General features: G+C 23.2%; 50 protein-coding genes and 1 pseudogene (1 of these 51 running past the window's edge). 32 read left to right on the forward strand and 19 right to left on the reverse strand.

From position 1 onward, the window contains the following. The 3 genes from D9V74_RS01185 to tadA form a co-directional block, all read left to right on the forward strand. Nucleotides 1-498 (forward strand): nucleotide exchange factor GrpE (locus tag D9V74_RS01185; protein ID WP_261979365.1); only part of this gene is annotated, 498 nt, incomplete at its 5' end. A gap of 386 nt (nt 499-884) precedes the next feature. Continuing rightward, nucleotides 885-1,367 (forward strand): SsrA-binding protein SmpB, encoded by a 483-nt coding sequence (gene smpB, locus D9V74_RS01190; RefSeq protein ID WP_158362525.1) that lies wholly within the window; start codon nt 885-887, stop codon nt 1,365-1,367. Nucleotides 1,368-1,381: 14 nt separating this feature from the next. Continuing rightward, nucleotides 1,382-1,855 (forward strand): tRNA adenosine(34) deaminase TadA, encoded by a 474-nt coding sequence (gene tadA, locus D9V74_RS01195; RefSeq protein WP_158363107.1) that lies wholly within the window; start codon nt 1,382-1,384, stop codon nt 1,853-1,855. 21 nt (nt 1,856-1,876) lie between these two features. Here the strand turns inward: tadA and acpS are convergent, their stop codons facing one another. The 5 genes from acpS to lepA all read right to left on the reverse strand — a co-directional run bounded on the left by acpS (nt 1,877) and on the right by lepA (nt 6,734). Next, on the reverse strand, nt 1,877-2,257 hold the full coding sequence (acpS, locus tag D9V74_RS01200; RefSeq protein ID WP_158362527.1) for a holo-ACP synthase: 381 nt from the start codon (nt 2,255-2,257) through the stop codon (nt 1,877-1,879). A 103-nt stretch (nt 2,258-2,360) separates the two neighbouring features. Beyond that, a complete protein-coding gene (gene era, locus D9V74_RS01205) occupies nt 2,361-3,203 on the reverse strand; it encodes a GTPase Era (protein WP_158362529.1) in 843 nt (280 codons plus the stop codon). Further along, the gene (gene rnc, locus D9V74_RS01210) at nt 3,200-3,880 is read right to left on the reverse strand and encodes a ribonuclease III (RefSeq protein WP_158362531.1); all 681 of its coding nucleotides are present in this window, start codon (nt 3,878-3,880) and stop codon (nt 3,200-3,202) included. Before rnc ends, era begins: the two co-directional genes overlap by 4 nt. A 111-nt stretch (nt 3,881-3,991) precedes the next feature. Further along, nucleotides 3,992-4,924: a signal peptidase I gene (gene lepB / locus D9V74_RS01215; protein WP_158362534.1), complete on the reverse strand. Its 933-nt coding sequence runs from the start codon at nt 4,922-4,924 to the stop codon at nt 3,992-3,994. A 16-nt stretch (nt 4,925-4,940) separates the two neighbouring features. Further along, complete coding sequence (gene lepA / locus D9V74_RS01220) at nt 4,941-6,734, reverse strand: translation elongation factor 4 (protein ID WP_187308548.1); 1,794 nt, start codon at nt 6,732-6,734, stop codon at nt 4,941-4,943. A gap of 172 nt (nt 6,735-6,906) precedes the next feature. Here lepA and mnmA point away from each other — a divergent pair, with 172 nt between their 5' ends. The 10 genes from mnmA to ribA all read left to right on the forward strand — a co-directional run bounded on the left by mnmA (nt 6,907) and on the right by ribA (nt 17,446). Next, on the forward strand, nt 6,907-8,019 hold the full coding sequence (gene mnmA, locus D9V74_RS01225; RefSeq protein WP_158362538.1) for a tRNA 2-thiouridine(34) synthase MnmA: 1,113 nt from the start codon (nt 6,907-6,909) through the stop codon (nt 8,017-8,019). After that, nucleotides 8,016-8,681: a lysogenization protein HflD gene (locus D9V74_RS01230; RefSeq protein ID WP_261979366.1), complete on the forward strand. Its 666-nt coding sequence runs from the start codon at nt 8,016-8,018 to the stop codon at nt 8,679-8,681. The genes mnmA and D9V74_RS01230 overlap by 4 nt, the downstream gene beginning before the upstream one ends. A gap of 29 nt (nt 8,682-8,710) precedes the next feature. Further along, on the forward strand, nt 8,711-10,081 hold the full coding sequence (purB, locus tag D9V74_RS01235) for an adenylosuccinate lyase (RefSeq protein WP_158362540.1): 1,371 nt from the start codon (nt 8,711-8,713) through the stop codon (nt 10,079-10,081). Nucleotides 10,082-10,650: 569 nt separating this feature from the next. Beyond that, nucleotides 10,651-11,439 carry an enoyl-ACP reductase gene (locus tag D9V74_RS01240; protein WP_158362542.1) on the forward strand — a complete coding sequence of 263 codons (789 nt, stop codon included), beginning with the start codon at nt 10,651-10,653 and terminating at the stop codon, nt 11,437-11,439. 159 nt (nt 11,440-11,598) lie between these two features. Continuing rightward, complete coding sequence (rnb, locus tag D9V74_RS01245; RefSeq protein WP_158362544.1) at nt 11,599-13,536, forward strand: exoribonuclease II; 1,938 nt, start codon at nt 11,599-11,601, stop codon at nt 13,534-13,536. Nucleotides 13,537-13,600: 64 nt separating this feature from the next. Further along, complete coding sequence (locus D9V74_RS01250) at nt 13,601-14,248, forward strand: YchE family NAAT transporter (protein ID WP_158362546.1); 648 nt, start codon at nt 13,601-13,603, stop codon at nt 14,246-14,248. A 28-nt stretch (nt 14,249-14,276) separates the two neighbouring features. Further along, a complete protein-coding gene (gene lipB / locus D9V74_RS01255) occupies nt 14,277-14,945 on the forward strand; it encodes a lipoyl(octanoyl) transferase LipB (protein ID WP_158362549.1) in 669 nt (222 codons plus the stop codon). Between the two features lie 143 nt (nt 14,946-15,088). After that, nucleotides 15,089-15,982, forward strand: coding sequence for a lipoyl synthase (gene lipA, locus D9V74_RS01260; protein WP_158362551.1), 894 nt, complete (start codon nt 15,089-15,091; stop codon nt 15,980-15,982). 117 nt (nt 15,983-16,099) lie between these two features. Further along, the gene (gene pyrF / locus D9V74_RS01265) at nt 16,100-16,813 is read left to right on the forward strand and encodes an orotidine-5'-phosphate decarboxylase (RefSeq protein WP_158362553.1); all 714 of its coding nucleotides are present in this window, start codon (nt 16,100-16,102) and stop codon (nt 16,811-16,813) included. A gap of 54 nt (nt 16,814-16,867) precedes the next feature. Beyond that, entirely contained in the window at nt 16,868-17,446 is a 579-nt protein-coding gene (gene ribA / locus D9V74_RS01270; protein WP_158362555.1) for a GTP cyclohydrolase II, read from the forward strand. Nucleotides 17,447-17,592: 146 nt separating this feature from the next. On the opposite strand, the gene cls is transcribed toward ribA, so the two are convergent. The 8 genes from cls to trpD all read right to left on the reverse strand — a co-directional run bounded on the left by cls (nt 17,593) and on the right by trpD (nt 25,641). Beyond that, entirely contained in the window at nt 17,593-19,053 is a 1,461-nt protein-coding gene (gene cls / locus D9V74_RS01275; RefSeq protein WP_158362557.1) for a cardiolipin synthase, read from the reverse strand. A gap of 309 nt (nt 19,054-19,362) precedes the next feature. Continuing rightward, complete coding sequence (yciA, locus tag D9V74_RS01280) at nt 19,363-19,770, reverse strand: acyl-CoA thioester hydrolase YciA (protein WP_158362559.1); 408 nt, start codon at nt 19,768-19,770, stop codon at nt 19,363-19,365. A gap of 38 nt (nt 19,771-19,808) precedes the next feature. Further along, nucleotides 19,809-20,342 (reverse strand): septation protein A, encoded by a 534-nt coding sequence (locus tag D9V74_RS01285; RefSeq protein ID WP_158362561.1) that lies wholly within the window; start codon nt 20,340-20,342, stop codon nt 19,809-19,811. Nucleotides 20,343-20,363: 21 nt separating this feature from the next. Then, nucleotides 20,364-21,113 (reverse strand): YciC family protein, encoded by a 750-nt coding sequence (locus D9V74_RS01290; protein WP_158362563.1) that lies wholly within the window; start codon nt 21,111-21,113, stop codon nt 20,364-20,366. A gap of 110 nt (nt 21,114-21,223) precedes the next feature. Continuing rightward, nucleotides 21,224-22,030, reverse strand: coding sequence for a tryptophan synthase subunit alpha (trpA, locus tag D9V74_RS01295; RefSeq protein ID WP_158362565.1), 807 nt, complete (start codon nt 22,028-22,030; stop codon nt 21,224-21,226). Next, a complete protein-coding gene (gene trpB / locus D9V74_RS01300; protein WP_158362567.1) occupies nt 22,005-23,216 on the reverse strand; it encodes a tryptophan synthase subunit beta in 1,212 nt (403 codons plus the stop codon). The genes trpA and trpB overlap by 26 nt, the downstream gene beginning before the upstream one ends. 54 nt (nt 23,217-23,270) lie before the next feature. Then, nucleotides 23,271-24,632: a bifunctional indole-3-glycerol-phosphate synthase TrpC/phosphoribosylanthranilate isomerase TrpF gene (trpCF, locus tag D9V74_RS01305; RefSeq protein WP_158362569.1), complete on the reverse strand. Its 1,362-nt coding sequence runs from the start codon at nt 24,630-24,632 to the stop codon at nt 23,271-23,273. Then, a complete protein-coding gene (trpD, locus tag D9V74_RS01310; protein ID WP_158362571.1) occupies nt 24,613-25,641 on the reverse strand; it encodes an anthranilate phosphoribosyltransferase in 1,029 nt (342 codons plus the stop codon). The genes trpCF and trpD overlap by 20 nt, the downstream gene beginning before the upstream one ends. Nucleotides 25,642-25,866: 225 nt before the next feature. Here trpD and D9V74_RS01315 point away from each other — a divergent pair, with 225 nt between their 5' ends. From D9V74_RS01315 to topA, 4 genes and pseudogenes are all read left to right on the forward strand, one after another. Continuing rightward, nucleotides 25,867-26,766 (forward strand): DMT family transporter, encoded by a 900-nt coding sequence (locus D9V74_RS01315; RefSeq protein ID WP_158362574.1) that lies wholly within the window; start codon nt 25,867-25,869, stop codon nt 26,764-26,766. Beyond that, a pseudogene (locus D9V74_RS01320) lies at nt 26,763-27,520 on the forward strand (pseudouridine synthase). Before D9V74_RS01315 ends, D9V74_RS01320 begins: the two are co-directional and overlap by 4 nt. Nucleotides 27,521-27,597: 77 nt before the next feature. Next, a complete protein-coding gene (sohB, locus tag D9V74_RS01325) occupies nt 27,598-28,590 on the forward strand; it encodes a protease SohB (protein ID WP_158362576.1) in 993 nt (330 codons plus the stop codon). 98 nt (nt 28,591-28,688) lie between these two features. Beyond that, on the forward strand, nt 28,689-31,295 hold the full coding sequence (gene topA / locus D9V74_RS01330) for a type I DNA topoisomerase (RefSeq protein WP_158362578.1): 2,607 nt from the start codon (nt 28,689-28,691) through the stop codon (nt 31,293-31,295). 20 nt (nt 31,296-31,315) lie between these two features. Here topA and D9V74_RS01335 read toward each other — a convergent pair whose 3' ends face one another. Continuing rightward, nucleotides 31,316-32,104, reverse strand: coding sequence for an inositol monophosphatase family protein (locus tag D9V74_RS01335; RefSeq protein ID WP_158362580.1), 789 nt, complete (start codon nt 32,102-32,104; stop codon nt 31,316-31,318). 175 nt (nt 32,105-32,279) lie between these two features. On the opposite strand from D9V74_RS01335, the gene rlmN reads away from it, so the two are divergent. Genes rlmN through glyA form a run of 4 tightly spaced genes read left to right on the forward strand, consistent with a single transcriptional unit; the run spans nt 32,280 to nt 37,094 of the window. Continuing rightward, nucleotides 32,280-33,341 (forward strand): 23S rRNA (adenine(2503)-C(2))-methyltransferase RlmN, encoded by a 1,062-nt coding sequence (gene rlmN / locus D9V74_RS01340; protein WP_261979368.1) that lies wholly within the window; start codon nt 32,280-32,282, stop codon nt 33,339-33,341. Between the two features lie 51 nt (nt 33,342-33,392). Continuing rightward, nucleotides 33,393-34,499, forward strand: coding sequence for a flavodoxin-dependent (E)-4-hydroxy-3-methylbut-2-enyl-diphosphate synthase (gene ispG, locus D9V74_RS01345; protein WP_158362584.1), 1,107 nt, complete (start codon nt 33,393-33,395; stop codon nt 34,497-34,499). Between the two features lie 35 nt (nt 34,500-34,534). Then, entirely contained in the window at nt 34,535-35,809 is a 1,275-nt protein-coding gene (hisS, locus tag D9V74_RS01350) for a histidine--tRNA ligase (RefSeq protein ID WP_158362586.1), read from the forward strand. Between the two features lie 34 nt (nt 35,810-35,843). Further along, nucleotides 35,844-37,094, forward strand: a complete 1,251-nt coding sequence (glyA, locus tag D9V74_RS01355) for a serine hydroxymethyltransferase (RefSeq protein ID WP_158362588.1) — start codon at nt 35,844-35,846, stop codon at nt 37,092-37,094. Between the two features lie 71 nt (nt 37,095-37,165). On the opposite strand, the gene bioD is transcribed toward glyA, so the two are convergent. Then, nucleotides 37,166-37,840, reverse strand: coding sequence for a dethiobiotin synthase (gene bioD, locus D9V74_RS01360; protein ID WP_158362590.1), 675 nt, complete (start codon nt 37,838-37,840; stop codon nt 37,166-37,168). A gap of 353 nt (nt 37,841-38,193) precedes the next feature. Further along, nucleotides 38,194-39,225 carry a biotin synthase BioB gene (gene bioB / locus D9V74_RS01365; RefSeq protein WP_158362592.1) on the reverse strand — a complete coding sequence of 344 codons (1,032 nt, stop codon included), beginning with the start codon at nt 39,223-39,225 and terminating at the stop codon, nt 38,194-38,196. Between the two features lie 80 nt (nt 39,226-39,305). On the opposite strand from bioB, the gene bioA reads away from it, so the two are divergent. Further along, nucleotides 39,306-40,592: an adenosylmethionine--8-amino-7-oxononanoate transaminase gene (gene bioA / locus D9V74_RS01370; protein WP_158362594.1), complete on the forward strand. Its 1,287-nt coding sequence runs from the start codon at nt 39,306-39,308 to the stop codon at nt 40,590-40,592. Nucleotides 40,593-40,599: 7 nt separating this feature from the next. On the opposite strand, the gene pgl is transcribed toward bioA, so the two are convergent. Both pgl and mfd read right to left on the reverse strand, forming a co-directional pair. Next, entirely contained in the window at nt 40,600-41,604 is a 1,005-nt protein-coding gene (gene pgl, locus D9V74_RS01375; RefSeq protein WP_158362596.1) for a 6-phosphogluconolactonase, read from the reverse strand. Between the two features lie 116 nt (nt 41,605-41,720). Beyond that, entirely contained in the window at nt 41,721-44,159 is a 2,439-nt protein-coding gene (mfd, locus tag D9V74_RS01380; protein ID WP_158362598.1) for a transcription-repair coupling factor, read from the reverse strand. A gap of 397 nt (nt 44,160-44,556) precedes the next feature. On the opposite strand from mfd, the gene D9V74_RS01385 reads away from it, so the two are divergent. The 4 genes from D9V74_RS01385 to gap are packed head-to-tail and all read left to right on the forward strand — an operon-like array spanning nt 44,557 to nt 48,770. Next, nucleotides 44,557-45,777 (forward strand): FtsX-like permease family protein, encoded by a 1,221-nt coding sequence (locus D9V74_RS01385; protein WP_158362600.1) that lies wholly within the window; start codon nt 44,557-44,559, stop codon nt 45,775-45,777. Then, a complete protein-coding gene (lolD, locus tag D9V74_RS01390) occupies nt 45,770-46,456 on the forward strand; it encodes a lipoprotein-releasing ABC transporter ATP-binding protein LolD (RefSeq protein ID WP_158362602.1) in 687 nt (228 codons plus the stop codon). Before D9V74_RS01385 ends, lolD begins: the two co-directional genes overlap by 8 nt. A 15-nt stretch (nt 46,457-46,471) precedes the next feature. After that, nucleotides 46,472-47,707: an FtsX-like permease family protein gene (locus tag D9V74_RS01395; RefSeq protein WP_158362604.1), complete on the forward strand. Its 1,236-nt coding sequence runs from the start codon at nt 46,472-46,474 to the stop codon at nt 47,705-47,707. 58 nt (nt 47,708-47,765) lie between these two features. Continuing rightward, complete coding sequence (gene gap / locus D9V74_RS01400; RefSeq protein WP_158362606.1) at nt 47,766-48,770, forward strand: type I glyceraldehyde-3-phosphate dehydrogenase; 1,005 nt, start codon at nt 47,766-47,768, stop codon at nt 48,768-48,770. 284 nt (nt 48,771-49,054) lie between these two features. On the opposite strand, the gene fldA is transcribed toward gap, so the two are convergent. Further along, a complete protein-coding gene (gene fldA / locus D9V74_RS01405) occupies nt 49,055-49,573 on the reverse strand; it encodes a flavodoxin FldA (protein WP_158362608.1) in 519 nt (172 codons plus the stop codon). 456 nt (nt 49,574-50,029) lie between these two features. On the opposite strand from fldA, the gene phrB reads away from it, so the two are divergent. From phrB to pfkA, 6 genes are all read left to right on the forward strand, one after another. Beyond that, nucleotides 50,030-51,463: a deoxyribodipyrimidine photo-lyase gene (gene phrB / locus D9V74_RS01410; protein WP_158362610.1), complete on the forward strand. Its 1,434-nt coding sequence runs from the start codon at nt 50,030-50,032 to the stop codon at nt 51,461-51,463. A 13-nt stretch (nt 51,464-51,476) separates the two neighbouring features. Continuing rightward, nucleotides 51,477-52,220, forward strand: coding sequence for a Nif3-like dinuclear metal center hexameric protein (locus D9V74_RS01415; RefSeq protein WP_158362612.1), 744 nt, complete (start codon nt 51,477-51,479; stop codon nt 52,218-52,220). A gap of 154 nt (nt 52,221-52,374) precedes the next feature. Further along, a complete protein-coding gene (locus D9V74_RS01420; RefSeq protein WP_158362614.1) occupies nt 52,375-55,104 on the forward strand; it encodes a 2-oxoglutarate dehydrogenase E1 component in 2,730 nt (909 codons plus the stop codon). A gap of 15 nt (nt 55,105-55,119) precedes the next feature. Next, nucleotides 55,120-56,331, forward strand: coding sequence for a dihydrolipoyllysine-residue succinyltransferase (gene sucB, locus D9V74_RS01425; RefSeq protein WP_158362615.1), 1,212 nt, complete (start codon nt 55,120-55,122; stop codon nt 56,329-56,331). Nucleotides 56,332-56,436: 105 nt separating this feature from the next. Next, the gene (gpmA, locus tag D9V74_RS01430; protein ID WP_158362617.1) at nt 56,437-57,132 is read left to right on the forward strand and encodes a 2,3-diphosphoglycerate-dependent phosphoglycerate mutase; all 696 of its coding nucleotides are present in this window, start codon (nt 56,437-56,439) and stop codon (nt 57,130-57,132) included. A gap of 189 nt (nt 57,133-57,321) precedes the next feature. Continuing rightward, nucleotides 57,322-57,671, forward strand: partial view of a 6-phosphofructokinase gene (gene pfkA / locus D9V74_RS01435; RefSeq protein ID WP_158362619.1) — the beginning only. 613 nt of this gene lie beyond the right edge of the window; only the first 350 of its 963 coding nucleotides appear in the window; the start codon lies at nt 57,322-57,324; its stop codon lies off the right edge, out of view.

Raw genomic sequence — 57,671 nt, forward strand, 5'->3', positions numbered from 1 at the left:
GAACACAATGAACACAATGAACTAATTCATATACTACGAAAACATTTAAAGACATCTAAAGAAGAAATAATCAAACAAAAAATTAAGAGTGAAAAAGAAATAATAGCTTGCTATGAAAGACTTAATAAAGATATAGAAAAATTTAGAAAATTTTCTCTAGAAAGAATTCTTAAAGATTTTCTTCCTATTATTGATAATATTGAACGCGCATTGGATCTAATAGAAAAAAGTCAATCGAAAGAACATTTTTTAGAAGTGATAAATAAATTACAATTTATTAATGATATATTAAAAAAATGTTTTATGATATTTAATATTAAAAAAATAGATAATGTCAATGTATTATTTGATCCATCTATACATCAAGCCATGTCTGTTGATTACACTGAAGAAATAGAATCAAATAAAATTATTAAAGTTATGCAACCTGGTTATATTCTACATGATTCTCGTTTATTACGTCCTGCTATGGTTATAGTATCTAAAAAAAAAATATAGAAATTGATATATTTTAGATTTAATAATGTTATTAGATTTCTTATTGATTATTAAATCTAAAAAAGTTATAAAATATTTTTTTTATCTTTTTTCTTAGAGATAAAAAATTAAATATCTATGTCTTTTAGTTCTATTTTTATGTTATCTGTTAATATGAATTTATTAATTTATTCAATTTTCTACATTTATTATTATGCAATGTATAATAATATCATTGAGAGATTGCATCTATTACATTAAGATAAAAGAATATTAAACTCTTATTTTAAATATAAGCTTTACTTTATAGATAACATTAAATATTTAATAAATTATATATAATATCTAAATAATAAACATATTAATAATATATTTGAAATAATTGCAATGTTGGAACTCATTCACTTATGTTACATAAAGCAAAAAAATGTAAGAAAAGATCTATAATTATACTGAATAAAAAAGTATATCATAATTATTTTATTGAAAAAATATTTCAATCTGGTCTTAGATTAGAAGGTTGGGAAGTCAAATCTATTAGGGCGGGAAAAATAAATATTTCAGAAAGTTATATAATAAGTCATCTGAATGAAATGTATCTATGTAACGCTTTAATACAACCTTTACATATGTCTTCGAATCATATTTTTTGCAATCCTACAAGAAAAAGAAAATTATTATTACATAGAAATGAAATTGATTTTTTATCTATTCAAAAAAAAAACAAAGGATACACAATCGTATCATTATCTATGTTTTGGAAAAAATCTTGGTGTAAATTAGAATTTGGATTAGCAAAAGGTAAAAGTCTACAAGACAAAAGAATGGATACCAAAAAAAAGGAATGGGAGAAAGAGAAATTAAAAATAATAAAAAAAATTTCATTATGAATGAAAAAAATATTATCCAAGATCAACAAGACATTCGTTGGATGAAAGTAGCTTTAAAATATGCATATTATGCTAAAAGCAAAGGTGAAATTCCTATCGGTTCAATAATAGTACTTAAAGAACGTATTATAGGAATTGGTTGGAATAGTTCTGTGACTAAACATGATCCAACTGCTCATGCAGAAATTATGGCATTACGTCATGCTGGCAAAACAATAAAAAATTATCGCCTAGTAAACAGTACATTATATGTAACTTTAGAACCGTGTATTATGTGTTGTGGAGCAATTATACATAGCCGTATTAAACGTTTAGTATTTGGTACAAATTGTATTAAAGATAATCAAGAATATTCTTTGAAAAAAATTTTTATCCATTTAGGAAGTAATTATACAATAGATATAAAAAATAATATTATGAAAAATAAATGCTCAAAAATTTTAATTAATTTTTTTCAAAATAAAAGAAAAAAAAATATTATTAAATAATTCTATATCATTAATTATATCTTAAGCTTCTAATATAACTAAGGCATAAGCATATTTTTTTTGATCTGATATACTGACGTGTACAAATTTACATTTTAATTCTTGAGATCTTTTAAAAGCATTTTTTAAAAAACGTAATTGTGGTTTTCCTAACAAATCATGATAAAATTCTAATTCATTAAATTGAATACCATTATTAATACCTGTTCCTAATGCTTTACATGCAGCTTCTTTAGCTGAGAATTTTTTTGCAAGAAAATTCAATTTATTTTTTGTTTCAATATAATGATTCCATTCTTGTATAGATAAAATTCTTTTAGCAAAATGGTTTTTATATTGAAATAATATTTTTTGAATACGTGATATTTCAACTAAATCAGTTCCTATTCCAATAATAGACATAATTTTAATAAACCTTTTAAAATATTGTTTTTAAAATTAGTTAAATTATTTGATTTTTAACTAATTTTAAAAAAATAATTATTTTAACATATATTTTTATGTTTTATTTTACCCATAAAAAAAGATGAATTTTATTATGAAATTCTTGCTCTATTTTTTTTCTTGAAATTATGCTAATTTTTTTTATTTTTTTTCCTTGATAACCAATAACAATTTTTTTATGTCTTATATTTTTTACTTGTATTATAGCAGTAATATGCATTTCTTCTGTCTTATTTTTTTTACAAGATTCAATTATAACTTTTATTTCGTTAGGTAATTCGTCTCCTAAAAATAATATTAATTGTTCTCGAATTATTTCGGAAATAGTAAAAAATTCAGAATTAGTTGTAAAATAAGATGCAGGGTATATATGTTTTTTTTTAGGTAAATAATTTTTAATAATATTATTTAAAAAATTTAAACTTTTTATTTTTTTTACAGAAAGAGGAATAATATCTATAACATTTCTTTGATTTTTTAGAAAATCTATAAAAGGTAACAAAATTATTTTTTTGTTAATTTTATCAATTTTATTAATTATAATAATAATTGGTATGTTATTTTTTTTTATTTTATCAAAAATTATTTGATAATCTTCCATCCAAAAAATTTTATCAATAATAAATAGTATTAATGAAGAAAGTTTTACTATTTTATAAGATTCTTTTTGTTCATATATAATGTTTTTCTTTTGTGTATCTAATATAACACCAGGTGTATCTACATAAATTAATTGATAAGAATTTTGAGTTATAATACCAATAATATTATTTTGTGTTGTATATTTTTTTTTAGATGAAATAGAAATTTTTTTACCAATGATTTTGTTAAGAAATGTAGATTTTCCAACATTCACTTTACCAATGATAGTTATATATCCACAGTAAGTTTTTTGTGTTTTCACTCGACACCTAATTGAATTAATGCTTTTTGTGCTGCATCTTGTTCTGCTTTTCTTCTACTGGAACCAGTACCAATTAAACATTCTGCAAGCATGCTAATTTTACAATGAATAGTAAATAATTGATTATGTGCTTCACCGTATACTTCTACAATAAAATAAGTAGGTAAAGCTAAATGTTTTGACTGTAAATATTCTTGTAATCGTGTTTTAGGATCTTTTTGTTTCTCTCCAGGACTAATTTTTTCTAAACGTTTTTCATACCATTTTAATATTAATTCTTCTACTGTTTTAATGTTACTATCTAAATAAATACTTCCTATTAACGCTTCTACAGTATTTGCTAAAATAGATTCACGACGGAAACCTCCACTTTTTAGCTCTCCTTGTCCCAATTTTAAATATTCTCCTAAATCAAATTCATAAGCAATTTCTGCTAATGTGTTACCCCGAACTAAAGTCGCTCTCATACGACTCATATCACCTTCATTAATATATGGAAAATGTTGATATAAAGCATTAGCAATAACAAAACTGAGAATTGAATCACCTAAAAATTCTAATCGTTCATTATGTTTACTACTGGCACTGCGATGTGTTAATGCTTGTTTCAAAAGATCTTTATGAGTAAAAGTATATCCTAATACTTTTTGTATTTTTTTTGTTACAATATGATTCATGTTATACCGATTTAAAAAATATTTTGATGAATTATTTATATAACAGAAAAAAAGATTTAATATATATTTATTATATACATATACGCAAAAATATAAATATTATATGATTTTTTAATATATATTTCCAATTCTGTTTATACGTATACCAGTCGGCCATTCATTTTCGTTCTTATCAAAACTCATCCATATTTTAATAGCTTTTCCCACTAAATTTTCTTCAGGTACAAACCCCCAATAACGACTATCTAAACTATTATCACGATTATCTCCCATCATAAAATATTTATTTTTAGGGACAATCCAAGTTAATTTAGGCATATTTTTTTGATGAAAATAATTCTGTTTTGAATTCTTTATATTATTTAATAACAGTATATTATATTTCATAGTATTAGTATTTTCTTCAACAATATCATAATATAATAAATCATATGTTTTTTTCGATTTTATTGAATTATTATTTTTATCTAAAAAATATATTTTTTGAAAAAAATTACTTAATTGAGGTTTTGAATAATGAAAAACTAATTCTTCTTTGCAATTTTTTTGATTAATATAATTTGTACATATATGTATATGTTTTTTTTGAGTATCATATGTAATTTTATCTCCAGGTAATCCTATTACACGTTTAATATAATTTGTATTATAATCATATGGATGTCTAAAAACTACAATATCACCGCGTTGAGGATGACCAATATTAATTAAAGTTTTATGTGTAATAGGTTCTTTTACACCGTATGTAAATTTTTCTACTAAAATAAAATCACCTATTAAAAGAGTAGGCATCATAGAACCTGATGGGATATGAAAAGGTTCATAAATAAATGAGCGTATGATAAATATAGTTAAAAAAATTGGGAAAAATGATGCTAATGATTCAAAAAAATATCTTTTATCACTTGCTTTTAATTGATGTTCATTCTTATTTTTTTTTTTATTTAAACAATAATATTGAAGATTTTTAATACAATAATAAATCCAAAAAATACCTGTTATAAGTGTACTTGTTAGGAAAAAAAGAGTTACTATATATGCCATTTTTGATTGCCTTATATTAATTTTTATTAGTATTTAAAATTTTAAAAAATATTGTTTTAGGTACATTGATATTTCCTATTTTTTTCATTCTTTTTTTGCCTTCTTTTTGTTTTTTTAATAATTTTTTCTTTCTACTTATATCTCCTCCATAACATTTTGCTAATACATTTTTTCTTAGCTGTTTAATTGTTGAACGTGCTACAATAGTATTATTTATCATTGCTTGAATAGAAATATCAAATTGGTGTCGAGGTATTAAATTTTTGATTTGCTCTACGATTTCACGAGCACGATATTGCGCATTTTTATAATATGATATCATTGTTAATGCATCTATCTTTTCTGAATTAATTAAGATGTCTATTCTTACCATTTTTTCAGATTTAAAACATTTAAAATCATATTCTAGAGAAGCATAACCGCTAGATACAGATTTTAATTCATCAAAAAAATTTAGTACTACTTCATTCATAGGAATGTCGTATTTTAATAAAACTTGATGTTGATGATAAATCATATTTGTTTGAGTCCCTCGTTTTTTTATACATAATTTTATTACTGCTCCAAGAAATTGAGGTGGTAGTAAAATATTACATTCAACGATAGGTTCTTGAATTTCTTTTATATTATTTACATTAGGAAAGCGTGAAGGACTATCTAGATAAAGAATTTTTCCATTAGTTAATGTTATTTTATAAATAACTGTAGGTGCTGTTGAAATTAAATCAATAGAATATTCTCGTTCTAAACGAGCTTGAATTATTTCCATATGTAATAAACCTAAAAACCCACATCTGAATCCAAAACCAAGTGCAGAAGAGTTTTCTGGTTCATAAAATAGTGATGAATCATTCAAACTAAGTTTTCCTAATGAATCTCTAAAAGTTTCATATTGATCTGATGTGACGGGGAATAAACCAGCATATATTTGAGGTTTAATTTTTTTAAATCCTTGTAACATATTTTTTGCTGGATTATGAGCTTTGGTTAATGTGTCGCCAACAGGAGCAGCAATGATATTTTTTATACCACAAATAATCCATCCTACTTCACCGCATCTTAATTCTAATTTATTGACTTTTTTTGGTGTAAAAATTCCTAATTGTTCTACAAAGTAATTTTTTCCTGTACTCATAACTTGAATTTTATCTTTATGGAATAAAGTTCCATTTTTAATTCTTATTAAAGAAACAACACCTAAATAATTGTCAAACCATGAATCAATAATTAACGCTTGAAGAGGTGCTTCTATTAAACCTTTAGGTGAAGGAATATAAGTAATAATTTGTTCTATAAGTTCTTTAATACCTTGTCCTGTTTTAGATGAACATCTAATCGCATTTAAAGCAGGTATTCCTATAATATCTTCTATTTCTTTAGATACTTTATCTGCATTTGCATTAGGTAGATCTATTTTATTTAATACAGGAAGAATTTCTAGATTCATATCCAATGCAGTATAACAATTTGCTAATGTCTGTGCTTCTACTCCTTGAGTTGCATCTACAACTAGAAGCGCGCCTTCACAAGCTGATAATGATCGAGAAACTTCATAAGAAAAATCAACATGACCTGGAGTATCAATAAAATTGAGATGAAACACTTCACCTGATTTATTTTGATAATTAATCATAACACTACGTGCTTTAATAGTGATACCTCTTTCTCTTTCTAATTCCATTGAATCTAAAACTTGATTAGACATTTCTCTTTGAGAAAGTCCACCACATATTTGTATTAATCTATCTGATAAAGTTGATTTTCCATGATCAATATGGGCTATGATAGAAAAATTTCTTATATTTTTCATACTTTTATACTGTAATATATTTTTTATATATTTTAACATGCAGTAAAAATATTTTTTATTATTTTTTAAAAAAATATAATGTTTTTTACAAGATAATGTATTGTAGAAAAAAAATACAATATACAATATAAAAAATTTTTAATAATATAAAAAATAAACTAATATATAAAATATGAAAATAAAAAATGCTAAAAAAGTAATTGTGGCTATGTCTGGAGGTGTAGATTCATCTGTTGCAGCATGGATGTTAAAAAAGAAAAATTATAAAGTAGAAGGTTTATTTATGAAAAATTGGGAAGAAGATGATCAACAAGGATATTGCAATTCTACTCAAGATTTATTTGATGCAGAAATGGTATGTAAAAAACTAAACATATATCTTCACAAAATAAATTTTTCTTTAGAATATTGGGAATATGTTTTTAAAAAATTTTTAGATAAATATAAAAAAGGAATCACACCAAATCCTGATATACTATGTAATAAAGAAATTAAATTTAATATATTTTTTAAATATGCTATTAAAGTATTAAAAGCAGATTATATTGCTACAGGTCATTATGCTCGTATCACAAAATATGATGGAAAATATGTTTTATTAAAAGCTATTGATAGAAATAAAGATCAAAGTTATTTTTTATATACTTTGAATTCTATTCAACTTAAAAAAATTTTATTTCCTATTGGGCATTGGAATAAAAATATAATAAGAAATTTTGCTAAAAAAATAAATATGCGAATTTCGAAAAAAAAAGATTCTACTGGAATATGTTTTATTGGACCTAAGAAATTTAAAAATTTCTTAAATCTTTATCTTGAAGAAAAAAGAGGTGATATAGTAACAGTATCTGGGGAAATTCTTGGTCAACATAATGGAATTTTTTATTATACTTTAGGTCAAAGAAAAGGTTTAGGTATTGGTGGGATAAAAGAAAAATATAACTTACCCTGGTATGTTGTAGAAAAAAATATTCAAGAAAATAAATTAATTGTTGCTCAAGGATCTAGTAATATATATCTTATGTCTATAGGCTTGATTGCAAAAAATATACATTGGATTAAAAAAAATGATTTATCTTTTCCCTTATCTTGTACAGCAAAAACAAGATATCGACAAAAAGATATTGCGTGTAACATTGAATATGAAAAAAATAAACGTTTAAAAGTATTATTTGATTCACCTGTTATTGCAGTTACACCAGGACAATCAGTAGTATTTTATTTATCAGAAGTATGTATAGGTGGGGGGATTATTGAATCTCGATTGCCATTATCGGAATTATGATTTTTTCGAATACGAGGATTTTTATAATTAAAAATATATATTCTATTACTTTATCGTTAGCAGGTATATGTCAATCAGCTCATTTAATTCAGACGTTAGCTTATTCTGGAATATGTAATCAAAATGCGTTCAATACATGTTTAATTAGTATTTTAAAAATTAATACTAATTCAGTAATTGAAATATATGGAAATCATGAAAAAAATTTGAGGATAGGATTAAAAACATTAATATCTTTTTTAACTTTTTCTAATTTTTCTCATTCATATATTGAATTTATTACGTATATTTTTAAAATGATTACTATTCAAAAGAAAATAAAAAAAAATCATATAGCAACATCTTCTTTAAGAAAGAATATATTATTAATATCTAATCAATATAATATTCATTCTGATATTAATATCATTACTGATCAAATAGCAGAATTATATATTAAAATTATTAGTTCTTTAGGTTCTCGTATTTTAATAAAAGGCTTAAAAAACTTTTTAAAAAATTTACATATACAAAAAAAAATTAGATGTTTACTATTTTCAGGCATTCGTGCAATCGTTTTATGGAATCAATATTATGGAAATCAACTTCAATTAATCTATTTTAGAAAAATTCTTATTAAAAAAGCAAAAAAAATATTATTTAAATTAAATACTACTACTTGAATATAATTATAAAATATAAGATATGAGATATGAAATTAACTTCTTTAACAGCTATCTCTCCTATTGACGGCCGATATGCTAATAAAACTATATTATTAAGAAATATTTTTAGTGAATTTAGTTTTTTAAGATATCGTCTCAAAATTGAAATTCAATGGCTAAAAAAAATTATTAGTATATCTGAATTATTACATAATAAAAAGATTTTATCTAAAGATGTATTATATCTTGATGATATCTTTGAAAAATTTAATGAAAAAGATGCAATTGCTATTAAAAATATAGAAAAAAAAACAAAGCACGATATTAAAGCTTTAGAATATTTTTTAAAAAATAAAATATCTCAATCTAAAAATCTTATGTCTATTTCTGAGTTGGTTCATTTTGGATGCACTTCAGAAGATATTAATAATTTAGCATATGCATTAATGCTGAAAGATGCTCGTGATATAATTATTCTGCCATTATGGAAAAGAATTTTAAATATCTTAAAAAAAATGACTTTTAAATATCAAAATTCTTCTTTACTATCTTTAACTCATGGGCAACCAGCAACTCCATCAACTATGGGAAAAGAAATTGCAAATTTTTACTATCGTATGAAGCGTCAATATTTGAGAATGAATAATATAGAAATATTAGGAAAAATGAACGGAAGTACAGGTAATTATAATGCTCATTTAGCTGCTTATCCGAATATTAATTGGTATAAAATTACTGGAGATTTTGTAAATTCTTTGGGTGTTACTTGGAATCCGTATACTACTCAAATTGAACCACATGATTATATTGCAGAGCTTTTTTCCTGTATTACTCTTTTTAATACAATATTAATTGACTTTAATCGTGATATATGGGGCTATATTTCTTTGAATTATTTTCATCAAAAATGTGTTGATGATGAGATAGGTTCTTCAATTATGCCACATAAAATTAATCCAATTGATTTTGAAAATTCTGAAGGAAATTTAGGGTTATCAAATGCTTTAATGAATCATATGATTAATAAATTACCTATTTCTAGATGGCAACGTGATTTAAGTGATTCTACAGTATTACGTAATATAGGTGTAGCTATTTCTTACTCAATAATTGCATATCATTCTGTATTATTAGGTATTTCAAAATTAGAAATTAATGAAAAAAAATTATTACACACTTTAGATCAAAATTGGTCGATTTTATCTGAACCAATTCAAACTGTTATGCGTCGTTATGGGATTAAAAATGCCTATGAAAAATTAAAAAATATTACACGAGGAAAAGAAATTAATAAAAATATTATACATGCATTTATTTCTAGCTTAAACATTCCAGAAAAAGAAAAAGAACGTTTAAAAAATATAACTCCTAGTAATTATATTGGTTATTCTAGCCAAATAATTAATAAAATAAAATAATATTTAATTATTTTTAAAATGTGATACAAAATAATTATTGCATTATTTTTAAAACTTAAAATATAAAAATTATTTATTCTAAATTTTCTCGCTAGCCTGATGATAATAATCAATCTAAAGTCTATGAAATTAATATAAATTTAGTCTATATTAGAAAAATAAGAAGTGCATTTTTCATAAGAAAAAAAATTAAAATTTTATTGAAAAATTGTATAATTTCAAAAAAAATATTAGTATAAGATTATTTTTTTTAAATTTAATACTATTAACAATTAAGATATAATAATTAAATGTTTTATAAACTTATTATATCTTTATGAAATACAAAAATTTTTTTAGAATATATTTAAAAAATACTCTATAAATAATAACAAATAATAAATAGTACTAACAGATTAGCATAATGAAAACATTTAAGATTATTATTATATATAAAAAATATATAAAAAATATCGAGAAATTCAATTACTAATTTATTTTAAAAAGGTTATAATAATTTTATAAACGTAAAAAAAAATTAAACATAATAATTTATATTAATTATCATATTTATCATTGAGATTTATCATATGAGTTTTCTAAAGGGAAAAAAAATTTTAATCACAGGAGTGTCAAGTAGTAGATCGATTGCTTTTGGTATTGCCAAATCGTTATACTATCAACAAGCTGAATTAGGCTTTGTATGCCAAAATAAAAAAATAAAAAATAAAATAAAAGATTTAGCAAATTCTGTAAAATCTCGTGTTATATTGTCTTGCGATGTTTCTAAAGATCAAGAAATTAAGTCATTATTTATAAACTTAAGAAAAACATGGAAAAAGTTTGATGGTTTAGTTCATTCTATTGCTTATTGTCCTAAAGAACATTTAAATGGAGATTTTATTACTAACACTACACGACAAGGATTTAATATCGCACATGAAATTAGTTCTTTTAGTTTTATTGCTTTAGTAAAAGAATGTAAAAATATGTTAAATAATTTTTCTTCTTTATTAACTCTATCTTATTTAGGTGCACAACGTGTAATACAAAATTATAATGTAATGGGTTTGTCAAAAGCTTCATTGGAAGCTAGTGTTCGTTATATGGCATATTCATTAGGAAAAAAAAATATCCGAGTTAATGCGATTTCATCAGGTCCCATTAAAACGATTTCTTCTCATAAAATCAAAGATTTTAACAAAATAAAAAATTTTTCTTATTCTTCTGCGTGTATAAAACAACCTATTACCATTGAAAATATAGGAAATGTAGCATCTTTTTTATTGTCTAATTTGTCTTTTGGTATTACTGGATCAGTTATTTATGTGGATAATGGTTTTAATATAAACAGTATGTATATAGAAAATATATTATAAAATTATTTCTAATTTATTATTAAAATAAGTTATTATAAATTATTTAAAATTTAAAAAAATAATTGTTAAGTCTATTTAACACAAAAATAATAAATTTAAATATACTTTTAAATTTATAAAATTATTCATTTTTTAACGTGACAATTAGGTTGTATTATTATGTTTCAAAATAATCCATTACTCACAAAATTAAAAAAAAATCTACATGCTAAAATACCAAGAGTTGAAGGTATTGTAAAAAGTCATGAAAGAGGATTTGGATTTTTAGAAGTAGATGCACAAAAAAGTTATTTTATACCTCCTAAAAATATGAAAAAAGTAATGCATGGTGATAAAATTATTGCATTATTAAAAATAGAAAAAGATAGAGAAATAGTTGAACCAGAAAAGTTAATTGAAGCCTTTTTAAATAGATTTGTGGGAAAAATAGAAAAAAAAGAAAATAGATTATTTATAACACCAGATCATCCATTTTTAAAAGAGCGTATCATATGTCAACCTAATCAAAATTGTATGAATATTTTTGAACATGGAGATTGGGCAATAGCTAAATTAATACGACACAAGTTAAAAGGAGATCATATTTTTTATGCTGAACTACATGAAAAAATTACAAAAGAAGATGATCCATTTACACCCTGGTGGGTAACATTAGCAAGACATCAAATTGATAGAACAGAACCATTAGCAGAAGAAAATGATCTTATATTAAAAGACAATTATCCTAGAAAAGATTTAACAAATTTAGATTTTATTACTATAGATAATATTAATACAAAAGATATTGATGATGCATTGTTTGTAAATGAAATGCCTAATGGTAAAATCAGTTTAATTATAGCTATTGCTGATCCAACAGCATATATTAAAAATGGTAGTAAATTAGATAGTATTGCATCACAAAGAGGTTTTACAAATTATTTGCCTGGATTTAACATCCCTATGTTACCCCGTAATTTATCAGAAGATATATGTTCATTAAATCCTAATAAACGTCGTCCTGTTTTAGCATGTCATGTTATCATTTTAAAAGATGGTAGTATTTCTAATAAAATTCATTTTTTTTTAGCATGGATTAAATCTAAATCAAAATTATCTTATGATCATGTTTCAGATTGGATTGAAAAATTAGGCAGATGGGTTCCACCAATGCCATCTATTCAAAAACAAATATTAACTTTACATCGTTTGTGTTTATTGCGTATTAAATGGCGAAAAATAAATGCAGTAGTATTTAAAGATACTTTAGAATATCGTTTTCATTTCTCTGAATATGGACATGTTATAGATGTTTCAGTAGAAAAAAGACGAATTGCTCATAAAATAATAGAAGAATGTATGATAATTGCTAATATCTCTGCAGCACGTTTTTTATCTAAAAATCTTGGTTTTGGTATATATAATACACATAGCGGTTTTGATATTGTAAATGCTGAAAATGTGGTGTCTTTTTTAAAAAATTACAATTTAAATTTTAATGCACAAGAAATAACTACTCTTAAAGGTTTTTGCAATCTTAGAAGAGTTTTAAATATTATATCAAATAATTATATTGATAGTCGAATTCGCCGTTTTCAATCTTTTGGAGATTTAAGTATTATCCCTGGTCCTCATTTTGCACTTGGTTTTTTAGAATATGCAACTTGGACTTCTCCTATTCGAAAATATAGTGATATGATTAATCATCGTTTATTAAAATCTATTATTCAAAAAGAAAAAGCAATCAAACCTGATGAAGAAATAAAATTCAAAATAAGTGAACAAAGACGTCGTAATCGTATCGCAGAGAGAGACATTTCAGATTGGCTTTATGCTATATTATTAAAACAAAAAAAATATCATAATAAAAAATTTTATGCTGAAATAACTGATATTTCTAGACATGGTATAAGAGCACGATTAATAGAAAATGGTGCGTATGTTTTTATTCCTGGAATGTTTGTTCATGAAATTAGAGAAGAATTAAATTTTAATCAAGAAGTTGGAAAAGTCTTTATTAATGATATTATGCATTATCAAATATCTGATATAATTCAAGTGATATTATTAGACATTCGTTTAGAAACACGAAGTATCATTGCTAAAATTGAACGTTAAAGTTTAAAATAATTTTTTTATATTATCATTTATAAAAATATTTTATATAAATTGGGAAAATAATATGAGTATTTCAATCTTTGATTTATCTATATATATAAAATTTTTTGTAGGTTTATGTGCTTTAGTGAATCCAATCGGAATGATCCCTATCTTTACAGCTATGACGAATCATCAATCTTTTTTAGAAAGAAAAAAGACTAACTTAATAGCAAATTTTTCAGCATCATTAATTTTACTTATATCATTATTTTTTGGTAGCAATATTTTAAATATTTTTGGCATATCTATTAATTCTTTTCGTATAGCAGGTGGTATACTCATTATTAGTATAGCTTTTTCTATGATTAATGGTCAATTTATAAATCAAATCAAAACAATCAAAGATAAAAAAGAAGAAAATAAATTAGACAGTATCAGTGTTATTCCATTAGCAATGCCTTTAATTGCAGGTCCTGGGGCAATAAGTTCGACTATTGTTTGGAGTACATATTATCCAAATTGGATTAATTTATTTGGATGTACTTTAGTTATTGTATTTTTTTCATTTATATGTTGGTTATGTTTTGAAGCTGCTCCATGTGTAGTGCACATTGTAGGAAAAACAGGAATTAATATTATTACTCGTATTATGGGTTTATTATTAATGTCTCTTGGAATAGAATTCATTAATATTGGAGCAAGTTCTATTTTTCCTGGATTATTACATTAATAAAATTTAGATGTTTTTGGAAAATCTTGTGCAACAAAAAATTATATTCTTTCAAAATTTAGGTATTCAAAATTATTTAGATATTCTTAAAAGAATGAATAATTTTACAATATCACGTAATTTATATACCTTTGATGAAATTTGGTTTGTTGAACATTATCCTATTTTTACTCAAGGATTATCAAATAAAAAAGATAATATACTTTTTTTTAGTAAAATTCCTATAGTTAATTCTGATAGAGGAGGAAAAATCACATATCATGGACCTGGACAACAAATATTATATGTCTTAATTGACTTAAGACGTCGTAAAATAAGTGTACGTGAATTGATTGATATGTTACAAAAAATAGTAATAGAAACTCTAAATTATTTTTCTATTTCTGCATGTACTAATAAAAAAATGCCAGGTGTGTATGTAAACGAAAAAAAAATATGTTCTCTAGGATTAAGAATAAAAAAAGGATCAACCTTACATGGTTTAGCACTAAATGTTAATATGAATTTAACACCATTTAATTATATTAATCCTTGCGGAGAACCTGAGATGAAAATGACGCAAGTACAAGAGTTTAATAAAGAAGTTAAAATGATAGATATAAGAAATATATTAATTAAAAAATTAACTGAATATTTACAGGTTGTTATATTAAAAAAAAAATATGAAACTAAAATTATTCATTATTTTACAAAATAAAATAATGATGTTTGACATTTTTATTATGATATTTTTAACATAAAAAATCTTATATATATTTAATAGTTAATAAAAAAAATTATTTTTATAACAAATAAGTATATTTTCCCCATTTTAAAAATGAAAAAATAAATATTATTAATATGAATAAAAATTATAAAATAATAAAAAAAATAAAAAAACCAAATTGGATTAAGATTAAAATACCGATTAATACAGAACGCATATATCATATAAAAAGTACTTTACGGAAAAATAATTTATATTCAGTTTGTGAAGAAGCACAATGTCCAAATTTATCAGAATGTTTTAATAATGGTACAGCAACATTTATGATTCTTGGATCAATATGTACTAGAAATTGTCCTTTTTGTGCAGTACAACACGGTATACCTAATTCTGTAAATATAGAAGAGCCTAAAAAATTATCTAGTGCTATTTTTGATATGAAAATTAATTATGTAGTTATTACATCAGTTGTACGTGATGATTTATATGATGGTGGGGCTCAACATTTTGTTGATTGTATTAGATCAATTCGGGATAAAAATACTGTAAAAATTGAAATATTAGTACCTGATTTTCGTGGAAGAATTAAGTTAATTTTAAATATTTTTCATAAAGGATTACCAGATGTTTTTAATCATAATATCGAAAATGTACCTCGTATATATAAAAAAATTCGTCCCGGAGCAAATTATAAAAAATCTCTATTATTATTAGAATCATTTAAAAATACATATTCTCATATACCAACAAAATCAGGATTTATGTTAGGTTTAGGTGAAAAAGATTCCGAAATTACTCAAGTTATGAAAGATCTTCATTCTAGTGGCGTTGAATTATTAACAGTAGGTCAATATCTTCAACCAAGTGTGAATCATCTACCAGTACAACGTTATATATCACCTCTCGAATTTGAAAATATTAAAAATGAAGCTTTATCTATTGGTTTTTCTAATGCTTTTTGTGGTCCTTTTGTTCGTTCATCTTATCATGCTAGTTTTCAATCACCTATATCGATTAAGAAATTATGATATTAATTATTTAATATCATGCAATGTTTTACGTTATATAAAAAAAATAATTTTATTAAAAATGTATTAAATATAATATTTTTTATTAATGTATATTTTTATACTAGAGGCAATATAGTGTTGAATCCTAATTTATTAAAAATACCAAAAATTATTATTGCATTAGATTTTTGTAATAAAAAGTCAGCTATGAAATTAGTAGATCTTCTCAATCCATCTATATATTATTTAAAAATTGGAAAAGAAATGTTTACTATTTTGGGCTGTAAATTTATTAAAGAATTACATAAAATGGGATTTAACATATTTCTTGATTTAAAATTTCATGATATTCCAAACACTGTTTTTAATGCTACAAAAGCAGCTGCAGATTTAGGAATATGGATGTTAAGTGTTCATGCTTCTGGTGGCAAAAAAATGTTAATTTCTGCAAAAAAAGCATTAAAACCGTTTAAGAAAAATTCACCTTTATTAATAGCTGTTACAGCATTAACTAGTCTAAAAGAAGAAGAATTAAAAGAAATTGGAATTCATATTTCATTAACAGAATATATTTTAAAATTATCTAAATTATCTAATGAATGTGGTCTAGATGGAATAGTTTGTCCAGGAAAAGAAGCAAAAAGAATTAAATTTTTATTTGGAAATCAATATAAAATTATTACACCAGGTATTAGAATTTCGAAAGATTCATTATATGATCAAAACAATATTATTACTCCTAAAGAAGCAAAAGAATTAGAAATAGATTACATTGTGATAGGTCGTTCTATCACTATGTCAAAAAATCCGATTAAAAAATTAGATTTAATTATTAAATCTATGCAATAAATTTGAATTCAAAAGTATTTACAAAATATGTTTAATTTTAAATTAGGAGAATTTATGCAGTTAATTGAAAAATCTATATTACCTACTCCTTGGGGAAATTTTTTTATATTTGGTTTTGAAGAAAATAAGAATGGTAAAAATCATATTGCTCTCGTATACGGAGATATTCAGAAAAATATACCTATTTTATCTAGAGTACATTCAGAATGTCTCACAGGAGATGCTTTGTTTAGTCTACGTTGTGATTGTGGAGCTCAATTGGAAATGTCTATGAAAAGAATTGCAAAAGAAGGCAATGGAGTGTTAATTTATCATCGTCAAGAAGGAAGAAATATTGGTCTTCTTAATAAAATAAAAGCATATGCTTTACAAGATAAAGGATTAGATACAGTTCAAGCTAATCAAAAGTTAGGTTTTTCTGCAGATGAACGAGATTTTTCTTCATGTGCTAGTATTTTTACCTTATTAAATATTAACAAAATTCGTTTGTTAACAAACAATCCGTTTAAAGTGCAAATGCTTCGTAATGCTGGAATTAATATAGTTGAAAGGATTCCTCTTATCACAAAAAAAAATTCTAAAAATGCTTATTATTTAAAAACTAAATCCGAGAAAATGGGACATTTATTATAAATATAATTAATTTTTCATATATTGTATTTTTAATATGTAGGGGTTTTTAACAAACCCCCAAGAAAATAATGATATAAATTTTTAATCTCTTAAAAAAAATATTTTAATTTCTATTTAGTTATTTATCATTTTTTATGTAATTAAAATTACAATAATGGACTTAAAAAATAAAATATTTTTTCAAGAATTCTAGTCCAATAAGATCTCATTGACCAAATTTTTTTATCTAATAATTGAGAATCTAAAATGTATTGATTTTGTACAGCAAATAAATTGTTTCCAAAATGACTGTCATCAATAACTAAAGTAATTTCAAAATTTAACCAAAGACTTCTCATATCTAAATTCACAGATCCAATTAAACTTAATTGTTGATCTACTAGTATACTTTTACTATGCAATAATCCTTTTTTAAATTGATAAATTTTTACACCTGCTTCTAATAATTCACTAAAAAAAACTCTACTAGCCCATTTTACTAGAATAGAATCATGATCTAAAGGAATAATAATACTAACGTTAACTCCTCTTTGAGCAGCAGTACAGATTGCTTGTAATAAATCTTCACTTGGAACTAAATAAGGAGTTGTCATAATTAATTCATGTTTAGCAGAATAAATAGTAGTTAATAATGCTTGATGGATCATATTTTTAGGAAAACCTGGCCCAGAGGCAATTACTTGTACACTAGATTTTTTATTGAATTCGTTTTTTAAAATATTATTATTAGGTAATTGTGGCAAAATTTTACAACCTGTTTCTATTTCCCAATCGCAAGAATAAATTATTCCTATAGCAGACGCAATTGGACCTTCTATTCTTATCATTAAATCAATCCATTGACCTATATTAGAAGACTTTTTAAATAAATCAGGATCTACAAGATTCATACTGCCAGAATAAGTAATATAATTATCAATTAATACAATTTTTCGATGTTGTCTTACGTCAATACGTCTTAAAAAGATACGTGATAAACTAAATTTAAGAGCTGCTACTACTTGAATTCCAGCTTTTTTCATAATATTAAACCAAGGGCTTTGAAAAAATTCAATACTTCCTGCAGAATCAAGCATTAATCTACAATGTATCCCTCGTTGTGCTGAATCAATAAGAGCTATTGCAACATCATCTGCTATTCCACCTGGTTTCCAAATATAAAATACCATTTCAATATTTCTACGTGCTAAATAAATATCACGTATAAGTATTTGCATAGTTTTTTTAGTATTACTTAACAATTCAACTTTATTGCTTTTAATACCGGATATGCCTTGTCTATGTTTACATAATTGAAATAATGAATCAGCTACTTCACTGTTTTGTTTTTGAAAAATATGTTGACATAACTTAAGTTCATTTAGCCATTGATTAGAGATAGACCAAATTTTATTTGCAATTTTTTTTTGTCTTTTTCCTAAATATAATTCACCAAAAAAAAACCAGATAGAAATTCCAATAAAGGGTATAATATAAATTGTTAAAAGCCATGACATAGAAACTGGTATACTACGACGTTTCATTAAAACTCGAAAAGTAATATTAGCAATCAATAACCAATATGTTAAAAATAAAAAGTATTTTATTAAATTATAGAAAATATTCATGAATTGAAGTTCCTATTTATGCTTTTATTAAAAATATTTTTGATGTTTAATTGAATATTTTCAAAAACATAAATTATATTTAAAATATGTATCAAAATAAATTAATAATACAATTTAATTTTTAACATTTCTTTAACTAATTTTGAATATATAATTTAATTTAAAATATATAAAATTTTTTTACAAACTTTATTAAAATAGTCAATTGATCATGAAAATATTTTTATATTAGAGAATATCTGATATTTTAAAAATATTTTTTATAAAAGTTTAAAACAATGATTTTTAAAATCTAGTTTATATTGTTATTTAAATAATACTCATAGGTAATAATTCGCGAGGTTTTCCTGTATCATCAATAGCTACATAAATAAATTCTGCTTCTGCAGCACAGTAATATTGACCTAATGGTTTAGAATGAATTTTTTTAATCCATATTGCTATATTAATTTTAATAGAACTTTTACCAATTTCAATGCAGCGTCCATAACACGTGACAATATCACCAACTGATATAGATTTTAAAAAATTAAGATTATTTACTCTAACTGTAACAACTTTTCCACCTGAAATTTCTTTTGCTAGTATTGCTCCACCGATGTCCATTTGAGACATAATCCAACCACCAAATATATCTCCATTAGAATTAGTATTTGAAGGCATAGAAAGCGTTTTTAGAACTATTATGCCTTGTGGTAATTTATTGTTTTCTAGCATTATTTAAATTTTCACTTTATAATTATGTTATACAATAGTTATTTCTTTTTTAATTTTATATAATTTATATAAATAGCAGTTATTAAAATTAAAAAAAATATTAAAATAGTACATCCAAATACTTTAAATATGACCCAAGTTTGTTCTGAAAAATATAATGCTATGTAAATATTTAAACATGCACAAAATAAAAAAAATGCAGACCAAAAAATATTAATTTTATACCAACTAATATCAGATATTTTTATATCTTTTTCTAAAAATCTTTGCAGTATTGGTTTTTCTGTGAATAATTGACTAATTAACAATATAATTGAAAAAATAGTGTAAATGATTGTTATTTTCCATTTTATAAACTGAGAATTATGAAAAAATATTGTCAAAAAACTAAAAAATGAAACCATAAAAAAACTAAATAAATTAATTTTATCGATTTCATTATAAATAATCCAATAAAAAACACATATTAATCCTGATGTAATAATTAAAGAACCAGACGCTATAAAAATATCATAAAATTTATAACAAATAAAAAATATAAACATTTGTAATATATTTAAAATTGGTTTCATAATATAGACCTAAACAATATTTCAATTTTTAAAACGCAAAGAAATCATATAAAATCGAAATAAGTATATAATAAGAACAGAAAATAATATATTTAGACTTATATTTAAAATTAAAAATTCAATATTTTTATTTAAAATGTATATATGTGAAAATAATATTGTCAAAAAAAACTTTGATAACATCCAAAATAAAACAGCCGGACCTATTAATTTAACATTCTTCCAAGATAAATCTATACTAATACGAATAGAATCTATTAGACTATATTTTTTAAAAAATAAAATAATAGGGGATAAAGGTAATATTATTGATAATAATATCCCTGGAATAATTAATAATACGAAACCTAATTGTATCATGATTACGTTTAAGAAATTTAATATAAATAAACTAGGTGCGAAAGAAAAAAAAGAATATATTAATGATATAATTGATTCTCTTTTATTTTTTGATAAATTTGAAATTAAAATAATAATACTACCTAATAATATTGTTTTACTTATTAGTAATATCATAATCTTAAGTATAGAATATTTGAATAATGCATATTTTTGATGTAAATTCATATTATTAATTAAATCTAATAATGAATTAGTACTAATAAAATTATTGTTTTCTATTATAGAAGAAATATGGATGTCAGGTGTAAAAAACATATCCATTAAAACATTGAGAAATGTAACTAATACAGCGATAAAAACAATAATTCTTATTTGTTTACAAAAAAAATAGCACGTATCATGATATAATTCACTTACCGTAATTTGCATATGCATACTCCTTATAAATTATTAATATAATATGAAGATTATACATATTATTTTAGATAAGCATATTTTTAAAAACATAATACAATTATCTCTTTTAATAAAGATTTTTACTATATCTTAGTAGCTAGTTTGAATAATCTAGTAGTTTTTTTTATTTTTTTTATCATGTGATGTTCTTCATTCAAATATTTTTCAATAATATTTATAATAGCTGAACCACATATTACCCCAGATAAACCAGAGGATATTGCTTTTTGAATTTGTATAGAATTCGAAATTCCAAAACCTTGTAATAAAGGAATCGAATTATATTTTTTTATTCTTTTTATAAAATCTCTAGATAAAGCTGATTGTTGATTGTTTATCCCAGTAACTCCAGAACGAGATAATACATAGATATATGCTTGTGCATATAAAGAAAGCTGATATAAAAAATTATTATCTGCATCTGGAGGACAAACAAAAATAGAATCAATATGATATTGATTGGCAATATTATAAAAAATTTTTGATTCTTCAATAGGAACATCAGCTATAAGAACTGAATCCACACCAGAATTTAAACATTGTTCATAAAAATTATTAATACCTTGATTATATATAAGATTAGCATATATTAAAATACCAATGGGTATATTTTTATTTTTATTACGTATTTTTTTTAAAACATTAAAATAGTCTAAAAAAGTTTGGTTATTAGATAAAGCACGTAAATTTGCTTTTTGAATAGTTGGTCCATCTGCTAATGGATCTGAAAATGGAATACCAATTTCTAAAGCATCTGCACCATGATCAATTAAAATATTAATAATTTTTATTGAAATTTCTAAAGAAGGATCGCCTAGAACTATAAATGGAACAAAACAGCCTTCTTTTAAAGAAGTTAATTTCTTAAACATTTTTTGATATCGATTCATTATTCTTCTCTTTTTTTGTTAAAATATCATGAATAGTAAAAATGTCTTTATCACCTCGACCAGATAAATTAACAATTAAAATTTGTTTTTTTGTAGGTTCAGCATGTATTAATTTTAATGCATATGCTAAAGCATGAGAAGATTCTAAAGCAGGAATAATACCTTCTTGTTTACATAATATTTGAAATGCACTTATAGCTTCTTCATCAGTAATTGATACATATTTAACACGATTAATACTATTCAACCAAGCATGTTCAGGACCAACTGATGGAAAATCTAAACCTGCTGAGATTGACCAAGATTCTTGAATTTGTCCTTCTTTATTTTGCATTAAATGTGATTTCATTCCAAAATAAATTCCCGGTCTACCATGTGTTAATGGTGCACCATGTTTTCCTGTTTTAATTCCGTAACCAGCTGGTTCTACACCAATTAAATTAACTTTATCATTTATAAAATCTGAAAAAATACCAATTGCATTAGATCCTCCTCCTACACATGCAATTATTGAATCTGGTGATTTTTTTTCATATTTAAAAATTTGTTTTTTTGTTTCTTTACCGATAATTCTTTGAAATTCACGAACAATAGTAGGATAAGGATGTGGTCCAGCTGCAGTACCAATCATATAATAAGATTTGTTATAAGTATCTGACCAATCTCGTAATGCTTCATTACATGCATCTTTTAATGTACCTGAACCATTTGTCACTGATATTACTTCTGCTCCCATTAATTGCATTCGAAATACATTAGGATGTTGTCTTTGAACGTCTTTAACTCCCATATAAATCCTGCATTTTAAATTTAATAATGCACAAGCAATTGCAGTAGCTACACCATGTTGTCCAGCACCAGTTTCTGCAATAATTTCTTTTTTTTTCATTCTAATAGCTAAAAGAGCTTGTCCTAATACTTGATTTGTTTTATGTGCACCTCCATGTAATAAATCTTCTCGTTTAAGATATAAGCGTGTTTTTGTACCTTTAGTTAGATTTTTACATAAAGTTAATGGAGTAGGCCTACCAGCAAAATTTTTTAATAAATCATGAAGTTGTTTTTTAAAGTCAGAATCTCTTTGAGCAGAAACAAAATTTTTTTCTAATTCAAGTAAAGCTGGCATTAATATTTGTGGGACGTACATACCTCCAAATTCACCAAAGTAAGAATCGAGCAGCGTCATATAATGATTTCCTAAGTGTCATATAATGATGTTTTATATATGTGTTCAAAGAAATTAATAATATCGTAATTTATTAAAAATTAATTTAATTTTTTTTACATCTTTAATACCTGGAGATATTTCTACACCTGAATTAAAATCTAAACCTGAACAATTTAGTAAAGATGCTTGAATAACATTATTTATGTTAATTCCTCCAGCTAAAATAACATTATCAAAAACATTTTTATTTAAAATAGACCAATTAAAAGACTTGTTACTTCCACCAAAAGAAGAATCAAATATATACATATTTACATTCTTGAAATTACGTTGAGGAAGTATTGATTTAATAGAGTAAGCTTTCCATATTTTAATTTCTGGAGACAGTAATTTTCTTAATTTATTAATATATTTCTGATCTTCATTACCATGTAATTGAATTGCATATAAACAAAGTTCTTGTGCAATTCTTATGATAAGTTGTATTTCTGTGTTTTGAAATACACCAATGTACCTTAATTGACTATTAACAATAATTTTTTTTGCAATTTTTTCATTTATATAACGTAAGGAATGTTTTACAAAAATTAAACCGCCATAAATTGCTCCATATTTTTCAACATATGTAACATCAATATCCCGGGTTAGTCCACAAACTTTATTATTTCCTAATATTGTAGAACGTACTGCGATATCTAAATTTTTTTTAGACATCAAATGGGAACCAATCAAAAAACTATTTACAAATTTACTCAGTTCTCTAACTTGATGATATTTAATAATACCAGATTCACTTATTATAATCTTATTATTTGGTATTAAAGGAGCTAGTGTACGAGTACGATTTAAATCAATTGATAAATCATGTAAATTACGATTATTAATACCAATAATATCAGCATTTAATTTCAGAGCACGTTTTAATTCATTTAAATTATTTACTTCAGTTAATATGCTCATATTTAATTTTTTTGCAACTGTAGATAACTCTTGATATTTTATATCATCTAATACAGATAACATCAATAAAATAGCATCTGCATTATAATATCTAGCTAAATAAACTTGATATATATCAATAAAAAAATCTTTACATAAAATAGGTTGAGTAATATATTCTTTTACTATATTAATAAATTTAAAATCTCCATCAAAATACTTCTCATCTGTTAAAATTGAAACAGCAGAAGCATATTTTTTATAGATATTAGATATTTTAATTAAATCAAAATTATTTCTAATAATTCCTAAAGACGGTGATTTTTTTTTATATTCTAAGATAAAAGATGGTTTTTTTTGTTTTAAAGCATTATAAAAATTTCGTGTGTTTTTATTAATTTGATGTTGAAAACCAACTAAAGGTTGTTTTTTTTTTCTAAAAACAATCCAATCATATTTATCTTTTATAATTTTGTTAAGTATTGTTTCTTGCATATTTATCTTCTTTTAGCATATCAGAAATATTTTTAATATTTTTATAAACTTCTCCACTTCTAATTTTATTTAATGCTAACTGAGTATTTTCCTGTAAATTATTATGTCCAAATATTTTAAATATCATTGCAACATTAGCAGCTATTAATTCTTCATCTAATCTATTGCCTCTACCCTGCATAATTTTTTTGAAAATTTCATAATTGTCTTCTATAGAATGAATTTTAAATATGTTTTTAGGATGTTGTTCTAAGCCAAAATCTTTTGATGTTAATTCATATGTATATATTTCTTGATCTAATAGTTCAGAAACATATGTAACATCAGATAGAGTAACTTCATCAGTATGATGACTATGTAAAACTATAGCTCGTTTATATTTTAAAATTTTTAATATATTAATCACAGGATTAATTAATTTTTTATTATAAACTCCAATAACAGAAAAAGGAGGTTTAGCTGGATTAAGAAAAGGTCCTAATAAATTAAAAATAGTTTTAATTTTTAAAGTCTTTCTCACATGATCAGAATACTTAAAACCATCATGATATTTAGGAGCAAATAAAAAACAAATATTCCAATGATCTAAAGTTTGTATAGATTTTTCTAAAGATGCATTCAAATTAATATTAAATTTACTTAAAAGATCAGAAGATCCTGATGTACTTGAAATAGCTTTATTACAATGTTTAATAATTTTGAAACCACATGCTGCTGCAACAAAAGCACTAGCCGTTGAAATATTCATAGTATTACTTGAATCTCCACCTGTTCCAACTATATCTGAAAAAATATAATTAGGTTGTGGAAAATATCGCATATTTTCTAAAAATGCACGTATTGCTCCTATAATTTCATCTGTAGATTCACCTCGTATTTGCATAGCTGTTAGTATAGAAGCTAATTGTACATCTTTAATATTACCAGAAGAAATTAATTTAAATAATTGATAGCTTTCATCTTGATTTAAAAATTTAGCATTATAAATTTTATTTAAAATATTTTTCATTTATTACCTTAAGTTTTAAGTATTATTAGACTAAAAAAATAAAATATTTTAAAATTTATATCTTCTTAAAATTCCACAATAATCTATTGATGTAAATAATTCAATTGAAATTTAAAAACTTTTTTTCAAAATATTACAAATCATTTTAATCTTAAAAATAAAATATTACTGTCATTATTAAATATGATATGTGTTATATTTTTATTTTTTTTGGAGTTTTATAAAATGAGTAAAATATTAGTTATAATATTATTTTCTTTAGTTGCTGTTACTTGGGGGACTACTTGGATTGCAATGAAAATCGCAATAGAAACTATTCCTCCATTTTTTGCTACTGGTATACGTTTTTTGATAGCAGCTCCTTTATTAATTATAGTGGCATATTATACAAAAACACCTCTTTTATTTCCATCTGGACAAAGATGGTTTCAGTGTATGATTGTTATTTTTTATTTTTCTATACCATTTACATTAATGTTATATGGAGGAATGTATGTCAGTTCTTCAATAGCTTCAATGATATTTTCAAATATGCCAGTAGCTGTATTGGCAGTATCATTTTTATACTTTAAACAAAAATTATTTTTAACTCAAAAAATAGGAATATTTATTTCTTTTATAACATTATCAATAATTTTACTGATAGAATTAAAATCACAAAATTTTTTTCAATGGAAGGGAATGTTAGCTTTACTTTTTGCATTATTCAGTCATGCTATAATTTATTCTGAATGTCAGAAAAAATATCGCAATATTTCTGTTATTACATTTAATGCTTTACCATCTTTATTATCTGGAATATTTTTATCAGTTATATCTTGGTATATAGAAAACCCTCAAATTGAAAATTTTTCTAATAAATCTATTTTAGCTATAGTTTATCTAGGAGATTTTTCTGGTATTTTTGGTATTCTATCTTATTTTTATCTGCAAAAAAAGGTTAGCGCATTTTATGCTTCTACTGTTTTTATCATTTTTCCAATAATTGCTATATTTTTAGAATATTATTTGTATAAAAATATAATTTTACTTTATAAAGTATGGTTTCTTTTACCATTAATTATAGGAATATTATTGACTTTAATTCCATTCGATTATAAAAAAAATAAAAGGTCTTATAAATGAATCAAAAAATACAGAAATTATTATCTCATTTAGGATACGCCTCTCGTCGAGGTATTGAAAAATGATCAAGGATGAAAATATATCTATTAATGGAAAAAAAGTAACTCTTGGTCAACGTATTAATCTAAATAATCCTGGAAAAATCATGATAAAAGGGAAAACAGTTTCTATAAAACATCAATCATTTCAAACTAAAGTAATTCTTTATAATAAACCTGAAGGAGAAATATGTAGCAAATATGATACTAGACATCGTTCTACTGTCTTTGATAAATTGCCACCATTAAACTATTATCGATGGGTTAGTATTGGTAGATTAGATCTTAATACTAGAGGATTATTATTATTTACAAATAATGGCAGTTTAGCAAATAAACTCATGCATCCTAAAAATATGGTAGAAAGAGAATACTATATGCGAGTTTTTGGTAACATTAATAATAATAAAATAAATATTTTAAAAACTGGAGTTAAAGTTAAAAATGGTTATGCTGCTTTTAAAAGCATAGAATTTGTTAAAAACAAAAAATTAGCTAGTAATAAATGGTTTAAAGCTATTTTATGCGAAGGGAAAAATCGTGAGATTAGAGATATGTGGAAAACCGTTAAATGTGAAGTGAGTCGTTTAATTAGAATACGATATGGAAACATCATTTTACCTAAACGATTAAAATTAGGACATTGGATAGAATTAAATTCTACATTATTAAAAAATTTATATAATTTAGTGTCTTTTAAAGAAGAAAAACAATAAAATTATTATAATATTTATACACTTTTTATATTTTTGATGATAAAAAGTTTTTCCATTTTTTTTAAAAGGTTTATTTTGTGAATTTACTTATAAATTATGAATTATTCTTATCTAAAATTATAACTTGGATCATAATTAGTGCTTTTATATTAATATTATTTAATACAATCAAAAAAAACAAAATCAAAAATAAATTAAAAATTACCTTACTAGATAATGATTATAAAAAAATAAAAAATAATATTTTATTATCTAAAATGACTAAATCTGAAAAAAAAATATGGCAAAAAAAAGAAAAAAATAGAAATAATAAAAAAACATATAAAAATAAAACATTATATATTTTAGATTTTAAAGGTGATGTGTATGCAAATCAAGTGATAGGATTACGAGAAGAGATATCTGCCATACTATCAGTAGCAGAAAAAGATGATGCAGTTTTAGTGCGTTTAGAAAGTTCAGGAGGAGTTATTCATGGATACGGATTAGCTGCTTCACAGTTAAATAGGTTACGTCAAAAAGGAATATATTTAATTGTATCCGTAGATAAAATTGCAGCAAGTGGTGGATATATGATGGCATGCGTTGCGAATTATATTATTTCAGCTCCATTTGCAATAATTGGTTCTATTGGTGTAGTAGGCCAAATACCTAATTTTAATAAATTACTAAAAAAATACAATATAGATGTTGAACTTCATACCGCAGGAGATTATAAACGTACTTTAACAATGTTTGGAAACAATACAGAAGAAAATCGAAATAAATTTTGTGAAGAATTAAATATTACACATACACTTTTTAAAAACTTTATTAAAGATATGAGACCTAATTTGAATATTGAAGATGTCTCTAATGGAGAACATTGGTTTGGAACCATTGCTTTAAAAAAAAAATTAGTAGATCAAATTGGTACGAGTGATGATATATTACTATCTAAAATGGAAAAATATAATTTATTAAATATTAAATATACTTACAATACAAAAATATCAGAACGTTTAGCTAAAATATTTTTGAATAAAGTAGAAACATTTTTATTGAAAATATTTTTTTATAAACATTATTAATATATTCAAAATATAAAAAAATTTATCATAAACTAAGTATATATACTTTTTTTTATAGTTTCAATCCATATAATTTAGTATGATTTATCGGATAAAATATGTCAAAATCTCTTGTTATAGTAGAATCTCCAGCAAAAGCAAAAACTATAAATAAATATTTAGGTCATGAATATATCGTCAAATCTAGTATAGGACATATAAGAGATTTAATAACTAATAAATTGAAAAATCAATATAAAAATAACATTAAAACTAAAAAAAACCCTTTTTTGAAAAATAGTAAAAAAAATTTTTTTATTAAAAATATAGGTATTGATCCTCATAATAATTGGAAAGCTGAATATTATATTTTACCTGGAAAAGAAAAAATTATTTCTGAGTTGAAAAATATTGCTCGAGAAGTTGATCATATATATCTTGCTACAGATTTAGATAGAGAGGGAGAAGCAATAGCTTGGCATTTAAAAGAAGTGATAGGTGGTGATATTTCTAAATTTAGTCGTGTAGTATTTAACGAAATAACACAACATTCTATTGAAAAAGCATTTAAAAATGTTATTGATATTAACATGAATCAAGTCTATGCACAGCAAGCACGTCGTTTTATGGATCGAATTGTAGGTTATATGATTTCACCTTTATTATGGAAAAAAATTTCTAAAGGTTTATCTGCAGGACGTGTTCAATCTGTAGCAGTACGTATTATCGCAGAACGTGAAAATATTATAAAAAATTTTATATCTGAAGAATATTGGAAAGTATATGTATCTTTTTTATTCAAAGATAAACATAAGATTATTATGGATATAACACATTTTAATAATAAAAAATTTTACCCTAAAAATAAAAATGAAGTCAATTTAGCAATAGACAAAATTAAACAATCTTCATTTTTTATTAAAAAACTTGAAAAAAAAATTATTTATGAAGAACCACCTGTACCATTTATCACTTCTACTTTGCAACAATCTTCTAGTTTATCTTTAGGTTTTAGTGTGAAAAAAACAATGTTTTTAGCACAAAAATTATACGAAGAAGGTTATATAACTTATATAAGAACTGATTCTTATTATTTAAGTAATTATGCATTAAAAAAAGCCCGTGTATATATACAAGAACAATATGGAAAAAATTATTTACCTAAAAAATTTAATATACATATTAATAAAAAATCTTCTCAAAAAGCTCATGAAGCTATTAGACCTTCAAATATTGAAATACAAAATATAAATTCAAATATTTTAAATGCTGATGCTAAGAAATTATACAGATTAATTTGGAAACAATTCATATCTTCTCAAATGAAATCAGCTAAATATCAATCTATTAATATCATTATTCAGTCTAATTTATTTAAATTACAAAAAAAAATAAAAATTATTTTATATGATGGTTGGACAAAAATTTTCAAAAAAAACAACGAAACAATTTTTAAAACATCTATGTTTAATGTAGGTCACTCAGTACTTCTTGACGAAATTATAATTAATCAAAAATTTACCAAGCCTCTACCACGTTTTACAGAAGCGTCTTTAGTTCGTGAATTAGAAAAAAAAGGCATTGGAAGACCGTCTACTTATTCTTTTATTGTATCTAAAATACAAGAAAGAGGATATGTTAAAATTAAAAATAATAAATTTTATGCAGAAAAAATAGGAGAAATATTAACTGTAAGATTAAAAAAAAGTTTTAGCAATTTAGTTGATTATAATTTTACTGCGAATATGGAAAAAAAACTTGATCAAATTGCAGAAAATAAACTGATATGGACTACTTTGTTAAATAATTTTTTTAAAGATTTTTCTATACAATTAGAAAAAGCTAAAAAATTACCAGAAGAAGGTGGTATGGAACTCAATACTATGGTATTAACTTCTATCGAATGTTCTTATTGTTTTAAAAAAATGGGAATAAAAAATGCTATTACTGGTGTTTTTTTAAGTTGTTCAGGCTATAATAATTCTGAACTTAAAAAACGTTGCAAAAACACTATCGATCTTGTTTTAATAGAAGATGATCTTGTTATAGAAAATAATATCAAAGAAGTTAACTATAAAAAAACAAAATTACATTCTCAATCAATTAATAAATGTGAAAAATGTCATATGTTTATGAATAGTTACTTTATTAATGAAAAAATGAAATTACATATTTGCACTAATAATCCTAGTTGTATCGGTTATAAAATTGAAACAGGAAATTTTAATAGTCCTCTTTATTTAACTAAAATTGTAGAATGTGAAAAATGTCATAGTAATATGACATTAAAAATAGGTCGATTTGGAAAATTTTTTATATGTATTAATCAAAAATGCAAAAATACAAGAAAAATTTTACCTAATGGTGATATATCCCCTCCAAAAATTGAACCTATTCCATTTCCAGAATTATTATGTACTAAATCTAATGCATGGTTTGTGTTACGAGAAGGTATTTCTGGTATTTTTTTCGCTGCAAATAATTTTCCTAAATCACGTGAAACTAGATCTCCATTTGTAGAAGAACTAGCTAAATTTCAACACTTATTGCCTAAAAAAATACACTACTTATCTACTGCCCCCATAAGAGATGATCAAGAAAATAAGACAATAGTATGTTTTAATAGAAAGAATCAAGAATATTATGTTGCTTCTAAAAAAAAAGGAAAATTTACCGGTTGGTCAGCTATATTTCGTGATAATAAATGGTATGTTTTAAATAAATAAAATTTTTTTATTTTAAATATTTAATAGTTTTTTATTTTTTCTGTAATTAATCTAATAAACTTTGGACTACTAATAATATTTCCAAAGCAATCATGATTATTTTCACTTGTTCTTTGAAAATTACTAATTAAACAACCTGATTCTCGAGCTTGCAATGCACCTGCTATAATACATGTTGGTTTTAAATTAAAATCTAAAAAACCATCTATTTTTCCTGCTGCCACATAAGCTAAATCGAGTAGAACAGAACCAGTGCATCTCAAAGAAATTCCACATAAAATTAGTTGTTGATATATTTGAACATATGATAATCTGTGATTAGGCATTTTTCTAGGTAAATGTATTGCAACTGTAGTAGAATCTAAAGTATTTATATTACTGCATCTTGTTCGATAACCATTTAATTGTGAACCTTGTCCTTTTACAGCTGTAAATAAATCATTTTTTATAGGATCATATATTACCGAAATTTCGGTGATATTTTTTATAATAATAGCAATAGATATACAAAAATGTGGAAAATACTTAATAAAATTTTTTTTACCATCTAATTCATTAATTAACCAAATAGTATTTTTTTCATGCTGATTTAATAAAATATCTTTATTATTTTTTAAAATAATGTGATGAGGATAAGATTTATATATAATATTACTGATTATTTTGTTAGTGTGATATATAATATTTTTGATAAAAATTTTCTTTTTTTCTTGATCTTCTTTAATAAATTTACGTGTATCATAATTTTGAATAATAAAGTTTCCTCCTTGTCGTACTGCACGAATGGCAATATTTAACATTGGACGCATTAAAATCTCCTATAGTTCGTGTAAAAATTATTAAAATATTAACATATTTTACATATATTTAATATGTAATTAAAATTAATTCATTTATAATATAATATTATTATGAAATATAAAATAATGATTTTATAATTATATATTTTAGCTTACAGTATATAAAAATATGTATATAAATAAAATGTTTGAATCTAAAATTAACTTATTAGATTTACATCGTGATAACCTAAGAAATTTTCTTTTTTCATTAGGAGCTAAAAGTTTTGTTACAGAACAAATTATGCAGTGGATTTACCATCATTCTTGTACTGATTTTAATAAGATGTTTAATATTAGTATAAAAATAAGAAATCAATTATATAAAAAATCTATAATATTTTCATCAAAATTTATAGAAGAAAGAATTTCTTCTGATGGTACGATTAAATGGATTACTGATATTAATAATCAAAAAATAGAAACAGTTTATATACCAGAAAAAAAACGTTCTACTTTATGTGTATCTTCACAAATTGGATGTCCTTTAACATGTCATTTTTGTGCTACTGGACAAAAAAATTTTCAAAGAAATTTAAAAGTATCTGAGATTATTTCTCAAATTTGGCAAGCAAATAATATACTTAAAAAAAAAAATATTGCAAACCGTATTACTAATATAGTTTTTATGGGTATGGGTGAACCTTTATTAAATTTAAATAATGTTGTATCTGCACTAAAAATCATTCTAGATGAATATGGTTTTAATTTATCGAAACGTCGTGTTACTTTATCTACATCAGGTATTGTTCCGGCACTAGAAAAATTAAAAAATATGATTGATGTTTGTTTAGCAATTTCTTTGCATGCTCCAAATGATTATATAAGAAATCTGATTATGCCAATTAATAAAAAATATAATATTCATTCTCTTTTAAATGCAGCAAAAGAATATTTAAAATCTTCTTTTGCTAATAGAGGAGGAATTACAATAGAGTATGTCATGCTTAATAAAATTAATGATTCAAATGATAATGCTGAACAATTATCTGATTTATTAAAAAATATACCTAGTAAAATTAATTTAATTCCTTGGAATCCATTCCCTGGTTCATCTTTTTTATGTAGTAATATTGATAGAATTAATACATTTGCAAACATTTTAAGAAAAAAAGGATTTACTGTAATTATTAGAAAAAATAGAGGACAAGATATTAATGCTGCATGTGGTCAATTAACTGGAAAAAAAATAAATACTATTAAATAATTATTGATTTTATAATGTTTATTTTTTTAAACAATACTCAATTAAAATATTATGAATAAATATAACAAGATTAATAGAAGAAAATCTGATCGAATTTATATCGGAAAAGTTCCTATTGGAAATAATGCACCTATTGCAGTACAATCTATGACTAATACCCAAACTTCAAATACTTTAGAAACAATAAAACAAATTTTAGCTTTACAAAAAATAGGAGCTGATATTGTTCGTGTTTCTATTCCAACTTTAGAAGCTGCTGAATCTTTTAAAATCATTAAAAAAAAAATTAACATTCCATTAATTGCAGATATTCATTTCGATTATAGATTAGCTTTGAAAGCTATACAATATGGAGCTGATTGTTTAAGAATCAATCCTGGTAATATTGGTAATAAAAAGAGAATATCAGCAGTTATTAACTGTGCAAAAGATGCGAATATTCCCATTCGCATTGGTGTGAATTCAGGATCATTAGAAAAAGATATATTAAAAAAATATAAAAGCCCCACTGCAGAAGCTTTAGTAGAATCAGCTATAAGGCATATTGAATATTTTGATAATTTTAATTTTAATCAATTTAAAGTTAGTGTGAAATCTTCTGATGTATTTTTAGCTGTTGATTCTTATCGAATGCTTAGTAATAAAATTACACAACCTTTACATATTGGTATCACAGAAGCTGGCGGATTAAGAAATGGAACTGTAAAATCTTCAATAGGTATATCGCTTTTATTATTAGAAGGTATAGGAGATACATTAAGAATTTCATTAGCAGCTGATCCGATTGAAGAAATAAAAGTGGCTTTTGATATTTTACAAACCTTAAAAATAAGAAGAAGAGGAATTAATTTTATTGCTTGTCCAACTTGTTCTAGACAAGAATTTGATGTAATTAATGTGGTAAATCAATTGGACAAAAAATTAGAAGATATTTCTATACCTTTAGATATTTCTATTATTGGTTGTATTGTTAATGGAATAGGAGAAGCAAAAACAGCAACATTAGGATTAATAGGGGGTTATAAAAAAAGTGCATTATATACAAATGGAATACGTCAAAAACATCAAATAAAAAATGAAAATATTATAGAAGAAATGGAAAAAAAAATTAGAAAAAAAGTAAACGAATTAAATAATTTAAAAAAAAATCATAATTAATTTTTATTTATTAATATTTGAAATAAGAGAAAAGAGTGAAAAAAGAAATAAAATCAATTCGGGGTATGCATGATTATCTACCTCAAGAATTAATAATATGGAATTATGTAGAAACAATATTAAAAGAAGTTCTCACTAGTTATTGTTATTTAGAAATTAGATTACCTTTATTAGAAAAAACTGCTATTTTTAAAAGAGCTATAGGGGATATTACTGATGTGATAGAAAAAGAAATGTACTCTTTTAATGATCGAAAAGGTAGTAGTTTAACTTTACGTCCAGAAGGTACAGTAAGTTGTGTTAGAGCTATAATACAAAATAATTTATTAAAGAAAAAAAATAATAGATTTTGGTATATGGGTCCAATGTTTCGCTATGAAAGACCTCAAAAAGGAAGATATCGTCAATTTCATCAATTAGGAGCAGAAGTATTTGGTTTAGATACTGAAGATATTGATTTAGAAATGATTATGTTAATTAATCGTTTATGGAAAAAAATTGGAATTGGTTCATATGTACAATTAGAAATTAATTATATTGGTTCTAAACAAGAACGTTTTGAATATAAAAAAGAATTAGTTTCTTTTTTAAAAAAATATGAACATCTATTAGATGAAGATTGCAAAAGAAGATTATATACTAATCCCTTACGAATTTTAGATACTAAAAATCACAATGTAAAAAAAATATTAAAAAATGCACCATTATTAAGTAAATATATTAGTTCTCATTCTAAAAATTCTTTTAAAAATTTATGTAATATGCTGGATTGTTATGGTATTAAATATAAATATAATCCCTATTTAATTAGAGGATTAGATTATTATAATAATACAGTATTTGAATGGATAAGCACAGAACTAGGATCGCAAAATACTATTTGTGCGGGAGGTAGATACGATTCTTTAGTACAAGATATGGGAGGAAAAAAAACTTCTGCTATAGGATTTGCAATTGGAATCGAACGTTTAATTTTGCTTATTCAACTAAAAAAAATTTTTTCTAAAAAATTAGAAGAAATTAATATTTACATTATTTTTATAGAAGATAATGATAAACATCATGCAATAGAATTATCTGAAGAAATAAGAAATGTCTATCCAAAATTAAAAGTCTTTATTAATTTTTTTAAACAAAATTTAAAAAAAAAAATAAAAAATGCTATTAATTCTTTAGCAAAAATTATTATTTTAATAAATAATCAAAAAATTAAAAAAAAAATTTTTATAGTGAAAGATGTAAAAAAAAATACAGAATATTTTCTTATGAAAAATGAGTTAATGATAAAAATCAAAGATATATTCAAATAATTTTTTAGTTAAATTTAATATTTAGGACAAGACATTGAATAATAAAACAAATTTTTCAAAATATGATCCAGAAATATGGAATGCAATAGAAAAAGAAAAAATAAGACAAGAAAATCATATAGAATTAATTGCGTCAGAAAATTATACTAGTAATTATATTATGTATGCACAAGGTTCGCAATTAACAAATAAATATGCAGAAGGATATCCTAGAAAACGTTATTATGGTGGTTGTAAATATGTAGATATTATTGAAGAAATAGCTATTAATAGAGCAAAAAAATTATTTAATGCTGATTTTGCTAACGTTCAACCTCATTCTGGATCTCAAGCAAATTTTGCTGTTTATACAGCATTATTAAAACCTGGTGATACAATATTAGGTATGAAATTATCACATGGAGGTCATTTAACTCATGGTTCTTCTGTTAATTTTTCAGGTAAAATATATAATGTTATTTCATATGGTGTAGATAACAACGGAATTATTGATTATGAAGAATTATTACGTTTGACAAAAAAAAATAAACCTAAAATGATTATTGGTGGTTTTTCAGCATATTCTGGAATTTGTGATTGGAAAAAAATGCGTGATATTGCAGATACAGTGAATGCTTATTTCGTTGTAGACATAGCTCATGTTGCTGGTTTAATAGCAGCAAAAATTTATCCAAATCCTATTGATTATGCACATGTTGTTACTAGTACTACTCACAAAACATTAGCAGGTCCTCGCGGTGGATTAATTCTTGCTAAAAATGGAAGTGATGATTTGTATAAGAAAATAAATTTATCAGTTTTTCCTGGTGCACAAGGAGGACCATTAATGCATGTAATCGCTGCAAAAGCTATTGCATTTAAAGAAGCTTTAGAACCCGAATTTAAAATATATCAAAAACAAATAGTGAAAAATTCTCAAAGTATGGTTCAAAGATTTTTAGAAAGAGGATATAGTATTGTTTCTAATAATACTTGCAATCATCTTTTTTTAATTAATTTAACTAATAAAAACATCACTGGAAAAGATGCTGATATTACCTTAAGTAAAGCTAATATAACTGTTAACAAAAATACTATACCTAATGATTTAAACAGTCCTTTTATTACTTCAGGTATACGTATTGGAACACCTGCTATTACTAGACGTGGTTTTAAAGAACAAGAAGCATATGATGTAGTGAACTGGATAGCTGATATTTTAGATGATATTAATAATAAAAAAAATATTTTTAATATCAAACAAAAAGTATTAGAAATGTGTCTAAAATATCCTGTTTATATTTAATTAAAAAAATTTTTAAAATTTATTAAAAAATAATAATTTTGCATGTTTTAATTTAAAAATCATCTTCAACTTTATTTTGGTAGTATTATATTAATTTTATTATAATCAATTTTATTTTTATTTTTTAAATATGGAATTTCACCTAAAAAAGGAGATTTAATATAATTTAATAAAGTTTGAATATAATGTATATTATATTGATTATTTGGAACAATATTATTGGCTATCCAACCTCCACATTGTATGTTTTCTGAAAAAATAGCTTGTTCTGTTAAAATAGCGTGGTTTATGCATCCTAATTTAATTGCAATTACAATAATAACAGTTAATTTTTCTTTTTTTACCCAATTTGAAAAAGTATCTTTATAAGATAATGGGGTATACCATCCACCAGCACCTTCAATAATAATCCAATTACTTTTTTTTGCAATTTTTTTTAAACCTAAAGACATATTTTGTTTTGTAATATCCCTTTTATAAAGACAACTTAAAATATGAGGAGGAGCGTTTTCTAAAAATGCAATTGGATTAATTTCTTGGTTACTTAATTTTATAGCACTGTTCTTTTTAAGAATCAGTGTATCATTATTTAAAATAATATTTGATTTTTTTTTACCTCCTGAAGAAATAGGTTTATATCCTGCTGTTTTATAACCATGATAAGTAGCTTTTTTTAATAAAATACTACTTGCAATAGTTTTTCCTACGTTTGTATCTGTTCCAGTAATAAAAAATTTTTTAATCATAATTATGTCTTAATTTCTTTTTGAATATGGAAAATAATAAAAGATATTTTATTTTACAATATTTTACATACTTAATATTAATAAAAATTTTTAAAAAAATTTGTTATTAATGAAATAAATAATTCTTTATTAAAATGTTATTAGTATTTAATCAATATGTAAATGAAGTAACTCGATATAAATTATTATTTATATTTTAAATATAATATATAATAATATTGAGTTACTTTAAAAATAATATTATTTTTAATGAAAATGTCAGCTGATATATAATCTATTAAGAAATAAATTGTTTAAAAACATTTATAGTTGCAATTTAATACATAATAAAATTTTTTAGATAAATTTTTAATTTATGATATATCTGCATTATAGTACTGATTTTTATTAATTTTTAATGATGAAACTAAAGAATTATATTTAAATTTTTTTGATGTATTATATTTTTGATATTCTGGATGTAAATTCAATTTTTTTAATAATTTTAAATCATTTTGTTCTTCTGGATTCTCTGCAGTTAATAGTTTGCATCCATAAAAAATAGAATTTGCTCCAGCCATAAAACACATAGCCTGAGTTTGATCATTCATATTTTTACGTCCAGCAGATAATCTAATATAAGATTTTGGCATCATAATACGCGCAGCAGCAATAATACGAATGAAATCAAATGGATCTACATTTTTATTATTTTCCATTGGCGTTCCTGGTATTTTTACTAACATATTTATAGGTACACTTTCTGGTGGGATAGATAAATTAGATAATGTCATTAATAATTCAATACGATCTTGTTTTTTTTCACCTAATCCTATAATTCCTCCAGAACAAATTTTTATACCGGAATTACGTACTACATTAAGTGTATTAAGTCGTTCTTGATATGTGCGAGTAGTGACAACATTACTATAAAAATTTTCAGATGTATCTAAATTATGATTATAAAAATCTAAACCTGCATTTGATAATTTTTTTGCTTGTATATCATTTAAAGAACCTAAAGTCATGCAAGTTTCCATACCTAACTTTTTTATTTCTTGGATAATTTTTTCTAAATAAGGAATATCTTGTTCTTTAGGATTTTTCCATGCAGCTCCCATGCAAAATCTACTTGAACCTGAAGATTTTGCTTTTTTTGCAGCATTAATAATTTTTTCTATTTCTAATAAAGATTCTTTTTTTACATCTGTTTTGTATCTAGCACTTTGAGGACAATATTTACAATCTTCTGGACAAGATCCAGTTTTAATAGAAAGTAGTGTGCTAATTTGTATACTGTTAGGATTGAAATATTTTCTATGTTCTTGTTGAGCTTGAAACATCAATTCAAAAAAAGGTTTTTCAAAGAGCATTCTTGTTTTGTCTGCAGTCCATTTTTTTTTCATATTCATCTCCAAAAAAATTATGTTTTTTCTTTAATTAAAGGTTTATACTGAATTATTTCATATTTTATATATAAATTATTATGAGTCAATCTGATACACTTTTTGATTATAAACATATTTGGCATCCTTATTCTTCAATGATTAATCCTCATCCGTGCTATACTGTAATTTCTGCTAAAGGTGTTTATTTAAAATTAAAAAACGGTAAAAATATAATAGATGGGATGTCTTCATGGTGGTCCGCAATACATGGCTATAATCATCCTGTTTTAAATAAAGCTTTAAAAAAACAAATTAGAAAAATGTCACACGTAATGTTTGGTGGAATTACTCATCCTGCAGCAATTGCATTATGTCGGCAATTGATATCATTAACACCAAAAAAACTAGATTGTGTTTTCTTGTCAGATTCTGGTTCAGTATCAATTGAAGTAGCAATAAAAATGTTAATACAGTATTGGCAATCATTAGGTCAAACAAGAAAAACATTTTTAACAATTCGAAATGGTTATCATGGCGATACTTTTGCTGCTATTTCAGTTTCTGATCCTAACAATTCGTTTCATAAAATATATCATAATATATTACTAAAAAATTTATTTGCTGATGCACCAGTTTCTTCTTTTCACGATAATTGGAATAATAGCGATATTATATCTTTTACAAAAATAATAGAAAAAAATTCTTACAAAATCGCTGGAGTTATATTAGAACCTATAGTTCAAGGTGTAGGTGGAATGCGTTTTTATCATCCCACTTACTTAAAAAAAATAAAAATTTTATGTGAATATTATTCTATCCCATTGATTTTTGATGAAATCGCAACAGGATTTGGAAGAACTGGAAAAATTTTTGCTTTTGAACATGCTGATGTCATTCCAGATATACTATGCTTAGGAAAATCAATTACAGGTGGAACAATCACTTTAGCTGCGACTTTAACATCGCGTTACATCGCAAATACTATTAGTCAAAGTGAAACTAATTGTTTTATGCATGGTCCAACTTATATGGGTAATCCATTAGCATGCGCTGTAGCTAATGCTAATATAAAAATATTAAAAACTAACATATGGAAAAAACAAGTATATAATATTGAAAAACAACTTTCTACAAGTCTACTACCATTAATTGATCACCCTTATGTTATTGATGTACGTGTTTTAGGAGCTATCGGAGTGGTTGAATGTTCCCGTTCAGTTAATATGTTATTAATACAAAAATTTTTTGTTGAACATGGTGTTTGGATTAGACCATTTAAAAAATTAATTTATATTATACCACCTTATATTATTAGTACTCAGGCATTAAATAAGTTAACTAATGTTATCATAGATGCGTTGAATCATGATTTTCTATTTTTATAAATTTATTTTAATCTAAACTATGTACAAGTATCCATATAGGTCTATGACCTGTATCATATGTATTGAGTTGATTTAATTCTCCAGTATTTTTGCAAATATCATAGATAGCTAATCTATTAGATTTTTCACCCGCAACAATTAAATATTGATTGTCGGGATCAATACAAAAAGATCTAGGTTGCAATTCTGTTGGATAACTTTTAATAAAAATAATTTTTTTATTATCAGAATCAATATGAAATAATGAAATAATATTCAAATATCGATCAGAAACATATAAAAAACGTCCGCATGATGTTAAATGAATATCAGACGACCAATAATTTTTTAATAATTTATTAGAAGTAATATTAATATTTTGTATATTTTTTACTTGAATAGTATTTTTTGTATTATCAATTTTCCAAACATCTACAGTTCCATTTAACTCATTAATAGTATAAAAAAAATCTTGATTTGGATGGAAAGTAATATGACGTGGTCCAGATTGTTTTTGAGTATAAAGTATTTTTTGTTCAGTATTTTTTAATATTCCAAAATCAGTTAAATAATACAAATAAATACAATCTTCTTTTAGAGATGTAACAAATAAGACATTATATTTGTAATTTACTTTAGCAGCATGACAACCTTGTATATTACAAATAATTTGAATAGGATTATGAGGAATTCCATTTTTATCTAATCGGCTCACAATAAGAGTATTAGAATGATAAGAACTACAAAATAGTAATTTCTTATTTTGATCAAAAGAAAGATAGTTCGCTTTTCCTGGAAAAGAAATTGCATGTTGTTTATTAAGATAACCATTTTTATCTATATTAAAAGTAATAATTTGATTATCTTTTGAAATTCCAGCATATAATAATTTTTTATTTTTAATAATATTGATAGGTTGAACTTGACTGTATATTTCTACTTTTTGTATTAAATCTATGCTGCCATTGTTATATAAATTCCATACTTCTATACTTTGACTATCTGAGTTTGAAATATAAATAACTTTTTTCATATAATTTCTCTAATTTTTTGTCAAATAAAACAACGATAATAGTATTTAAAGAAATATTGTCAAAATAAATACAATATGAAAAATATTTATTTAGATGATATATTATTAAATAAATTTTATAGAGCATGTTGATATAAATTTCTTAATAAATTTATAATCCATTTGAGACGTAAATAATCATCGTCTAAATTTATAATAAATTGAATTTTTCTCGAATTTACCATTTTCCAAATATTAGGTTCTTTTTGAAATATTTTTAGTAAATATTCAATATTTAAGGAATTTTTATAATGAAATTCTATTAATCCTATTTTTTTATTAGATTTTATATATTTAATGCCTAATTGATAAGCTATCAATCGAATTTTTGCAATTAAAACTAAATTTTTAGCAAATGCAGGAAGTATGCCAAATTGATCAAAAAGTTCATTTTTTATTTCTTCTACTTGTTTTTCATTTTTGGCATTTGCAAGTTTTTTATAAAAAAATAGTCTTGTATTAACATCAATAATATAATTCTCAGGTAATAAAGAAGATACATACAATTTGATTTCTAACGATTGTTGTAAAATTTTATCTTTAGACAAAGATTCACCTGTTTTTAATAAATTTACAGCATTTTTTAATAGTTTTATATATAAAGAAAAACCGATATTTTTTATATGTCCACTTTGTTCTTTTCCTAATATTTCTCCTACTCCTCTAATTTCAAGGTCGTGATTTGATAAAGAAAAGCCTCCTCCAAAATTATCTACTGAAGAAATTGCTTCTAATCTTTTTTTTGCATCTATAGTAATATTCTTAAAATTATTTACAAGAAATAAGGCATATGCTTGATGATTTGATCTACCAACACGACCACGCATTTGATGAAGTTGTGATAATCCAAAATGATCTGCATTTTCAATAATAATTGTATTTGCTTGAGGTATATCAACACCACTTTCGATGATTGTAGTGCATACTAAAACATTAAATTTATTATTATAAAATTGATTCATGACTTTTTTAAAGTCAAGATTATTCATTTGTCCGTGTCCTACTTTAATTTTTGCTTCAGGGATCAACATTGATAACTTTTTTGCAACATTAATAATATTTTGAACTTTATTATATACATAATAACTTTGCCCACCTCTTAAAATTTCACGTAATATTGTTTTTCTTATTAATATAGGATTATATTCTTGAATAAAAGTTTTAATAGCTAGTCTTTTAGCTGGAGGTTTAGATATAATAGATACATCTTTTATACCAGTTATAGCCATATTTAAAGTGCGGGGTATAGGTGTAGCTGTTAATGTTAAAATATCAATATTAGAATATATTTTTTTAATAATTTCTTTATGATTTACACCAAATTTATGCTCTTCATCAATAATTAATAAACCAATATTAAACCATTTTATTTTTTTAAATAATAGTTTATGAGTGCCTATCAAAATATTAATTTTTCCGTTTTCAGATTTCTGAAAAATTGAATTTTGTTCTTTTGATGTTTGCAATCTAGATAATATATTAATAATAAAATTGTAATTTGAAAAACGTTTTCGAAAATTTTTGTAATGTTGTTGTGCTAATAAAGTTGTTGGAACTAAAATAACAACTTGTTTATTATTCCAAACTGATATAAAAGATGCTCGCATTGCAATTTCTGTTTTTCCAAAACCAACATCGCCACAAATTAAGCGATCCATAGGAACTGATTTTTGCATATCTTTTATTACAGATTTCATTACTTCATTTTGATCTTTTGTTATTTTAAACGGACAATCTTGACAAAAAAGTTCATATGATTTTTTTTCTATTAAAAAAGAATAACCTGTTTTAGTTGCCCTTTTTGAATAAATGCGCAACAAATAAGCTGCATGATCATAAATAATACTGCTAATTTTATTCTTTTCTTTATTCCATTCTTCACCACCTAATTTATGAAGAGGAGCATGTTCTATCGACGTTTCAGTATAAGGTGAAACAAGGTGTAAATAGGAAACAGGTACATATAATCTATCTCCTTCTGCATAGGAAATAATTAAATATTCTGATTTTATGCTAGCTGTTTTAATAGTAGTTAATCCTTGATATCTTCCAATTCCATGTTCAATATGTATAATAGGATGATTTAAAATTAATTGAGATAAACTGCTTTTTTGAAAAGAATTAATATTTCCGGATTTTTTTAAATATTTTTTATTATGAATTAATCCTATTAATAAATCTTTGGTAGAAATAAATAAAATATTATTTTTTTTATCCAAGAAACTATTTTGAATTTTTTTTATCATATAAAAATAATTAATATTTTCTTTAATATTAATAATATTTTGAATATGTTGAGGAAAAATTTTATTTTGTTGTAAATATTTTAAAATCTCATTCAAAGATTTTTCTGGTGCTAAAGAAAAAATTATTTTCCCTGAAAACAAATATAAATAAGATAGTAATGTCTTGATATTATCTAGATGATTTACATTATGAAATAAATTTAATATTTTTTGATATGTAACATTAATAATATTTTTATTTTTTGAAATTTTATTTTCTATAATTTTCATAATAGATTATTTCTTTAAAAAAAGTAATAATTATTGATTTTTAAAAAATTGTTTTTTTTTGATACATTTTATTGAAAAAGTTTTATGATGTTTAATCATATGTTCTTACATATGCTAATTTTTGTTTAGATTAAAATTATTTTTTAAAATTCTGAGATATTTAAAATTTTTGGATAAAGTTCTTAAAATACTTAAAAGTATTCTTATTTTAATATTTATATTAAAATTCTTAATTAATAAAGTATAGAATATTAATATATATTATAGAGATGATATTTATAAATTAAATATAATTTAATTTTTATTAATAACATATATCTTTTATTACTAAAAAAAACATTGTATAAAATACTTAAAATATAAAAAGATTTTTTATTTGTTTAAGAAAATATAAAAAATGTATAAACCTATATATCTGTTTATCGCTTTACGTTATTTATGGAATATTTATTCACCTAATTTTAAAAAAATTTTTGTTATTTTATCTATTATTAGTATCACTATAAGTACTATTGCATTGATTATTACAATATCTATGATAAATGGATCTGAAGAATATTTTAAAAAAAATATTTTATCTATAATTCCCCATTTAATTATTACTAATAACAACCAATATGTTAAAAAAATAGATTTTCCTAAAGGTATTCTACAAATAAATAATATTGAAAAAATTTCTGATTTAATTTGTAAAGAAATTATTGTACAAAATAGGAATAATATTTCTGCTGCAGAAATAATGGGTGTAGATAAAAGTAATCATGATAATATCATCAATTATAAAATAGAAAATATTTTAAAAAAATTAAAACCAAATAGATATAATGTAATTATCGGAAAAAAATTGGCTCAAAAACTTCATGTACATACTGGCGATAAAATTAATTTAATACTTTTATCAAATGCAAGAAATAATTTTTCAGGAAAAATTTTTAATCAAAATATATTTAAAATAATCGATATTTTTTCCACTTCTAGTGAGGTTGATTATTATCAAATATTAATGAATAAAAAAGATAGTTTAAATTTTTTAAGATATTCTAAAAATTATATTAGTGGATGGAGAGTATGGTTAAAAAATCCATTAAATTTAGATTTTTATCAATTTAAACAATTTAAACAATTTAAAAAAATAAAAAATAAATTAATATTATTTGATTGGACACTGCAAAAAGGTGAATTATTTAAAGCTATGAAGATTGAAAAATATATTATGTTTTTTTTATTTTTTTTAATATTAATATTATCTATTATAAATATATTTATAAATTTAACTACATATATATTAGAAAATAAGCACGTTATTTCAATTTTACAAACACAAGGATTATCTAATTCGAAAATTATGCTAATATTTATTATATTTGGTTCAGGAAATGCTATCATTGGTAATATATTAGGTACAATCATTGCTATTTCATTAATTATACAAAATGATCTGTTAAAATTTTTCATTAACTTTTTTTTTGATGAAAATAATATAACAATTTTAATTTTACCTCATCAAATTTTTATCATTAATATCATATCTATCTTACTAACTATTTTTGCAACATTGTATCCGTCCTGGAAGGCTATTCAATTAAAACCAGTTAGAGTTTTATCTAAAAATGAATAATATTATTATAAAATGTATTAATTTAAGCAAATCTTATCAAGATAGAGATTTTAATTATGAGATTTTGAAGAATATATCTTTTGAATTAAAAAAAGGAGATATAACTGGTATTATCGGACAATCAGGTTCAGGAAAAACTACTTTTTTACATGTATTATCTGGATTAGATACTCCTACCTCTGGTCAAATTTTATTTTATGGTCGACCCTTTGATTCAATGACATCTTATGAAATAGCAAAATTTAGAAATACAAAACTAGGTTTTATTTATCAATTTCATTATTTAATGTTAGATTTTAATGTCTTAGAAAATGTTGCCATACCTCTTTTAATTAATAATAAAAGTGTTAAAGAATCTGAAGAAACAGCATATCAAATATTAAAAAAAATAAAATTAGAACATAAAATAAAAAAATATCCATCTGAAATTTCTGGAGGTGAAAGACAACGTGTTGCCATTGCTAGAGCTTTTGTAAATAAACCAGATTTAATTATAGCAGATGAACCAACTGGTAATTTAGATGAATATAATATTCATATTATTTTAAATTTAATATTTGAATTTAATACTAATTTTAAAACATCTTTTTTGATTGTAACACATGATCCTATTTTGATAAAAAAAATACCTTTTTTGCTTCACATGAAAAATGGAGAATTATTTAATTATGAAAATTAAAACAAGATTAATGAAATGAATTTTTTACCTATTTTAATTGCAAAAAAATTATATTTAAAAGATAAAAAAAATTACACAATATTTTTTGTTACAATCTTATCTAGAATAGGTATATTTATCAGTGTATTTGCATTAATTATGAGTTTTAGTGCATTAAATGGATTTCAAAAATTATTAAATAACACAGTATTATCTACTTTACCTCATGCAATTATACAATTGACTGAAAAATCATATATAAACTGGAAAGATATGATTATTAAATTAAAAATGTTTCCAGAAGTTTCTTATTCTGAACCTTATATTATTAAAAATGGATTACTTATTGTTAAAAATAAAATTAAAACAATTGAAATGAAAAGTTTTAGACATATTAAATATTTAAAAAAAAATCTTCTTTATTTAGATAAAAAAAATATTTTTTTGACAAAAAAAAATATCAATGAAATTATAATTTCATCTTATTTAGCAAAATATTTATCAATTAAAATAGGAGATTCAATTGATTTGATTTTTTTTAATGAAGATAATAATCATATAAGTTCATATTTCAAACATTTTTCTTTTAAAATTTCAAATATATTTGAGTCAAATGGTATATTAGATACAAACCTTGTATATATTCCATTTAGTTTTTTTAAAAATTTTTTAAATATTAATGATAATATTAACAGCATTGAATTACATATATCTGATCCATTACATGCAGATCAAATTATTTTAAATATTTTAAAAAAAATGCATACTCCCTTGCTTACATATACTTGGATGAATCATTATGAATTTATATATCATAATATTAAAAAAATCAAAACAATTGTATATTTAATTCTTATACTGTTAGTTATCATTTCATGTTTTAGTATTGCATCTATTTCTCTTATGACAATATCTAAAAAAACGCAAGAAATCGCTATTTTACGTAGTATCGGAGCAAGCAATATTCTAATTCATCTTATTTTTTTATGTTATGGTTTACGTTCTATTTTAATAGGAAGTGTGATAGGTTTATTTACAGGGATAATAATTATTATTAATTATAAAAACATAAGATTTTTTCTAGAAAATAGATTTAAAGATAACATCTTATTTGATAATTTTTATTATCATAATTTTTTTCTATTAAAAATAGATTTATTAGATATTATGACAATATTTATAAGTATTATAGGAATAGGTATTATAACAAATTGGTATCCAGCATATTGTGCCTCAAAAATAAATCCTAGTAGTATACTAAAAGAATATTAATTAATAATTTTTAAATGAATAAAGAATTTTATAAAAAAATTTTTTCAATGGTGAAAACATGACTATTAAAATAGGAATTAATGGATTTGGTCGTATTGGACGTATATTATTTCGACTTGCTCAAAAACGTTCAGGTATTCAAGTAGTAGCTATTAATGATTTATTAAGCCCTGAGTATATTGCTTATATGCTTAAATATGATTCAACACATGGTAAATTTAAAGAAAATGTTCAAGTAACAAAAAACAATATTATTATTAATGATAAAAAAATTCGTATTACTTCTATTAAAGAACCTGAAAAATTAATGTGGGGTGATTTAGAAATCGATGTAGTAATTGAATCTACCGGTCTTTTTTTAACACAAGAAACAGCTTATAAACATATTTTATCCGGATCAAAAAAAGTAATTATTACAGGACCGTCTAAGGATGACATTCCAATGTTTGTCAAAGGTGCTAACTTTGATAAATATAAAGGAGAAAAAATTGTATCTAATGCATCTTGTACAACTAATTGTTTAGCTCCTTTATCTAAAGTCATTGATGATGAACTTGAAATTATTGAAGGTTTAATGACAACAGTTCATGCTACTACAGCTACTCAAAAAATTGTTGATAGTGCATCTTGTAAAGATTGGAGAGGTGGTAGAAGTGCATTGCAAAATATTATCCCTTCTTCTACAGGTGCTGCAATAGCTGTAGGTAAAGTATTACCACAACTTAATGGTAAATTAACTGGTATAGCATTTCGAGTGCCAGTATCAAACGTGTCTGTTGTAGATTTAACAGTACGTTATAAAAAATCTGCTTCGTATTACGAAATATGTGACATTATTAAAAAAGCCTCCCAAGAAGATATGAAAGGCATTATTGGATATACTGAAGATGAAGTAGTTTCTACAGATTTTAACGGAGAAGAATTAACTTCTATTTTTGATGCAAAGGCAAGTTTATCTTTAAATGATAATTTTGTTAAATTAATTTCTTGGTATGATAATGAAACTGGTTATTCTAGTAAAGTTCTTGATTTAGTTTATTTAATGTGTAGCACTAAAATATAATGATTTGCATATAAAATACTTTTTATTTTTTAAAATTAAATGCAGTATTAAGTTTGTACTTAATACTGCATTTAATATTTTAAAAATATTTTTTAATTCAATAAGATTTATTATAATATTAAAAATAACTGTTTTTAAAACAATTGAAAAATTATTTTATATTTTTCTAAAAAATATATAATATGATTACATTTATTAAGGTATTTATTTAATCTAATAATTTTATAATCTGTCTAAAATGTATTATTTTGAAATAATACAAAGCATCTTTACAAAAAATTTATTTAATCAGTTTCAGAAAAATGAGGAAGAATTATTTTTAACCATTCTTTAATTCTATTTTCAGTTTTTTCTGGTTGTCGATCTTCATCTAATATTAATCCAATAAAATATTCATTATTTAATAAAGCTTTAGATTGTTCAAAAAAATATCCTTTTGTTGGCCATTGGCCAATGATATGTCCTTTATTTTTTGTGATAATATTATAAATTACTCTTATTGCATCACAAAAATATTCACTATAATCTTCTTGATCACCACATCCAAATAATGCAATGGTTTTCTTAGAAAAATTAATTTTTTTCAAAGTTGGTAAAAAATCATCCCAATCGCATTGCATTTCACCATAATACCAAGTAGGAATTCCTAATATTAAACAATTAAATTTTTCAATATCTTGTTGAGAAGATTCACTAATATCATGTAATATAGCACGATCATACCCTATGTATTTTTGAATTGATTTAGCTATTTTTTCTGTATTACCAGTATCACTTCCAAAGAAAATACCTATTTTTTTCATTTTGCTATCCTTGAATAAATATATTTACAAAAAATATATATAATAGTTTATTAATATTCTTTTATAGTAATAAGTTGTTAAGTTGTTAATAAAATTCTTTCTATAAAAATTATTTAAAAAAATAAATATTTAATATTGAATATGTCAAGGAATTGATATAATAAATCAGATAAGATAAAAAATTTTAAATATAAAATACTAAAATATAAAATACTATTTAAATATCAAAAAAAATTAATAAAAAAAATTGTTCCTCGATTTTTTTTATTTTATTTAAATTATAATTTTAAGAATAAAAAATAATTTTATTACTAATTTATAAACTTAAAATATTTAATAGTTTTAGATTTTAAAAAAAATGTTTTTCTACACTAAAATAACTGAAACATTTTAAAACAAAAATAATATATTATATAAAATGTTTTAAATAAATTAATATATATTTATTCAAAAATTATGACAAAAAATCTAATATGGTTTCGAAATGATCTTCGTGTACATGACAATACAGCTTTATATGAAGCATGTAAATTTGATCAAGATCAGGTATTAAGTTTATTTATTGCTACTCCTCAGCAATGGAATTATCATTGTATGTCTGATAAAAAAAAATCTTTTATGTATTATCATTTAAAATCTTTACAAAAAGAATTATTCAAATTAAATATTACTTTATATTATCATGAATCTACTAATTTTTTACATTCAATACAATATTTGATATTCTTTTGCCAAAAATATAAAATAAATAATTTATTCTATAATTATCAATATGAAATCAATGAAAGAAAACGTGATTATTTAGTTAAAAAAGAACTTTCTCAAAAAGGTATTTTTGTAAAAGGGTTTCACGATAATCTTTTAGTATCTAATAATAATATTAAAAATAAACACAATAAACCATATAAATTATTTTCATTTTTTAAAAAAAAAATAGTGACATATTTACATGAAAATAGACTAAAAAATTTATTAGTTCCATCGCAGAGAAAATTCAAAAAAAATATTTTTTTAGCTTCTATGCCTCCAGAACATTTTATTTTAAATTTTAATAAAAATATTTTTCCTATTGGTGAAAAAGAAGCTATAAATCGTTTAAAAAATTTTTGTTTATATAAATTTAAAAATTATTCTCTTAAAAGAAATTTTCCTTTTTTAGATAGTACTAGTATTTTATCTCCATATTTATCTGCAGGAATAATATCATCTAGACATTGTCTAATAATGCTACAAAATATAAAAAGTAAAGAATCATTTAAAAATATTCTAAACTCTTCTTGGTTTAATCAAATATTATGGCGTGAATTTTATTATCATTTATTAATTGGTTTTCCTGAAATTAGTAAATATCAATCATTAACTAAATGGGAAACAGAAATTATTTGGGCAAATAATATAAAATATTTCGATGCATGGAAAGAAGGAAGAACAGGATTTCCAATGGTAGATGCTGGCATGAGACAATTAAACCAAATAGGCTGGATGCATAATCGATTGAGAATGATTACTTCTAATTTTTTAGTAAAAAATCTTTTAATTGATTGGAGACAAGGAGAAAAATATTTTATGTCTCATTTAATTGATGGCGATTTAGCATTAAATAATGGAGGATGGCAATGGTCAGCATCAATTGGTTGCGATTCTGTTCCTTATATTAGAATGTTTAATCCATTGTGTCAATCAAGATCATATGATATCTCTGGAGATTTTATAAAAAAATTTATTCCAGAATTAAAAAAAGTTCCCAATCAGTATATTCATCAACCATATGAATGGTCTCAATCTGAAAGATTGAAATTAGATTATCCCCAACCTATTATCGACTATAATATCAGTAGAAAAAATTTTTTGTTTATGTTCAATAAAATAAAAGTAAAATATAAAAAATAAGGTCTAAAAAATCATGAATAATTTTCTTTTAGAAGAAATTATTAATAAAAAATTATCATCTAATCAATACAAAGATATAGTTCCTAACGGTTTACAAATTGAAGGTAAACCAATGATTAAAAAGATCATTACCGGTGTTACTGCTTGTCAAGCTTTATTAGAACAAGCATTATTTTATAATGCTGATGCTATAATTGTTCATCATGGTTATTTTTGGGAAAATGAGTCAAGATATATACATAATATGCAAAAAAAAAGATTACAAACTATACTTTCTAATGAAATTAATTTATATAGTTGGCATTTGCCATTAGATATTCATCCAAAGTTAGGTAATAATGCGCAAATTGCTAAAAAATTAAATATTTCAATACAAGGAAATATTTTACCTTATGTTTTTTGGGGCCTAATGGATAAAAAAATCACAGGTTTCGAACTTGTAAATAGAATTAAAAATAAATTCAATATTATTCCTATACATTTATTTGAGAATGCTCCTTTATATATTAATCGCATTGCTTGGTGTAGTGGTAGAGGTCAAAGTTTTATTAAAGAAGCATATAAATTAGGTGTTGATGCTTTTTTAACCGGTGAAATTTCAGAAGAGACTATGCATATTTCCAGAGAATTAGGTATACATTTTTTTTCTTTAGGACATCACATAACTGAAAAAGATGGCATCAAATCTTTAGGAAAATGGTTATATAATAAATACAATCTGAATGTTCATTTTATTAATATTGATAATCCAGCATAATTTTTCAAATTAACATAATAATTTTTTTTAGTATTACTATATAATAATTAAAATATTTATAAATTCTTATAAATATCTTTTTTTTATTTTAGGTATATATCATATTTATAGATATATATCATATTTAATATGCAAACTTTATTGATAAAACATCATGAAAATAAATGAAAAAGACACTTTATTAGATATTTATTGGTTGTGTAGAGATAATCAAGATTATTTAGAAAAAATATATCAAGATTTTTTAATAAATCCTGAATCTATAGATATTACATGGAATAAAATATTTGTAGAATTTTTTCAAGACACAAATAATACTAAAAGTACATATAATATAGAAGATCAAAAAAAAATAATCATAAATAAAATAAATTCTATGATTAATATATTTCGAATAAATGGGTACACACAATCTCAAATTGATCCATTAAAATTAACCAAACAAAAAAAAAATAAAGATTTACAGTTAATTTTTTATGATTTTAAAAAAGAAGATTTAAATAAAAAAATTCAAATAAATTTTCAAAATTGTTCTAATTTTGAAACTAATATCGTTAATTTATACAATATATTATCTAAAAAATATTGCGGTTCTATTGGTTTTGAATACATGTATATAGAAAATCTATTAGAAAAAACATGGATTACAAATTATATAGAATCTTATTTTGATAAAAATTTATTTAATTCAGTAGAAAAAATCAATTTTTTAAAACAAATAACTTATGCTGAAACTTTTGAAAAACATCTTGGAAAACAATTTCCTGGAATCAAACGTTTTTCTTTAGAAGGAGCAGAAAGTTTAATTCCTATGTTACATGAAATAATTAGATTTTCAAAAAACAACAATATTTCTGAAATAATATTAGGTATGGCTCATAGAGGAAGATTAAATGTTCTTGTTAATGTATTAAATAAAAATCCAAAATTTTTATTTAATGAATTTTTAGAGATACATTCACTCGAAAAAAATAGTGGTGATGTAAAATATCATATAGGTGGAAGTGCTGAAATAAAAAACAAAAAAAATAATATAATAATTAATATGGCATATAATCCATCACATTTAGAAATAATTAATCCAGTAATTACTGGAATAGCTCGATCATCTATTGATAATGAAAAAAAAGTTAATAGTAATATTTTGCCTGTGAGTATACATGGAGATGCATCTATTATTGGTCAAGGAGTAGTACAAGAAACATTAAATTTATCTCAAACAGAAGGTTATAAGATTGGGGGTACTGTTCATATAGTAATTAATAACCAAATTGGTTTTACTACTTCTAATTCTCAAAATCTTCGATCTAGCAAATATTGTACTGATATTGCTAAAATGATTGATGCACCTATCTTTCATGTTAATGCGGATGATATAGAAGCATCAGTTTTTGCTATCCAATTAGCTCTTAATTTTAGAAAAAGATTTCAGAAAGATGTTTTTGTAGATTTAGTATCTTATCGACGTCATGGACATAATGAAGTAGATGATCCTTCAGTTACTCAACCTATAATGTATCAAAAAATTAAAAACCATCCAACTGTTAGAGAAATATATTCTAATTTATTGATATCTAAAAAAATAATTACATCAGAAAAAAATGAAGAAATAATAAAAAAATATTATTTGAAACTACACAATGGAGAGAATATTTTTTCAAAATCTAAAGAAATTTTTTTTAAAAATGAACAAAAAGAAATTTTCTTAAAAAAAAGATCTATAAAAAATATAAATATTATAAATTTAAAAAATTTAGCTATATTAATTAATACTATCCCTCAGCATGTTCAAATGCATAAAAGAGTTAAAAAATTATATCAAGAAAGATTAGAAATGGCTCAAGAATTAAAATTATTTGATTGGGGTGCAGCCGAAACATTAGCTTATGCTACAATTATTAATGAAGGCATTTCTTGTCGCATCTCTGGAGAAGATGTAAGTAGAGGTACTTTTTTTCATCGTCATGCATATATTCATAATCAAATAGATGGTTCTATTTATGTTCCTTTAAATCATATTAAAAAAGAACAAGGCAAATTTCAAATTTGGGATTCAGTTTTATCAGAAGAATCTGTTTTAGCTTTTGAATATGGATATTCTTTGTATCCATCTGAAACACTAACTATTTGGGAAGCTCAGTTTGGTGATTTTGTTAATGGTGCTCAAATAGTTATTGATCAATTTATTAGTTCAGGTGAACAAAAATGGAATAAAAAATCTAATTTAGTGATTTTTTTACCTCATGGTTATGAAGGTCAAGGACCTGAACATTCATCAGCTAGAATTGAACGATTTCTTCAATTATGTGCAGAAAAAAATATGCAAATATGCATACCCACTACATCATCACAAATATTTCATCTTTTATGTCAACAAATATTTAAAAAAATTTATAAACCATTGATTATTTTTACTCCAAAGTCTCTTCTCAGGCAACCAATGGCATATTCTTCTTTAAAAAGTTTAGCAGAGGGAAAATTTCAACAAGTACTTCATGAAGAAAATTATATTAATAAAAAAGAAAAACGTCTTATTTTTTGTTCTGGAAAAATATATTATGATCTTTTACATAACAAAATAAAAAATAATATTGAATATATTATTTTAATTCGAATTGAACAATTATATCCATTTCCGAAAAATGAAATCATAAATATATTAAATAATTATTTTTATATAAAAGATTTTATATGGTGTCAAGAAGAACCTTACAATCAAGGAGCATGGTCATATATTCAACATCATTTAAATAAAATTTTACCATCTTCTATTTCATTAAAATATATTGGACGAAAAGCTTCTGCATCACCTGCAGTTGGTTATATGTCTATACATAAAAAACAACAAGAAAAAATAATTAATAATGCATTAACAATTAATTAAATAACAGGATAAAGAATGAAAATAATCAATATTCTTGTTCCAGATTTACCAGAATCTATTAGTAATGCAACAATTGTAAAATGGCATAAAAAAGTTGGAGAAATAGTTAATTATAATGACAATATAGTAGATATTGAAACAGATAAAGTTATGTTAGAAGTATCTTCACCATGCAATGGGATATTAAAATCAATTTTAGAAAAAGAAGGACAAATAGTTAATTCTCATCAAATATTAGGTGAAATTGATCAATTAGAAATTATAAAAAATAACAATATTAATCATAATATTTTAGAAAAAAAAAAATACATAACAGATTTAAAACAAGATTCTGTTGATCCAGAACAATTGTCTTTTATATTAGAAAATAAAAAAGAACATTTTACTCCATCAATAAGACGCTTAATCAAAAAAAATAAAATTAATCATGATGTTATAAAAGATATAATAAAAAAAAACGATAAAAAAAATCTTCAAAATATTTTAAAAAAAAATACAGAAGAATCAAACACAACTATATCTAATAATAATTTTGAAAAAAGAGTAAAGATGAGTCAGTTAAGACAAACTATTTCAAAACGATTATTAGATAGTACAAATAATATGGCTATGCTGACAACTTTTAATGAAGTAAATATGAAGCCCATAATTACTTTAAGAGAAAAATATGGAGAAGATTTTCAAAAAAAACATGGTATTCGAATGGGTTTTATGTCTTTTTTTGTAAAGTCAGTGGTAGAATCATTAAAAAAATTTCCACAAATTAATGCATATATAGATAATACAGATATCGTTTTTTATAAACATTTTGATATTAATATTGCTATTTCAACACCAAGAGGATTAATTACACCTGTATTAAGACATGTTGAAAATATGACAATGTCAGATATAGAAAAAAAAATAAAAGAATTATCTCTTAAAGGTCATGAAAATAAAATTAATTTTAAAGAATTAACAGGCGGTAATTTTACCATTACTAATGGTGGTGTTTTTGGATCTTTAATGTCTACTCCTATCATAAATCCTCCTCAAGCTGCTATATTAGGTATGCATGTTATTCAAGAACGTCCTGTAGTTGTAAAAGGAAAAATTGAAATTCTTCCAATGATGTATATAGCTTTATCTTATGATCATCGTTTAGTAGATGGAAGAGAATCTGTTCAGTTTTTAATGTCTATAAAAAATATATTAGAAGATTTTGTTCGTATTTTAATTGATATATAATTTTTTTATTTGCTTCTATTTTAGTAGTATAAAATTTGATAAATCAATAATTACAATAATCATAAAAATTAAAAAATGAAATAATAAATTATTATAAGAGAAAAAATGAAAAATAATAAAATAATCTTGATACGACATGGTCAAAGTGAGTGGAATGAATTAAATAAATTTACTGGATGGCATGATGCTAAATTATCAGAAAAAGGAAAACAAGAAGCAAAATTTGCGGCGTTTTTATTAAAAACAGAAAAATTTTCTTTTGATTTTGCATATACATCTGTATTAAAACGAGCAATTCATACTTTGCAATATATTTTAGATGAACTAAACCAAAATTGGTTGCCAGTTGAAAAATCTTGGCGTTTAAATGAAAGACATTATGGTGCTTTAGAAGGATTAAATAAAGATGAAGTAACTAAAAAATATGGAGAAGAACAAGTCCTAATTTGGAGAAGAAGTTTTAATATCAAGCCTCCACAAATTGATATACAAGATAAACGTTTTCCGGGAAACGATTTGCGTTACGCTAATTTAAATAAATCTGATATTCCTATAGGAGAAAGTTTAGAAAATACTGCAAAAAGAGTTATTCCTTATTGGAATGAAGTAATTTATCCAAAATTAAAAAATAATAAAAAAATACTTATTGTTGCTCATGGTAATTCTTTACGTGCTTTAATTCAATATCTTAATAAAATAAATAATCAGGATATTATAGAATTAAATATTCCAACTGCAAAACCTATTATTTTAGAATTTGATAAAAATTATTCTCCAACAAAATGGTATTATTTAAAATAATTACATTATAAAATTATTTTTTATATCTTTCATCTATAAAAAGTTAATACTAAATTAGTATAAAAATATTCGTCATTTTATTAATATTAAATAAATTTATATATACTTCAAAATTCTGATATTTTTTTAAAAAGTACAATTAAATTGTATTAAAATGAAATTTTTATCGAAGTTTAAATAGAGGTTCTAATGATTAAAAAAATTGGAGTCTTAACTAGTGGTGGTGATGCTCCAGGTATGAATGCTGCAATTAGAGGAGTCGTTAGAACAGCGTTAAGTGAAAAATTAGAAGTTTTTGGAATTTATGATGGATATTTAGGTTTATATGAAAATAGAATGGTAAAACTTGATAGGTATAGTGTCTCTGATATGATTAATCGAGGAGGGACATTTTTAGGTTCTGCTAGATTTTCGAGTTTTTGTAAAAAAAATATACGTTCTATTGCAGTAAAAAATATTCATAAAAGAAAAATAGATGCTCTTGTTGTAATTGGTGGAGATGGTTCTTATTTAGGAGCTAAAAAATTAACAGAAATGGG

Origin of the sequence: Buchnera aphidicola (Macrosiphoniella sanborni), from assembly GCF_005080885.1 — a bacterium.
GTDB lineage: Bacteria > Pseudomonadota > Gammaproteobacteria > Enterobacterales > Enterobacteriaceae > Buchnera > Buchnera aphidicola_AU.

What these genes read in the sequence shown, in the direction of transcription:
- smpB (WP_158362525.1), top strand. Translation starts at nt 885, where the DNA reads ATGTTACATAAAGCAAAAAAATGTAAGAAAAGATCTATAATTATACTG.
- acpS (WP_158362527.1), bottom strand. Translation starts at nt 2,257, where the DNA reads ATGTCTATTATTGGAATAGGAACTGATTTAGTTGAAATATCACGTATT.
- rnc (WP_158362531.1), bottom strand. Translation starts at nt 3,880, where the DNA reads ATGAATCATATTGTAACAAAAAAAATACAAAAAGTATTAGGATATACT.
- lepB (WP_158362534.1), bottom strand. Translation starts at nt 4,924, where the DNA reads ATGGCATATATAGTAACTCTTTTTTTCCTAACAAGTACACTTATAACA.
- lepA (WP_187308548.1), bottom strand. Translation starts at nt 6,734, where the DNA reads ATGAAAAATATAAGAAATTTTTCTATCATAGCCCATATTGATCATGGA.
- mnmA (WP_158362538.1), top strand. Translation starts at nt 6,907, where the DNA reads ATGAAAATAAAAAATGCTAAAAAAGTAATTGTGGCTATGTCTGGAGGT.
- D9V74_RS01230 (WP_261979366.1), top strand. Translation starts at nt 8,016, where the DNA reads ATGATTTTTTCGAATACGAGGATTTTTATAATTAAAAATATATATTCT.
- purB (WP_158362540.1), top strand. Translation starts at nt 8,711, where the DNA reads ATGAAATTAACTTCTTTAACAGCTATCTCTCCTATTGACGGCCGATAT.
- D9V74_RS01240 (WP_158362542.1), top strand. Translation starts at nt 10,651, where the DNA reads ATGAGTTTTCTAAAGGGAAAAAAAATTTTAATCACAGGAGTGTCAAGT.
- rnb (WP_158362544.1), top strand. Translation starts at nt 11,599, where the DNA reads ATGTTTCAAAATAATCCATTACTCACAAAATTAAAAAAAAATCTACAT.
- D9V74_RS01250 (WP_158362546.1), top strand. Translation starts at nt 13,601, where the DNA reads ATGAGTATTTCAATCTTTGATTTATCTATATATATAAAATTTTTTGTA.
- lipA (WP_158362551.1), top strand. Translation starts at nt 15,089, where the DNA reads ATGAATAAAAATTATAAAATAATAAAAAAAATAAAAAAACCAAATTGG.
- ribA (WP_158362555.1), top strand. Translation starts at nt 16,868, where the DNA reads ATGCAGTTAATTGAAAAATCTATATTACCTACTCCTTGGGGAAATTTT.
- cls (WP_158362557.1), bottom strand. Translation starts at nt 19,053, where the DNA reads ATGAATATTTTCTATAATTTAATAAAATACTTTTTATTTTTAACATAT.
- yciA (WP_158362559.1), bottom strand. Translation starts at nt 19,770, where the DNA reads ATGCTAGAAAACAATAAATTACCACAAGGCATAATAGTTCTAAAAACG.
- D9V74_RS01285 (WP_158362561.1), bottom strand. Translation starts at nt 20,342, where the DNA reads ATGAAACCAATTTTAAATATATTACAAATGTTTATATTTTTTATTTGT.
- D9V74_RS01290 (WP_158362563.1), bottom strand. Translation starts at nt 21,113, where the DNA reads ATGCAAATTACGGTAAGTGAATTATATCATGATACGTGCTATTTTTTT.
- trpA (WP_158362565.1), bottom strand. Translation starts at nt 22,030, where the DNA reads ATGAATCGATATCAAAAAATGTTTAAGAAATTAACTTCTTTAAAAGAA.
- trpB (WP_158362567.1), bottom strand. Translation starts at nt 23,216, where the DNA reads ATGACGCTGCTCGATTCTTACTTTGGTGAATTTGGAGGTATGTACGTC.
- trpCF (WP_158362569.1), bottom strand. Translation starts at nt 24,632, where the DNA reads ATGCAAGAAACAATACTTAACAAAATTATAAAAGATAAATATGATTGG.
- trpD (WP_158362571.1), bottom strand. Translation starts at nt 25,641, where the DNA reads ATGAAAAATATTTTAAATAAAATTTATAATGCTAAATTTTTAAATCAA.
- D9V74_RS01315 (WP_158362574.1), top strand. Translation starts at nt 25,867, where the DNA reads ATGAGTAAAATATTAGTTATAATATTATTTTCTTTAGTTGCTGTTACT.
- topA (WP_158362578.1), top strand. Translation starts at nt 28,689, where the DNA reads ATGTCAAAATCTCTTGTTATAGTAGAATCTCCAGCAAAAGCAAAAACT.
- D9V74_RS01335 (WP_158362580.1), bottom strand. Translation starts at nt 32,104, where the DNA reads ATGCGTCCAATGTTAAATATTGCCATTCGTGCAGTACGACAAGGAGGA.
- rlmN (WP_261979368.1), top strand. Translation starts at nt 32,280, where the DNA reads ATGTTTGAATCTAAAATTAACTTATTAGATTTACATCGTGATAACCTA.
- ispG (WP_158362584.1), top strand. Translation starts at nt 33,393, where the DNA reads ATGAATAAATATAACAAGATTAATAGAAGAAAATCTGATCGAATTTAT.
- bioD (WP_158362590.1), bottom strand. Translation starts at nt 37,840, where the DNA reads ATGATTAAAAAATTTTTTATTACTGGAACAGATACAAACGTAGGAAAA.
- bioB (WP_158362592.1), bottom strand. Translation starts at nt 39,225, where the DNA reads ATGAAAAAAAAATGGACTGCAGACAAAACAAGAATGCTCTTTGAAAAA.
- bioA (WP_158362594.1), top strand. Translation starts at nt 39,306, where the DNA reads ATGAGTCAATCTGATACACTTTTTGATTATAAACATATTTGGCATCCT.
- pgl (WP_158362596.1), bottom strand. Translation starts at nt 41,604, where the DNA reads ATGAAAAAAGTTATTTATATTTCAAACTCAGATAGTCAAAGTATAGAA.
- mfd (WP_158362598.1), bottom strand. Translation starts at nt 44,159, where the DNA reads ATGAAAATTATAGAAAATAAAATTTCAAAAAATAAAAATATTATTAAT.
- D9V74_RS01385 (WP_158362600.1), top strand. Translation starts at nt 44,557, where the DNA reads ATGTATAAACCTATATATCTGTTTATCGCTTTACGTTATTTATGGAAT.
- lolD (WP_158362602.1), top strand. Translation starts at nt 45,770, where the DNA reads ATGAATAATATTATTATAAAATGTATTAATTTAAGCAAATCTTATCAA.
- D9V74_RS01395 (WP_158362604.1), top strand. Translation starts at nt 46,472, where the DNA reads ATGAATTTTTTACCTATTTTAATTGCAAAAAAATTATATTTAAAAGAT.
- gap (WP_158362606.1), top strand. Translation starts at nt 47,766, where the DNA reads ATGACTATTAAAATAGGAATTAATGGATTTGGTCGTATTGGACGTATA.
- fldA (WP_158362608.1), bottom strand. Translation starts at nt 49,573, where the DNA reads ATGAAAAAAATAGGTATTTTCTTTGGAAGTGATACTGGTAATACAGAA.
- phrB (WP_158362610.1), top strand. Translation starts at nt 50,030, where the DNA reads ATGACAAAAAATCTAATATGGTTTCGAAATGATCTTCGTGTACATGAC.
- D9V74_RS01415 (WP_158362612.1), top strand. Translation starts at nt 51,477, where the DNA reads ATGAATAATTTTCTTTTAGAAGAAATTATTAATAAAAAATTATCATCT.
- D9V74_RS01420 (WP_158362614.1), top strand. Translation starts at nt 52,375, where the DNA reads ATGAAAATAAATGAAAAAGACACTTTATTAGATATTTATTGGTTGTGT.
- sucB (WP_158362615.1), top strand. Translation starts at nt 55,120, where the DNA reads ATGAAAATAATCAATATTCTTGTTCCAGATTTACCAGAATCTATTAGT.
- gpmA (WP_158362617.1), top strand. Translation starts at nt 56,437, where the DNA reads ATGAAAAATAATAAAATAATCTTGATACGACATGGTCAAAGTGAGTGG.